This window comes from Actinomadura keratinilytica, assembly GCF_039539665.1.
GTDB lineage: Bacteria > Actinomycetota > Actinomycetes > Streptosporangiales > Streptosporangiaceae > Spirillospora > Spirillospora keratinilytica.
This window is the reverse complement of record NZ_BAABDO010000006.1, coordinates 57,672-113,210: the sequence shown is the minus strand read 5'-3', so window position 1 is coordinate 113,210 and position 55,539 is coordinate 57,672. Positions and strand designations below refer to the sequence as shown.

56 protein-coding genes (2 of these 56 running past the window's edge) are annotated in these 55,539 nt (G+C 74.1%); 21 read left to right on the top strand and 35 right to left on the bottom strand.

Translation table 11 applies throughout. From position 1 onward, the window contains the following. From ABD879_RS03865 to ABD879_RS03855, 3 genes are all read right to left on the bottom strand, one after another. On the bottom strand, positions 1-72 hold the beginning of the coding sequence (locus ABD879_RS03865) for an ABC transporter ATP-binding protein (RefSeq protein WP_345017478.1). The gene continues 1,923 nt to the left of window position 1, outside the view; 72 of the gene's 1,995 nt are visible here — the first part of the coding sequence; it begins with the start codon at positions 70-72; its stop codon lies off the left edge, out of view. Between the two features lie 201 nt (positions 73-273). Beyond that, the gene (locus ABD879_RS03860; RefSeq protein ID WP_345017476.1) at positions 274-1,077 is read right to left on the bottom strand and encodes an SAM-dependent methyltransferase; all 804 of its coding nucleotides are present in this window, start codon (positions 1,075-1,077) and stop codon (positions 274-276) included. Between the two features lie 156 nt (positions 1,078-1,233). Next, the gene (locus ABD879_RS03855; RefSeq protein ID WP_345017474.1) at positions 1,234-2,163 is read right to left on the bottom strand and encodes a LysR family transcriptional regulator; all 930 of its coding nucleotides are present in this window, start codon (positions 2,161-2,163) and stop codon (positions 1,234-1,236) included. Positions 2,164-2,247: 84 nt separating this feature from the next. Between ABD879_RS03855 and ABD879_RS03850 the strand changes: the two genes are divergently transcribed. The 7 genes from ABD879_RS03850 to ABD879_RS03820 all read left to right on the top strand — a co-directional run bounded on the left by ABD879_RS03850 (position 2,248) and on the right by ABD879_RS03820 (position 8,066). Continuing rightward, on the top strand, positions 2,248-2,832 hold the full coding sequence (locus ABD879_RS03850) for an ATP-dependent Clp protease proteolytic subunit (RefSeq protein WP_345017472.1): 585 nt from the start codon (positions 2,248-2,250) through the stop codon (positions 2,830-2,832). Between the two features lie 138 nt (positions 2,833-2,970). Then, positions 2,971-3,825 carry a class I SAM-dependent methyltransferase gene (locus tag ABD879_RS03845; protein WP_345017470.1) on the top strand — a complete coding sequence of 285 codons (855 nt, stop codon included), beginning with the start codon at positions 2,971-2,973 and terminating at the stop codon, positions 3,823-3,825. Further along, complete coding sequence (locus ABD879_RS03840) at positions 3,822-4,799, top strand: saccharopine dehydrogenase NADP-binding domain-containing protein (protein ID WP_345017468.1); 978 nt, start codon at positions 3,822-3,824, stop codon at positions 4,797-4,799. Before ABD879_RS03845 ends, ABD879_RS03840 begins: the two co-directional genes overlap by 4 nt. Continuing rightward, positions 4,799-5,473, top strand: a complete 675-nt coding sequence (locus ABD879_RS03835) for a TetR/AcrR family transcriptional regulator (protein ID WP_345017466.1) — start codon at positions 4,799-4,801, stop codon at positions 5,471-5,473. The genes ABD879_RS03840 and ABD879_RS03835 overlap by 1 nt, the downstream gene beginning before the upstream one ends. A 41-nt stretch (positions 5,474-5,514) precedes the next feature. Next, complete coding sequence (locus tag ABD879_RS03830; protein ID WP_345017464.1) at positions 5,515-5,994, top strand: MarR family winged helix-turn-helix transcriptional regulator; 480 nt, start codon at positions 5,515-5,517, stop codon at positions 5,992-5,994. 112 nt (positions 5,995-6,106) lie between these two features. Beyond that, positions 6,107-7,588 carry an MFS transporter gene (locus ABD879_RS03825; protein WP_345017462.1) on the top strand — a complete coding sequence of 494 codons (1,482 nt, stop codon included), beginning with the start codon at positions 6,107-6,109 and terminating at the stop codon, positions 7,586-7,588. 7 nt (positions 7,589-7,595) lie between these two features. After that, positions 7,596-8,066 (top strand): pyridoxamine 5'-phosphate oxidase family protein, encoded by a 471-nt coding sequence (locus tag ABD879_RS03820; RefSeq protein ID WP_345017460.1) that lies wholly within the window; start codon positions 7,596-7,598, stop codon positions 8,064-8,066. Between the two features lie 12 nt (positions 8,067-8,078). On the opposite strand, the gene ABD879_RS03815 is transcribed toward ABD879_RS03820, so the two are convergent. Further along, positions 8,079-8,987, bottom strand: a complete 909-nt coding sequence (locus ABD879_RS03815; protein WP_345017458.1) for a M56 family metallopeptidase — start codon at positions 8,985-8,987, stop codon at positions 8,079-8,081. Beyond that, positions 8,984-9,457: a BlaI/MecI/CopY family transcriptional regulator gene (locus ABD879_RS03810; RefSeq protein ID WP_345017457.1), complete on the bottom strand. Its 474-nt coding sequence runs from the start codon at positions 9,455-9,457 to the stop codon at positions 8,984-8,986. Before ABD879_RS03810 ends, ABD879_RS03815 begins: the two co-directional genes overlap by 4 nt. Positions 9,458-9,549: 92 nt before the next feature. Here ABD879_RS03810 and ABD879_RS03805 point away from each other — a divergent pair, with 92 nt between their 5' ends. Further along, positions 9,550-11,019: a cytochrome ubiquinol oxidase subunit I gene (locus tag ABD879_RS03805; protein ID WP_345017455.1), complete on the top strand. Its 1,470-nt coding sequence runs from the start codon at positions 9,550-9,552 to the stop codon at positions 11,017-11,019. Beyond that, positions 11,016-11,924, top strand: coding sequence for a cytochrome d ubiquinol oxidase subunit II (locus ABD879_RS03800; protein WP_345017453.1), 909 nt, complete (start codon positions 11,016-11,018; stop codon positions 11,922-11,924). Before ABD879_RS03805 ends, ABD879_RS03800 begins: the two co-directional genes overlap by 4 nt. A gap of 105 nt (positions 11,925-12,029) precedes the next feature. Here ABD879_RS03800 and ABD879_RS03795 read toward each other — a convergent pair whose 3' ends face one another. The 10 genes from ABD879_RS03795 to ABD879_RS32895 form a co-directional block, all read right to left on the bottom strand. Further along, a complete protein-coding gene (locus tag ABD879_RS03795) occupies positions 12,030-12,539 on the bottom strand; it encodes a flavin reductase family protein (protein ID WP_345017451.1) in 510 nt (169 codons plus the stop codon). Positions 12,540-12,602: 63 nt separating this feature from the next. Continuing rightward, entirely contained in the window at positions 12,603-13,754 is a 1,152-nt protein-coding gene (locus ABD879_RS03790) for an LLM class flavin-dependent oxidoreductase (RefSeq protein WP_345017449.1), read from the bottom strand. A 15-nt stretch (positions 13,755-13,769) separates the two neighbouring features. Continuing rightward, positions 13,770-14,984 carry an SfnB family sulfur acquisition oxidoreductase gene (locus ABD879_RS03785; protein WP_345017447.1) on the bottom strand — a complete coding sequence of 405 codons (1,215 nt, stop codon included), beginning with the start codon at positions 14,982-14,984 and terminating at the stop codon, positions 13,770-13,772. Positions 14,985-14,986: 2 nt separating this feature from the next. After that, a complete protein-coding gene (locus ABD879_RS03780) occupies positions 14,987-16,414 on the bottom strand; it encodes an LLM class flavin-dependent oxidoreductase (protein ID WP_345017445.1) in 1,428 nt (475 codons plus the stop codon). Between the two features lie 25 nt (positions 16,415-16,439). After that, a complete protein-coding gene (locus ABD879_RS03775) occupies positions 16,440-17,243 on the bottom strand; it encodes a carbohydrate ABC transporter permease (RefSeq protein WP_345017443.1) in 804 nt (267 codons plus the stop codon). Continuing rightward, positions 17,240-18,172, bottom strand: a complete 933-nt coding sequence (locus tag ABD879_RS03770) for a carbohydrate ABC transporter permease (RefSeq protein ID WP_345017441.1) — start codon at positions 18,170-18,172, stop codon at positions 17,240-17,242. Before ABD879_RS03770 ends, ABD879_RS03775 begins: the two co-directional genes overlap by 4 nt. Beyond that, positions 18,165-19,517 (bottom strand): ABC transporter substrate-binding protein, encoded by a 1,353-nt coding sequence (locus tag ABD879_RS03765; protein ID WP_345017439.1) that lies wholly within the window; start codon positions 19,515-19,517, stop codon positions 18,165-18,167. Before ABD879_RS03765 ends, ABD879_RS03770 begins: the two co-directional genes overlap by 8 nt. A gap of 42 nt (positions 19,518-19,559) precedes the next feature. Beyond that, positions 19,560-20,795, bottom strand: a complete 1,236-nt coding sequence (locus tag ABD879_RS03760; RefSeq protein WP_345017437.1) for an acyl-CoA dehydrogenase family protein — start codon at positions 20,793-20,795, stop codon at positions 19,560-19,562. A 22-nt stretch (positions 20,796-20,817) separates the two neighbouring features. After that, positions 20,818-22,026, bottom strand: coding sequence for an SfnB family sulfur acquisition oxidoreductase (locus tag ABD879_RS03755; protein ID WP_345017435.1), 1,209 nt, complete (start codon positions 22,024-22,026; stop codon positions 20,818-20,820). 171 nt (positions 22,027-22,197) lie between these two features. After that, on the bottom strand, positions 22,198-22,263 hold the full coding sequence (locus ABD879_RS32895; protein WP_352231474.1) for a putative leader peptide: 66 nt from the start codon (positions 22,261-22,263) through the stop codon (positions 22,198-22,200). 282 nt (positions 22,264-22,545) lie between these two features. Here ABD879_RS32895 and ABD879_RS03750 point away from each other — a divergent pair, with 282 nt between their 5' ends. Next, a complete protein-coding gene (locus ABD879_RS03750; protein WP_345017433.1) occupies positions 22,546-23,337 on the top strand; it encodes an SGNH/GDSL hydrolase family protein in 792 nt (263 codons plus the stop codon). A gap of 16 nt (positions 23,338-23,353) precedes the next feature. Here the strand turns inward: ABD879_RS03750 and ABD879_RS03745 are convergent, their stop codons facing one another. The 6 genes from ABD879_RS03745 to ABD879_RS03720 form a co-directional block, all read right to left on the bottom strand. Beyond that, entirely contained in the window at positions 23,354-24,193 is an 840-nt protein-coding gene (locus ABD879_RS03745; protein WP_345017431.1) for a MerR family transcriptional regulator, read from the bottom strand. 49 nt (positions 24,194-24,242) lie between these two features. Continuing rightward, positions 24,243-25,133, bottom strand: coding sequence for a DUF2268 domain-containing putative Zn-dependent protease (locus ABD879_RS03740; protein ID WP_345017429.1), 891 nt, complete (start codon positions 25,131-25,133; stop codon positions 24,243-24,245). Positions 25,134-25,202: 69 nt separating this feature from the next. Next, positions 25,203-25,562: a DUF2516 family protein gene (locus ABD879_RS03735; protein WP_345017427.1), complete on the bottom strand. Its 360-nt coding sequence runs from the start codon at positions 25,560-25,562 to the stop codon at positions 25,203-25,205. A gap of 161 nt (positions 25,563-25,723) precedes the next feature. Further along, positions 25,724-26,203 carry a hypothetical protein gene (locus ABD879_RS03730; RefSeq protein WP_345017425.1) on the bottom strand — a complete coding sequence of 160 codons (480 nt, stop codon included), beginning with the start codon at positions 26,201-26,203 and terminating at the stop codon, positions 25,724-25,726. Continuing rightward, positions 26,200-26,595 carry a helix-turn-helix domain-containing protein gene (locus ABD879_RS03725; protein ID WP_345017423.1) on the bottom strand — a complete coding sequence of 132 codons (396 nt, stop codon included), beginning with the start codon at positions 26,593-26,595 and terminating at the stop codon, positions 26,200-26,202. Before ABD879_RS03725 ends, ABD879_RS03730 begins: the two co-directional genes overlap by 4 nt. 93 nt (positions 26,596-26,688) lie before the next feature. Next, entirely contained in the window at positions 26,689-27,528 is an 840-nt protein-coding gene (locus tag ABD879_RS03720) for a neutral zinc metallopeptidase (protein ID WP_345017421.1), read from the bottom strand. 232 nt (positions 27,529-27,760) lie between these two features. Here ABD879_RS03720 and ABD879_RS03715 point away from each other — a divergent pair, with 232 nt between their 5' ends. From ABD879_RS03715 to ABD879_RS03695, 5 genes are all read left to right on the top strand, one after another. Beyond that, on the top strand, positions 27,761-29,587 hold the full coding sequence (locus ABD879_RS03715; RefSeq protein WP_345017419.1) for a DUF2207 domain-containing protein: 1,827 nt from the start codon (positions 27,761-27,763) through the stop codon (positions 29,585-29,587). 77 nt (positions 29,588-29,664) lie between these two features. Further along, entirely contained in the window at positions 29,665-29,895 is a 231-nt protein-coding gene (locus ABD879_RS03710; RefSeq protein ID WP_345017418.1) for a hypothetical protein, read from the top strand. Positions 29,896-29,999: 104 nt separating this feature from the next. Further along, the gene (locus tag ABD879_RS03705; RefSeq protein ID WP_345017416.1) at positions 30,000-30,749 is read left to right on the top strand and encodes a FadR/GntR family transcriptional regulator; all 750 of its coding nucleotides are present in this window, start codon (positions 30,000-30,002) and stop codon (positions 30,747-30,749) included. Continuing rightward, complete coding sequence (locus tag ABD879_RS03700; RefSeq protein ID WP_345017414.1) at positions 30,746-31,957, top strand: CynX/NimT family MFS transporter; 1,212 nt, start codon at positions 30,746-30,748, stop codon at positions 31,955-31,957. Before ABD879_RS03705 ends, ABD879_RS03700 begins: the two co-directional genes overlap by 4 nt. A gap of 112 nt (positions 31,958-32,069) precedes the next feature. After that, the gene (locus ABD879_RS03695) at positions 32,070-32,465 is read left to right on the top strand and encodes a hypothetical protein (RefSeq protein ID WP_345017412.1); all 396 of its coding nucleotides are present in this window, start codon (positions 32,070-32,072) and stop codon (positions 32,463-32,465) included. 12 nt (positions 32,466-32,477) lie between these two features. On the opposite strand, the gene ABD879_RS03690 is transcribed toward ABD879_RS03695, so the two are convergent. Both ABD879_RS03690 and ABD879_RS03685 read right to left on the bottom strand, forming a co-directional pair. Then, a complete protein-coding gene (locus ABD879_RS03690) occupies positions 32,478-33,461 on the bottom strand; it encodes an asparaginase (protein ID WP_345017411.1) in 984 nt (327 codons plus the stop codon). Positions 33,462-33,522: 61 nt separating this feature from the next. Next, positions 33,523-34,350, bottom strand: a complete 828-nt coding sequence (locus ABD879_RS03685) for a beta-keto acid cleavage family enzyme (protein ID WP_345017410.1) — start codon at positions 34,348-34,350, stop codon at positions 33,523-33,525. Positions 34,351-34,369: 19 nt separating this feature from the next. Between ABD879_RS03685 and dtd the strand changes: the two genes are divergently transcribed. Further along, positions 34,370-34,795 (top strand): D-aminoacyl-tRNA deacylase, encoded by a 426-nt coding sequence (dtd, locus tag ABD879_RS03680; RefSeq protein WP_345017408.1) that lies wholly within the window; start codon positions 34,370-34,372, stop codon positions 34,793-34,795. Positions 34,796-34,810: 15 nt separating this feature from the next. Here dtd and ABD879_RS03675 read toward each other — a convergent pair whose 3' ends face one another. The 4 genes from ABD879_RS03675 to ABD879_RS03660 form a co-directional block, all read right to left on the bottom strand. Continuing rightward, entirely contained in the window at positions 34,811-35,311 is a 501-nt protein-coding gene (locus tag ABD879_RS03675; RefSeq protein WP_345017407.1) for a hypothetical protein, read from the bottom strand. A gap of 67 nt (positions 35,312-35,378) precedes the next feature. Then, complete coding sequence (gene ygfZ / locus ABD879_RS03670) at positions 35,379-36,371, bottom strand: CAF17-like 4Fe-4S cluster assembly/insertion protein YgfZ (RefSeq protein ID WP_345017406.1); 993 nt, start codon at positions 36,369-36,371, stop codon at positions 35,379-35,381. A 51-nt stretch (positions 36,372-36,422) separates the two neighbouring features. Next, on the bottom strand, positions 36,423-36,836 hold the full coding sequence (locus ABD879_RS03665) for a Fur family transcriptional regulator (protein ID WP_345017404.1): 414 nt from the start codon (positions 36,834-36,836) through the stop codon (positions 36,423-36,425). Between the two features lie 427 nt (positions 36,837-37,263). Then, positions 37,264-37,764 carry a heme-binding beta-barrel domain-containing protein gene (locus ABD879_RS03660; protein ID WP_345017402.1) on the bottom strand — a complete coding sequence of 167 codons (501 nt, stop codon included), beginning with the start codon at positions 37,762-37,764 and terminating at the stop codon, positions 37,264-37,266. Positions 37,765-38,016: 252 nt separating this feature from the next. Here ABD879_RS03660 and ABD879_RS03655 point away from each other — a divergent pair, with 252 nt between their 5' ends. Beyond that, a complete protein-coding gene (locus ABD879_RS03655; protein WP_345017400.1) occupies positions 38,017-38,379 on the top strand; it encodes a DsrE family protein in 363 nt (120 codons plus the stop codon). A 121-nt stretch (positions 38,380-38,500) separates the two neighbouring features. On the opposite strand, the gene ABD879_RS03650 is transcribed toward ABD879_RS03655, so the two are convergent. Together ABD879_RS03650 and ABD879_RS03645 are read right to left on the bottom strand one after the other, a co-directional pair. Beyond that, a complete protein-coding gene (locus ABD879_RS03650; RefSeq protein WP_285496570.1) occupies positions 38,501-39,214 on the bottom strand; it encodes a type 1 glutamine amidotransferase in 714 nt (237 codons plus the stop codon). Then, entirely contained in the window at positions 39,204-40,442 is a 1,239-nt protein-coding gene (locus ABD879_RS03645) for a MurT ligase domain-containing protein (RefSeq protein ID WP_345017397.1), read from the bottom strand. Before ABD879_RS03645 ends, ABD879_RS03650 begins: the two co-directional genes overlap by 11 nt. Positions 40,443-40,790: 348 nt before the next feature. Between ABD879_RS03645 and ABD879_RS03640 the strand changes: the two genes are divergently transcribed. Next, positions 40,791-42,422 (top strand): flagellar basal body-associated FliL family protein, encoded by a 1,632-nt coding sequence (locus ABD879_RS03640; protein ID WP_345017395.1) that lies wholly within the window; start codon positions 40,791-40,793, stop codon positions 42,420-42,422. A gap of 124 nt (positions 42,423-42,546) precedes the next feature. Beyond that, positions 42,547-43,455, top strand: a complete 909-nt coding sequence (locus ABD879_RS03635) for a hypothetical protein (protein ID WP_345017393.1) — start codon at positions 42,547-42,549, stop codon at positions 43,453-43,455. A 54-nt stretch (positions 43,456-43,509) separates the two neighbouring features. On the opposite strand, the gene ABD879_RS03630 is transcribed toward ABD879_RS03635, so the two are convergent. From ABD879_RS03630 to ABD879_RS03615, 4 genes are all read right to left on the bottom strand, one after another. Then, the gene (locus ABD879_RS03630; protein ID WP_345017391.1) at positions 43,510-46,575 is read right to left on the bottom strand and encodes a helicase HerA-like domain-containing protein; all 3,066 of its coding nucleotides are present in this window, start codon (positions 46,573-46,575) and stop codon (positions 43,510-43,512) included. Between the two features lie 42 nt (positions 46,576-46,617). Then, the gene (locus tag ABD879_RS03625; protein ID WP_345017389.1) at positions 46,618-48,858 is read right to left on the bottom strand and encodes a coiled-coil domain-containing protein; all 2,241 of its coding nucleotides are present in this window, start codon (positions 48,856-48,858) and stop codon (positions 46,618-46,620) included. A gap of 281 nt (positions 48,859-49,139) precedes the next feature. Further along, positions 49,140-49,961, bottom strand: a complete 822-nt coding sequence (locus ABD879_RS03620; protein WP_345017388.1) for an SAM-dependent methyltransferase — start codon at positions 49,959-49,961, stop codon at positions 49,140-49,142. Positions 49,962-50,105: 144 nt separating this feature from the next. Continuing rightward, positions 50,106-50,864, bottom strand: a complete 759-nt coding sequence (locus tag ABD879_RS03615; RefSeq protein WP_345017386.1) for a hypothetical protein — start codon at positions 50,862-50,864, stop codon at positions 50,106-50,108. Between the two features lie 106 nt (positions 50,865-50,970). On the opposite strand from ABD879_RS03615, the gene ABD879_RS03610 reads away from it, so the two are divergent. Together ABD879_RS03610 and ABD879_RS03605 are read left to right on the top strand one after the other, a co-directional pair. Next, positions 50,971-51,837, top strand: a complete 867-nt coding sequence (locus ABD879_RS03610; protein WP_345017384.1) for a MerR family transcriptional regulator — start codon at positions 50,971-50,973, stop codon at positions 51,835-51,837. 52 nt (positions 51,838-51,889) lie between these two features. Continuing rightward, complete coding sequence (locus tag ABD879_RS03605; protein WP_345017382.1) at positions 51,890-52,507, top strand: GyrI-like domain-containing protein; 618 nt, start codon at positions 51,890-51,892, stop codon at positions 52,505-52,507. Between the two features lie 469 nt (positions 52,508-52,976). Here the strand turns inward: ABD879_RS03605 and ABD879_RS03600 are convergent, their stop codons facing one another. Next, positions 52,977-53,723 carry a DUF4253 domain-containing protein gene (locus ABD879_RS03600; protein WP_345017380.1) on the bottom strand — a complete coding sequence of 249 codons (747 nt, stop codon included), beginning with the start codon at positions 53,721-53,723 and terminating at the stop codon, positions 52,977-52,979. 59 nt (positions 53,724-53,782) lie between these two features. Beyond that, positions 53,783-55,539 carry the 3' portion of a WD40 repeat domain-containing protein gene (locus tag ABD879_RS03595; RefSeq protein ID WP_345017378.1) on the bottom strand. It continues 265 nt past the right edge of the window, so the window shows 1,757 of its 2,022 coding nt (coding positions 266-2,022); its start codon lies beyond the right edge, outside the window; the stop codon is at positions 53,783-53,785.

Below are 55,539 nucleotides of genomic sequence, written 5' to 3'. Positions count from 1 at the left end.
GGCCAGCTTCGGCCCGAAGGTCTCCAGCAGCTCCTCGGGGCGGCGCGGCCGTCTGCGCAAGCGCAGCCTCATCGGGGCGCCTCGCTCCGGAGAGCGCGCGTGATGCCCGATCCGGCAGCGTCGTCGACCATCGGCACGGCCTCCCGCGGTGAGTGATCCGGGGACCACCTTCGGTGATCGGGCGCGGCGCGGGAAGACCGCCGACCGACTGTGGTCGCCGCCCGAAGGGAACAGAATTGTTACCTTTGGTAAGCCCGGCGGTGCCGACCGTGCTCACACGCGGCGACCGACGCCTCCGTAGAGCCAGATGGCGTCCAGGTGCGGCGGCGGGTCGCCGTCCGGCCGCCACAGCGGAAGCTGCACCAGTCCGGGGTCCACCATCTCCAGGCCGTCGAAGAAGCGCTTGATCTCGGCGCCGCTGCGGGTGACGAACGGTGCGGTGGCCTTGGCGTAGAAGCGGGTGGCCTCGGCGGACCGTTCGGGGTCGAAGTCATGCGTGCCGTGGCTCAGCACCAGATGGCTTCCCGGCGCCATGACACGCTTGAAACGCTCGACGATCCCGAAAGGATCTTCGGAGTCGCGAACGAAATGCAGGATCGCCACCAGCAGAACGGCAACGGGCTGATCGAAGTCGATGACCGCACGAACGTCGGGATTCCCCAGGATCCCATCGGGATCCCGCACATCCCCCTCGACCACGACAGTGGACTTCGCATCACCATCGGCCAACAGGGCTCGGGCGTGCACGAGGACCATGGGGTCGTTGTCCACGTAGACGATCCGCGCGTCCGGCGCGACCTCGTGCGCCACCTCGCTGGTGCTGCCCTGCGTCGGCAACCCCGTGCCGATGTCCAGGAACTGCCGGATGCCGGCCTCCGCGAGGAAACGCACCGCCCGGCCGAGGAAGGCGCGGTTCTCCAACGCCATCAGCCGGGCCTCGGGCAAGACGTTCAGCACCTTTTCGGCGGCCTCGCGGTCGGCCTCGAAGTTGTCCTTGCCGCCGAGGTAGTAGTCGTACATGCGCGCCGGGTGGGGTTTGCTCGGGTCCACCCGCTGTTGCCAGTCGCGTTCGCTCACTGCCGTTCCCCTGGTCGCCCGGCCGGTGTCAGCCGGACATTCTGCACGATCATGGGAACGCGAAGGTCACGATTGGGCCGACCATTTTCGTCAATATCGGTAACAGCGCTGGTGGACGCCGGTGGATGACCTGATGCGGCCATCCGGAGAACGGGGTCAGGCGCGGTAGGCGTCCGGCATCCAGTGGGCGGGGTCGTCCGGCGGCGGCGGGGTCGGGGCGGGCAGCAGGCGCAGCATGCGGCGCAGCGCGGGGCTGGTGTTCCCGCGGTGCCATACGACCGACCAGGGGGCGAGCGGCACCGGGTCGACCAGCCGGATGCGGTGCAGGCCGAAGTCGGGCGGGATCTCGATGCCGGCCTCGCCGAGCGCCACGTCGCGCTTCTCGCGGCGCACCAGTTCGCCGTAGTGGCGGTGCCCGATCGCCGGTTCGTAGAAGCGGATCGGCACGCCGAAGCGGCGGGCCAGGCCGGTCAGGTAGCCGCGCGCCTCGCTCGCGCCGCCCGGGTCGGCCATGGCGATGCCCGGCAGGTCGGACGGGCGCATCGCGTCCCGGGACGCCAGCGGATGGTCCAGCGGGACGAAGGCGTGCATCGGCTCCAGGTGCACCAGCCGGTGCGCCAGCTCCGGCGGCAGCGGCTCGGGCAGGTCCATGGCCTGGCCGAACGCGGCGTCGATCTCGCGGGTGCGCAGGGCGGGCAGGGCCAGTGCCAGGCCCTGGCGCATGCTGGGCTGGACGTGCAGCGACGGGTCGCGTTCCAGCAGTTCGCGCAGCAGCCGCATGGGGCTGAAGCGCTCGTCGAAGACGTCGACGCGCAGCGGCTGGGCGGTCTCGCGCACCGAGGCGACGGCCGCGTCGAACGCGGCGAGCGCGTCCTTGGCCAGCGGCAGGAAGCGGCGCCCGGCCGGGGTCAGCTCGACGCGGCGGGTGGTGCGGTCGAACAGCGACGCCGACAGCGCCTCCTCCAGCCTGCGGATGCGTTTGGACAGCGCCTGCTGGGTCAGGAACAGCCGGGCGGCGGCGCGGCCGAAGTGCATCTCCTCCGCGGCGGTGACGAACGCGCGCACGAGCTGGAGATCCACGTCCACGTGTCCAGATTAACCACCGCCGGTTGTCAATCACCCGTGAAGAGTTGTTGGACCTCGGCGGCGGCGGGCGGCTTTGCTGGGGCCATGACCACGAAGGACGAGCTGCCGTCCGGCTTCGACCCGGTGTTCCAGCGGCTGCTGCGCGAGCGCGTCATCTTCCTCGGGCAGCAGGTGGACGACGCCATCGCCAACCGGATCTGCGCCGAGATGCTGCTGCTGTCGGCCGAGGACCGCGACCGCGACATCTTCCTGTACATCAACTCCCCCGGCGGCTCGATCACCGCCGGGATGGCGATCTACGACATCATGCAGTACGTGCCCAACGACGTGGCCACGGTGTCGCTGGGCTTCACCGCGTCCATGGGGCAGTTCCTGCTGTCGGCCGGGACGCCCGGCAAGCGCTACGCCCTGCCGCACGCGCGGATCCTGATGCACCAGCCGTCCGGCGGTGTCGCGGGCACCGCGTCCGACGTGCGGATCCAGGCGGAGAACATGCGCTACACCAAGCGGATCGTGCAGGAGCTGATCGCGCGGCACACCGGTCAGCCGGTCGAGCGGATCGAGGCCGACTCCGACCGCGACCGGTTCTTCACCGCCGAGGAGGCCAGGGAGTACGGCTTCGTCGACCATGTGGTGCGCACCGCTCCCCGGGTGACCGCCGCCGCCTGAGCCCGAGCACCGCACCCGAAGGCCCGCCGCGGCGGGCCTTCGTCGTTGCCCGGCATGCCCATCGCCGTTGACGGGACGCGTCCGCATGGCCCACCATGAACACATGTTCATGAACGCATGTTCATATGGAGGGCCGCGATGAGCGCCACCGCACCGAAGATCGTCAACACCCACCAGGCCGAGGCGTGGAACGGCTACGAGGGCGAGCACTGGGCCGCCCACCGCGACCGCTACGACGCGGTCAACGGCGGCTTCAACGACGCGCTGCTGGACGCGGCCGCGATCGGCGAGCGCGACCGCGTGCTGGACGTCGGCTGCGGCAACGGGCAGGTGACGCGGCTGGCGGCGCGGCGGGCCCGGCTGGGGCAGGTCACCGGCGTGGACCTGTCCCAGCCGATGCTGCGCACGGCGCGCCTGGCCGCCCTCGACGAGCAGGTCGGCAACGTGACGTTCGAGCGCGGCGACGCCCAGGTGCACCCCTTCCCCGACGGCGCGTTCGACGTGGCGATCAGCCGGTTCGGCGTGATGTTCTTCGCCGACCCGGTCGCGGCGTTCGCCAACATCCGGCGCGCGCTGCGCCCCGGGGGACGGGTGGCGTTCCTGTGCATGCAGCCGGTTCGGGGCAGCGCCCTCGGGGAGCTGTTCGCGGCCATGGCCGAGCACGTGCCGCAGTTGCGTCCCGTCGGCGCGGCCGACGCCGGGCCGACCTCGCTGGCCGACCCGGAGCGGGTGCGCGCCGTCCTGGGCGACGGCGCCGGGTTCCGCGACGTGACGTGCACGCATGTGGAGGCGGTGCAGGTCTGGGGGCGGGACGCGGCCGACGCGGCGCGGTTCCTCGGCGGCTGGGGCCCGGTGCGGCACCACCTCGGCGGGGTGGACGAGGCGACGGCGGCACGGGCGCTGGAGGCGCTGGAGGTCGCGATGCGGCGGTTCGAGGAGCCGGACGCCGTCCGGCTGCCGACGTCCGCCTGGCTGGTCACCGCGCTGCGATGACCGGACGGATCGTGCTGCTGGGCGGGTACGGGGCGGTGGGCCGCGCGGCGGCCGCCGCGCTGACCGGCCGCTGGCCGGGCGAGATCGTCGTCGCGGGACGCGATCCGGCGAAGGCGCGCTCGGTGCCCGGGACCGTGCCCCTTCGCGTCGACCTGCGGGTCGCCGCCGACATCGCCCGGGCCGTGACCGGCGCCCACGCCGTCATCATGTGCGCCGAGCAGAGCAATGCCCGGGTGGCGGGCGCCTGCCTCGACCGGGGCGTCCACTACCTGGACGTCTCCGCCTCCGCCGAACGCCTGGCGCGGATCGAGCGGCTGCGGGGGCGCCGCTCGGCGACGGCGGTGCTGAGCGTGGGGCTGGCGCCCGGCGTGACCAACCTGCTGGCCCGGCACTGCGTCGACGTCGCTCCGCCCGCCCCCCAACTGCGGATCGGCGTGCTGATAGGCGGTGGCGAGCGCCATGGGGCGGCGGCGGTCGACTGGACGCTGGACGGGCTGGGCGAGACGGGGCCCTCGTGGCGCATGCGGTTCCCCGAGCCCTTCGGCACGCGGGTCGTCCGCCGGTTCCCGTTCTCCGACCAGTACACGCTGCCCGCGACCCTGGGCGTCGAACGCGTCGCCACGGGGCTGTGCCTGGACTCACGGTCGCTGTCGGGCCTACTGGGGGCGCCGGGGGTCGCACGTCTGCTGCGCCGGCCTCGGCTGCGCCTGCTCGCGCGGGACTTGCTGGGCCGGGTGCACGTGGGGAGCGACGCGTTCGCGGTGACCGTTTCGTACGGGGCCGTCAGCGCGTCGTTCAGCGGACGACGGCAGAGCCGCGCCACCGGGCTGGTGGCCGCGCTGCTCGCCACCCGGCTGGACGCGCTGCCCCGGGGCGTCCACCACATCGAGGAGGTGGTGGAACCCGGGCCGTTCCTGGACGAGCTGGCGGCCGAGGGCTTCACGTGGCGGCCGCCCGAATACGATCAGAGGTGATGTCGCCGAGGAGAGCCGCCGCGCTGCGGGGCGGAGAGCAGAGCCTGCGCGAGCACCTGATCGCGACCGCCGAACGCCTCATCCGCGAACGCGGGACGGCCGGGCTGACCGTGCGGCTCATCGCCCGCGAGGCCGGGGTCGCCGACGGGGTGCTCTACAACCACTTCGCCGACAAGGAAGAGCTGCTGGCGTGCGCGCTGCGGGCCCGCGTGCGCGCGGTGGAGAGCGGGCTCGGCGACCTCCCCGGCGCGGGCACCGCGACGGTGGAGGAGAACCTGCGCGCCTACATCGTCTACGGCATGCGGCTGCACGCGGGCATCCTGCCCGCCTTCGCCGGGCTGGTCGGGCAGCCCGCCGTCCTGGCCCGGTTCGCCGACCCCGGCGGCGGAGGCGGCCGGCCCGGCGGGGACTGGCGCGACCGGCTGCTGGCCTACCTGCGGGACGAACGGGAACTGGGCAGGCTCGCGCCGGACGCGCGGATCGAGGCGGCGGCCAGGATGATCGTGGGCGTGTGCCACGAGGCGGTGACGTCGACGTTCGTCCACGGGTACGCCCGGCCCGCGCAGCCGCCCGGGGACGACGAGGTCGGCGACCTGGTCGCGGCCGTGCTCGACGGCATCGCCCCGGGACGCCGCCCCGGCCGGCGCCCCGGCCGGCGTCCCGACCGGCAATAGGCCATCTGACGGATTATCTGCTGACGAACTAACCTGGCGGCATGACCGTCACGCGAACGATCCCGGACCTGTCCTACCTGTTCAACCACACCAGCCATGTGCTGAAGACGCACATGACGGCCGCTCTGGACGAGATCGGGCTGACCCCGCGCATGCACTGCGTGCTCGTGCACGCCCTGGAGGAGGAGCGCACCCAGATCCAGCTCGCCGAGGTGTGCGACATGGACAAGACCACCATGGTCGTCACGCTGGACGCGCTGGAGAAGGCCGGGTACGCCGAGCGCCGCCCGTCCAGCCGCGACCGGCGCGCCCGGATCGTCTCGGTCACCGAGCGCGGCGCCGAGATCGCCGAGCGCAGCATGCGGATCGTCGACCGGGTGCACGGCGCGGTGCTGGAGGCGCTGCCGGAGGACGAGCGGGAGGTGTTCGTGCGCGCCATGGAGCGTCTGGCCGGTGGCCACCTGGCGGAGCCGGTGGACGCCTCGTGCCGCCGGCCGCGCGAGCGCACCGCCGCCATATAGGCCCGCACCGGATAGGTCCGAACAAGATAGATCACAAGAGGATCGTCTACTAAAAAACCATCTGCTACTGTCTCTCCTGTCGAGCTCGTCATGTGCTGACAGGAGATGACCCATGTCCAAGACCCCCTCCCCCGCGACCGAGGCCGCACCCCCGCGGCCCGCGGTCGGCCCGGACGAGGCGGCGGCGCCCGCGTCCCGGCGCCGCCGGTACGCGCTGGCCGTGCTGTGCGCCGCGTCGCTGATGATCATCTTGGACGGCAGCATCGTCACCGTGGCGCTGCCCGCCATCCAGGCCGACCTGGGGTTCAGCCCGTCCGGCCTGACCTGGACGGTGAACGCCTACATGATCGCGTTCGGCGGGCTGCTGCTGCTCGCCGGGCGGCTGGGCGACCTGGCGGGCCGCCGCCGGGTGCTGCTGGCCGGGCTGGGGGTGTTCACCGCGGCCTCGGTGCTGTGCGGGTCGGCCGTCACGCCTGCGATGCTGGTCGCCGCCCGGTTCGCTCAGGGCGCCGGGGGCGCGCTGGCCTCCGCGGTCTCCCTCGGGATCATCGTGACGCTGTTCACCGACCCGGGCGAGCGGGGCCGGGCCATCGGCGCGTTCGCGTTCACCGGCGCGACCGGCGCCGTGCTCGGGCAGGTGCTCGGCGGGCTGCTCACCGACGGGCTCGGCTGGAACTGGGTGTTCTTCATCAACGTGCCGATCGGCGCGGCCGCGATCATCGGGGTGGTGCGGCTGCTGCCCGACGACCCCGGGCTCGGGCTGCGGCGCGGCGCCGACGTGCTCGGCGGCGTGCTCGTCACCGCCGGGTCCATGCTGACCGTGTACACGATCGTGCAGATCGAGCGGTCCGGCTGGGCGTCGGCGCGCACCCTCGGCCTGGCCGCCGGCGCGGCGGTGCTGCTGGCCGCGTTCGTCGCCCGCCAGGCCACCGCCGCCGCTCCCCTGCTGCCGCTGCGGACGCTGCGGGTCCGCAACGTGTGGGGCGCCAACCTGGTGCAGCTGCTGACGATCGCGGCGATGTTCGGGTTCCAGATCCTCATCGCGCTGCACATGCAGCAGGTGCGCGGCTACAGCGCGACCGAGACCGGCCTGGCCATGCTGCCCGCCGCGATCATCATCGGCGGGCTGTCCCTGGGGGTGTCGGCGCGGCTGATCGGCCGGTTCGGCGAGCGGACGGTCCTGCTGGCCGGGCTCGTCCCGGTGCTGGTCGGGTACGCGGGGCTGACCCGCCTGCCGGCGGACGGCCCCTACGCCGTCCGCCTGCTGCCGGTGATGGTGCTGGTCGGCGGGTTCGGCCTGGCCCTGCCCGCGCTGACCGGCCTGGGCATGTCCGGGGCGCGCGACGACGACGCCGGGGCGGTGTCCGGCCTGTTCCACACCACCCAGCAGATCGGCGCCGCGCTCGGTGTCGCGGCCCTGTCCACGTTCGTCGCCGCCCGGGCCGATCACCTGCGCGCGGGCGGCCTGGCGGAGGCGCCGGCGCTGACCGGCGGACACCGGCTGGCGTTCACCGTCGGCACCGGGCTGCTGGTGGCCGCGATCGCGACCGCACTGCTCGTGCTGCGCCGCGTCCCCGCCGGGCAGAAGGGCTGACGCGAAAATGACCGGCGGATACTCTCCCGGCACCGGCCCCGGGCCGAAGAAGCCGACCGACGAGGAGCTGTCGCGCCTGCTCGGCGAGCACCGGTTCGGTGCGCTGGCGACCAACAAGAGCAACGGGCATCCCGCGCTGTCCACGGTGCTCTACCACTGGGATCCGCAGGAGCGCGTCCTGCGCTTCTCCACCACGGCCGACCGGCTCAAGGTGCGCCATGTGCGCAACGACCCCCGCGTGGCGCTGTACGTCACCTCGGCCGACCACATGACGTACGTGGTCGCCGAGGGCGTGGCGGAGGCGTCCCCGGTGAGCGAGCGGCCCGGCGACGGGACCGGCCGCGAGCTGCTGGCCATCTACCCGGCCGAGCTGAGCCCCGCCGATCAGGCCGTCTTCCTGGAGAACATGGTCAAGGACCGGCGGCTGGTGGTCAGGATCCGGGTGACGCGGCTGTACGGGCTGACCGTCGGCGGCTAGCCGGAGAACCGGTCAGTGCGGCAGCGCGTACAGCAGCAGCGGCACGAGCGCGAGGACCGGGACGGCGACCGTCGCGGCGACCCGGGCGGGGCGGCCCAGCGGCACCGGCTGCAGCAGCCGGTTGACCCGGGCCATCACCGGGATGTCGTCGGCGGTCGCGACGCCGAGGGCGCCGGACGGGGCGGCCGCGGGGCGGGCGGCGGCGAACCGCAGCAGCGCGGTGGCCAGCTCGCGGGGCGCGCGGTGCCGCCGGGCGCGGTCGTCGGCGGCCATCTCGATGAGCAGCTCGACCGCGTCCAGGCACCGCCCGACCAGCCCGATCTGCGGGAAGACGTGGCGCAGCGAGGCGAACGGCAGCAGCACCAGGTCGTGCCGCTCGCGGGCGTGGGCGCGTTCGTGCGCCAGCACCGCGGCCAGCTCGGCCGGGTCGAGCAGCTCCAGGGTCCCGGCGCTGACCACGACCTTGGACGAGCGCACGCCCGGCACGCAGTAGGCCGCGGCGGCGGGGTGGTCGAGCACGAGGGTGCCGGGGACGGCGGCGTCGCGGCGGGAGATCAGCTCCAGCAGCGCGCGATGGCGGCGCCGGGCCCGCACCACCCGGAACACCGCGTAGGCCAGCATCGCCAGCAGCACGGCGGCCAGGGTGACCGCCGCCAGCAGCGCGACGGCGTGCCAGGCGTCGAGGCGGGCGGCGCGGTCGGCCAGCAGCAGCGGCAGGCCGCCGATGATGCCGTGGTCGTAGGGCATGAGCGCGAAGCCCAGCAGGGCGCCGATCGTGGCGACGCCCCAGCCCAGCCCGAGGGCCTGCCAGAGGGCTATCGCGGTGCGGGGGGAACGCCACGTCCACCGGGCCCGCGACAGCAGGTGCGCCCCGCCAACGGTCCCGATGGAGATCAGTGCGAGCAGGGCGGCGCCGGTCATGCCGGTGGCTCCTTGCCGGTGGTGAGGTTCCGGTCGGACGGGTTCGCCTCAGGCGGCTCCCCCTCCCGCAGCTTAGCGCTGGTAGGGCCGGTAGACGAGCCGTTGCCGGTCAGCTCGGCGAGGGCCTGGCGGATCACGTCGGCCTCGGTCTGCGACACCGAGTGCACGAAGCGCACCAGGGCCGCGTCGCGGTCGCCGGTCTCGTTGAGGGCGCCCAGCATGAGCTCGGTGACGTACTCCTCGCGGCTGGCGACCGGGCGGTAGCGCCAGGCGCGGCCGTCCCGCTCGCGGTGCAGGAAGCCCTTCTTGGCCAGCCGGTCCAGGACCGTCATGACGGTGGTGTGCGCGAGATCCCGCTCGCTCGCCAGGGCTCTGCTGACGTCGCGGGCGGTGGCGGCCGGCAGTCCGGCGCCGTCCCGCTCCCAGAGGACCTCCATGACCGTGCGCTCAAGCTCTCCCAGACCCTTCACGACCGCCAGGGTATCCGACTGAGAGGGACGTCACCACGGCCGGTAGTACCACCCTCTGTAGTACTACGACTTGTAGTACTACAGTTTGTCCCATGAGCTCCCTCGCGCTGCTCGCGCAGAACGCGACCGGGGCGGCCACCCCGGCGGACTTCATGGCCGCGCGCCAGCAGATGGCCTTCACCCTCGGCTTCCACATCATCCTGGCCAGCATCGGGATCGGACTGCCCGCGATCACCCTGCTGGCCGAATGGCGGTCGCTGCGCACCGGCGACGCCGTCTACGCCGAGCTGGCCCGGCGCTGGATGAAGGCCGCGGGCGTGCTGTTCGCGGTCGGCGCCGTCTCCGGCACCGTGCTGTCGTTCGAGATGGGCACCCTGTGGCCGGGGTTCATGGACACCTACGGGCAGGTGTTCGGCGCCGCGTTCGCCCTGGAGGGCATCGCCTTCTTCATCGAGGCCATCTTCATGGGCGTCTACCTGTACGGCTGGGACCGGCTGTCGCCCCGGGCGCACTTCCTCACCGGAATCCCCGTGGTGATCGGCGGCCTGCTGTCGGCCTCGTTCGTGGTGACGGTGAACGCGTGGATGAACCAGCCGCGAGGGTTCCGGCTGGAGAACGGCCAGGTCACCGACGTCGACCCGCTGGCGGCCATGTTCAACCCGGCCACCCCGACGCAGGCGGTGCACCTGGTGCTGGCGTCGCTGATGGTGTGCGGGTTCATCGTCGCGTCGGTGTACGCGGTGGCGCTGCTGCGCGACGCGCGCGCGGGCCGGGTGGACCGCTACCACCGGCTCGGGTTCGCCATCCCGTTCTCCCTGGGCGCGGTGTGCGCCCCGCTGCAGGTGCTGGTCGGCGACTGGGCGGTGCGGTTCGTCGCCGACAACCAGCCGGTCAAGTTCGCCGCCATGGAGGGCGTCGAGCACACCGAGGCGGGGGTGCCGTTCCGGTTCGCCGTGCTGGAGATCCCCAACGCGCTGTCGCTGATGCTGCGGTTCGACGCGAGCGCCACCCTGCGCGGGCTGGACTCCTTCCCCGCGGACGCGCGGCCCCCCGCCGAGGTCGTCCGGACCTCCTTCGAGATCATGATCGCGATCGGGACGGCGCTGCTGGCGCTGGCCGCCTGGTGGGGCCTGGCCTGGTGGCTGCGCCGCCGGGCGGGCGGGGCGCGCGCCGACCTGCCGTGGCGGCCGTGGTTCCTGCGGCTGGCCGCCGCGTCCGGGGTCGCCGCGTCGGTCGCCATGCTCGCCGGATGGACCACCACCGAGGTGGGGCGGCAGCCGTGGATCGTGTACGGGGTGATGCGCACCGAGGAGGCGGTCAACCCCAGCCCCGGCCTGCGCTACGGCCTCTACGTCGTGCTGGCGGTGTACACCGTCCTGGCCGCCGCGACGATCAGCGTGCTGCGGCGGATGCGGCGCCGCCCCGAGCCCGCGGCGGCGGACGGGCCGCCCGCGCCTCCTGAGGCCGGCACCGGCGCGGCCAAGACCAGCGGACGGCCCGCGGACCGGGAGACGGCCGGGACGGCCGCCGCCGGCGCGGGCGGGGCGAGGAGCGCACGATGAGCTACGCGGACGTCGCGATCGGCCTGATCCTGGTGGGGCTGTCGGCCTACCTGCTGTTCGGCGGGGCGGACTTCGGCGCCGGGCTGTGGCACCTGGTGTCGCGGCGGCGCGGCGACCAGCGGGTCATCGAGCACGCCATGGGGCCGCTGTGGGAGGCCAACCACGTCTGGCTGATCTTCGTGATGGTGCTGACCTGGACGGCGTTCCCGCCGGTGTTCGCCGACGTGATGGCGACGCACTGGGTGCCGCTGTCGCTGGCGGCCCTCGGCATCGTGGCGCGCGGCAGCACGTTCGTGTTCGCCAAGGCCGTGCCGGACCAGGGCTGGTACCGGTGGATCTTCGGGGTGTCGTCGGTGCTGACGCCCTACTGCCTGGGCGCGGTGGCCGCCGCGCTCGCCGTCGGCGCGTCCGGCTGGCTCACCCCGGCCGGGCTGTACGGCGGGGTGCTCACCACCGTGCTGTGCGCGTACCTGGCGGCCGTCTACCTGATCTGGGACGCGCGGCGGCTCGGCGACCAGAGCGCCTCCCTGCGCTTCCGCGGCTTCGCGCTGATGTCCGGCGCGGCGGTCGGGCTGCTGGCGCTGCCCGGCGCCGCCGCGTTCGGGGTGCACGACCCGCTGATCCTGGCGTCGGCGGCGGCCGGGCTGGTCTCGCTGGTGCTGCTGGTGCGGCGGTCCTATCTCGCGGTGCGGGTGACCGGCGCGCTCGCCGTGGTCACCGTGCTGTGGGGCGCCGCCGCCATGGCCGACCTGGACCTGGACGCGGCCGCCGCGCACGACGCCGTGCTGAAGGTCGTGCTGTTCTCCCTCGGCGCGGGGGCGCTGATCCTCGTGCCGTCGATGGCGTGGCTGTTCGTCCTGTTCCAGCGCGGGGCCCCGCGGAGCGAGCAGCCCCGCGCCACCTGACCAGCGGCGCGCCGGACGGTCACGGTCGGCAGCCTTTCGTCCGGCGCGCCGGCTGCCCTCAAGCCCCGCGGCCGGGACGTCTCGCCCTCGGCGTCCCGGCCGCGGTCACGCCTCCTGCGGCAGGAAGCGCCCGAACCGCCCCCGGTGGTAGAGCAGCGGCCGGTCGGACCCGCGGATGTCGGTGGCCGTCACCAGGCCAACGACCAGGATGTGGTCGCCGATGTCGATCGTCGTGTACGGGACGCACAGCAGGTGGGCGCACACGTCGTCCAGCAGCGGGGTGCCGTCGCCGTGCGGGCGCCACCGGGTGGGCGGGGCGAACCGGTCGATGCCGCGCCGGGCGAACCGGGACGCCACGTCGGCCTGCCCGGCCTCCAGGATGTTCACCGCGAACCGCTCCGCGCGGCGCATCGACGGCCACGTGGTCGAGCCGCGGTCGACGTAGAACGACACCAGCGGCGGGGACAGGCTGACGGAGGAGAACGAGGTCGCGGTCAGCCCGACCGGCTCCGTGCCGCACGCGGCGGTGACCACCACCACCCCGGCCGCGTGCAGCGCCAGGGCGCGCCGGAACCGGTCCTCGTCGATCATCTGGTCGGGCAGCACTTCGGTCATCACCGAGTCCTTTCGCGGGGGCGTGAATCCCGGGGCGGTCAGCGTGGTCGCACGGGACGGGGGCTAGACGAAGGGGACGGCGGGTGCGGCCGGTTCGGGGCCGCCCGCGTGGTGCTTCCACAGGCCGCGGTCGGCCAGCAGCGGCAGGACGCCCTCGCCGAACCAGTACGCCTCCTCCAGGTGCGGGTAGCCGGACAGGACGAACTCCTCCAGGCCCAGCTCGGCGTACTCGGCGATCCGTTCGGCGACCTCGGTGTGGCTGCCGACCAGGGCCGTCCCGGCGCCGCCGCGGACCAGGCCCACGCCCGCCCACAGGTTGGGGGCGACCTCCAGCTCGCGCAGGTCGCGGCGGGCGGCGCCGCCGTGCAGTTCGAGCATGCGCCGCTGCCCCTCCGACTCGCTGCGCCGCAGGTTCGCCTGCACCTGCTCGATCGTCTCCGGGGAGATGCCGGCCAGCAGCCGCCCGGCGTGCGCCCACGCCTCCTCGGCGGTGTCGCGGGTGATGACGTGCAGCCGGATGCCGAACCGCACGCGGCGGCCCTGCTCGTCGGCCAGCCGGCGGATCCAGGCGATCTTCTCGGCGACGGCGGCGGGCGGCTCGCCCCAGGTCAGGTAGACGTCGGTGTGCCGGGCCGCCACCGGGCCCGCCTCCGGCGACGACCCGCCGAAGTACAGCGGCGGGACGGGGTGCGGCGGCTTGGCCAGCCGGGCGCCCTCGACCGTGATGTGCCGGCCCGCGAAGTCGATCTTCTCGCCCCGCCACAGGGCGCGCACGACGTGCAGGAACTCGTCGGTGCGGGCGTACCGCTCGGCCTTGTCGAGGAAGTCGCCGTAGGCGCGCTGCTCGTGGGCCTCGCCGCCGGTGACGACGTTCAGCAGCAGCCGGCCCCGCGAGTGCCGCTGGTAGGTGGCGGCCATCTGGGCGGCCAGCACCGGGCTGAGCAGGCCCGGCCGGAACGCCACGAGGAACTTCAGCGTCTCGGAGGTCTCCACGAGCATGGCCGTGCTGAGCCAGGCGTCCTCGCACCACGCGCCGGTTGGGGTCAGCGCGCCCTCGAAGCCGAGGGCTTCGGCGGCGGCCACGATCTGGCCCAGGTAGCGCAGGGTGGCCGGGCGGTCCCCGGCGGCGGCGCCGGCGTCCAGGCCGTGGCCTCCGCCGACGATGTAGCGGCTGTCGCCGTAGGTGGGCAGGAACCAGTGGAAGGTCAGCGTCACAGGGGCCCCCTCTTGTCAGAGCACGCCGTGCCGGGGCGGCGGCGTTCCGTTGAGCACGTACCGGCCGATGTGCTGGACCTTCCAGCGCACCGGGTCGTGCAGGGTGTGGGTGCGGGCGTTGCGCCAGTGCCGGTGCAGGTTCAGCCCGTCCAGGCTGGAGCGGGTGCCCGACACCTCGAACAGCGCGTTGGTGATCTCGATCGCGGCGCGGTCGGCGGCCGTCTTGGCGACGGCGACGGCGATGGACGCCTCGGCGGCGGTCTCATCGGTGAGGTCGTGCCGGGCCCTCTCCACGGCGCGTCCCGCCTCGGCCAGCAGCGCCCGCGCGGCGCGTTCGACGACGGCCAGCTCGCCGAACCTCTGGATGAGCAGCGGGTCCTCGGCGGCGGTGGCGCAGCCGCTCTCGAACCACGGGCGGGCCTTGGTCCGCACGAACTCGGCGGCCTCGCGCAGCGCACCGCCGGCGATGCCGGTGTCGATGGCCGTGTGCAGCAGCTGGGCGTAGGCGCCGTGCACCTGCGGGCCGGTGAACGTCAGGTGGTGCGGGACGACGCGTTCGGCCGGGACGCGCACGTCGTTGAGCCGCACCGTGCCGCTGGCGGTGGTGCGCTGCCCCATCCCGGACCAGTCGTCCACGATCTCCAGACCGGGGGCGTCCCTGGGCACGTAGGCGACGTGCAGCCGGTCGCCCTCGCCCGGGACCTCCAGCTGGGCGAGCACCGGCACCCAGTGGGCGAACAGCGCGCCCGTGCAGTAGAACTTCTCGCCGGTCAGGACGTAGCCGCCGGCGCGGTGCGGGCGCAGGCGGGTGCGGTAGTCCTGGACGTGCCTGGTGTGCGCCTCGGACTGGGCGTTGCCGAACCGCCTGCCCGCCAGCGCCTCGGCGAAGAAGAACTTGCGCTGCTCGGCGTCGCCCTGCTGGGCCAGCACCCGCAGGTACACCACGTGGCTCTGCGGGATCTGCGCGATGCTGGGGTCGGCCTCGGCCAGCAGCCGGTACACCTCGGCGAGCGTGTCGGCGCGCACGTCCGCGCCGCCGTGCTCGCGCGGCACGGTGATCGCCAGCAGGCCGCTGCGGGACAGCTCGTCCAGCTCGGCGTGCGGCAGGATCCGCCGGGCGTCGCGTTCGGCCGCGCCGGCGGCGAACTCGGCGGCCAGCCGCGCGGCGGTCGCCACGGCCTCCTCGTCGGACCGGATGACGTGCGCGTGCTCGTGTTCGCGGTCGGCCATGGTCATCCCACCTTTTCCGCGGGGCGGGCGGCGTCGGGTGCGGTGCCGGTGCGGCGGTGGCGGGCCCCGGGGTGGTCGTGGCGCAGGCGGACCTGGCCGGGGCCGAGCAGGTTCTCGCGCAGGGTCGCCGACTCGTAGTCGGCCGGCACCCGGCCGCGGCGCCGCAGCTCCGGGACGACCAGGTCGACGAAGTCGGCGAAGGTGCCGGGCGTGACGGCGTAGGCGAGGTTGAACCCGTCGATGCCGGTCTCGTCCACCCACGACTCCAGCTCGTCGGCCACGGTGGCCGGGGAGCCCGCCACGACCGGGCCGATCCCGCCGATGGCCAGGTAGCGGCCGATGTCGCGGGGCGTCCAGCGGTGCTCCGGGTCGATCGTGGTGAAGATCTCCAGCGCGGACTGCACGGCGTCGGTGCGCACGTATTCGAGCGGCTCGTCGGGGTCGTACTCGGACAGGTCCAGGCCGCTCCACCCGCCGTACAGCGCCATCGCGCCCTCATGGGAGGAGTAGCGCAGGTAGTCGTCGTGCTTGGCGCGGGCCTCGGCGTCGGTGGGCGCGGTGATCGCGGTGAACAGGATGAAGATCTTCAGGCTGTCGGGGTCGCGGCCGGCGCGGGCGGCGCGTTCGCGGATGTCGGCGACCCGCTTGCGCAGCCCCTCCTTGGTGACCGCGTTGATGAACACGCCCTCGGCGTGCCGGGCGGCGAACGCCCGGCCCGGCGTGGACGCGCCCGCCTGGTAGATCACGGGGGTGCGCTGCGGCGACGGCTCGCTGAGGAACACCCCGGGCACCTCGAAGTACCGGCCCTTGTGCCCGATCTCGTGCACCTTGGCGGGGTCGGTGAACACGCCCCGGCGCAGGTCCCTGACGACCGCGTCGTCCTCCCAGGACCCCTCCCACAGCTTGTAGCAGACCTCGAGGAACTCCTCGGCGACCTCGTACCGGTCGTCGTGGTCGCGCTGGCGCCGCATGCCCAGGTTGCGGGCGGCGCTGTCGAGGTAGGACGTGACGACGTTCCAGGCGATGCGGCCCTTGGTCAGGTGGTCCAGCGTGGTGAACTTGCGGGCCAGGTTGTAGGGCTGCTCGTAGGTGAGGGACACCGTCACGCCGAAGCCGAGGTGCCGGGTGGCCGCCGCCATCGCCGACACCACCAGCAGCGGGTCGTTCAGCGGGATCTGCGCGGCCTGCCGCACGGCCGGGTCGCGGGAACCGGTGTAGACGTCGTACACGCCGAGCACGTCGGCCAGGAACAGCGAGTCGAACCGCCCCCGCTCCAGCAGCCGCGCCAGGTCGATCCAGTAGTCCAGATCGGTGTACCGGTACGCCTGGTCGTCGGGATGCCGCCACAGCCCGGGGGCCTGGTGGCCGACGCAGCTCATGTCGAAGGCGTTGAGGAAGATCCGTTTCTTCCGTTCGGGGACGGGTGTCATGCGCAACTCCTTTGCTGAGAACGGGTCATTTCACGGCACCCGCGGACAGGCCCGCCACCAGGCGGCGCTGGGCCAGCAGCGCCAGCACGTACACCGGGGCCACGCCGATGACCGAGGCGACGGCCTGCTGGCCGAACTGGACGTTGCGGTCGCCCTGGAACCGCGACAGCGCGACGGGCAGCGTCTGCACCGAGGTCTCCTGGGCGAGGCTCAGCGCGAACAGCAGCTCGTTGTAGCCCAGGAAGAAGCAGATCAGCCCGGACGCGACGATCCCCGGCGCGGCCAGCGGGACGACCACGTGCCGCAGCGCGCCCCAGGCGCCCAGGCCGTCCAGCCAGGCCGCCTCCTCCACCTCGCGCGGCACGCGGCGGACGAATCCGTCCAGCAGCCACACCGCGACCGGCACGTTCGCCAGCCCGGTGACCAGCGCCAGCCCGGTGAGGGTGTTGCTGAGCCCGGCGGTGCGCAGCAGGTAGAACAGCGGCAGCACGGCCACCACCGGCGGCGCGCAGTACGAGGCCAGCACCAGCGACAGCAGCCGCTCGCCGCCGCGCCGGGCGCGGGCGGTGTAGTACGCGGCGGGCACCGCGACCGCGAGGGTGACGACGACGCCCCCGGCGGCGACGATCCACGAGTTGGCCAGGTGGCGGGGCAGGTCGATGGACTCGAAGGTGTCGGGCCAGTTCCGCCAGAACAGCGTGCTCGGCAGCAGCCCGCCGTTCAGCACGTCGTCCCGCGACCGCACCGACAGCGACACGATGTACACCAGCGGCACCGCCATCAGCGCCGCGACCAGCGCCAGCAGGCCCGTGATCCAGCGGCGGCTCACCGCTCGGCCCTCACGGCCCGCCGCCGCACGGCCGCCACCAGCGTGGCGACCGCCCCGACCACCAGCGAGAACAGCAGCGTCTCGGCGGCGGCCGTGCCGACCTTGAACGACTCCAGCGCGGTCCGCTGGATCTCGTAGGTGGAGGTGTTGGTGGCGGCGCCCGGGCCTCCGGCCGTCACCACGTACACGATGTCGAACACCTTGAACCCGCCGACGAGCCGCAGCAGCAGCACGGCCAGCAGCGCCGGACGCACGTACGGCAGCACCACCGACACCAGCAGCCGCAGCCGGTTCGCGCCGTCGAGCACCGCCGCCTCGCGCAGCTCCCCCGGCACGCCCAGCAGCGCCGCGTACACCAGCAGCGCCACGAACGGCGTCCACTGCCAGGTGTCGATCACGACCAGCGCGAGGAACGCGCCGCGCTCATCGCCCAGCGGGTTGACCGGTGCCAGTCCGGCCAGGCCGAGCGCCCCGTTGAGCGCGCCGCCCACCGGGGCCAGCAGCAGCTTCCAGGCGACCCCGACCATGACGGGCGGGGTGACCAGCGGCAGCAGCAGGAACCCGCCGAGCAGGCCGAGCCGGCGGCCGCGCGCGTGCAGCGCCAGCGCCAGCGCGGTCCCGGCCACCAGCTGCACGGACGCCGCCAGCACCGCGAACACCGCCGACCGCCACAGCGACCCGGTGAACACGTCGTTCTCCAGCGCGGCGCGGAAGTTGTCGGCGCCGACCCACTCGCGCAGCGGCTGCGCCAGCGTCGACTCGGTGAGCGCCAGGGCCACCAGGTAGACCAGCGGGTAGGCGGTGAACACCAGCAGGGCGAGGGTGACCGGCGCGGCCTGCCAGGGGGAGACGCCCGACCAGCGGCGGGCGCGGCGCCTTCGCAGCGCGCCCCACCGCACGGCCGGGCGGCCGATCGCGCTGTCAGCCAAGCCGCTTCTCCCAGGCGCTCTGCACCTTCTCCAGGGTCTGCCGCGCCTGCTGCTTGCCCTGCAGGGCCAGCGCCAGCTCGTCGACCAGCGTCTGCAGCAGCTCGGGCGCCTCGGGGCCGTTCGGCCAGACCAGCGGCCTGCCCGACAGCCCCTCGGCGACGACGTCGGCGGCCCGGCCGAACGACTTGCGGAAGACCTCGGACTTCAGGGTGCTGGTGCGGATGGGGTCCGAGCCGCTGGTCGAGACGGCGATCTGCGCCTCGTTCTGCTTGCGGCTCGCGGCGAACTTCACGAACGCGGCGGCGGCCTCCTTCTTCTTCGACAGCTTCGACACGCCGAGCGCGAAGCCGGCGTCCAGCGAGGTGTTGTGCGCGGTGTTGGAGCCGCCGACGGGCAGCGTCACCACGTCCCACTTGTCGACGACCTTGGACTGCTTGGGGTCCTGCGCCTTGACCGAGTGGTCGGTCCAGAACTCCAGCTGGGCGGCCCGCCCGGCCAGGAACGCCGGCAGCGCCTGGTCGAAGCCGGTCTGCAGCGGGGTCGGCAGCGCGTGCGGGGCGACGTCCAGCAGCGACTGCAGCGCCGCGACCGCCTCCTCGGAGGCCAGGGCGGGTTTGCCGGTGTCGTCCAGGAAGCGGCCGCCGAAGCCGACGAGCCGGTTGGCGAACGTGCAGCCGAGGATGATCGGCACCTGCTGGCCTTCGACGATCACGCCGTAGTGCTCGCCGCGCCCGTCCTTGGTGATCTTCTCGGCGGCGGCGTTGGAGTCCTCCCAGGTCTTCGGGGCGTCCAGCCTGTACTTCTCGAACAGCTCGGTGTTGTAGAAGAGGATGTGGGTGTCGCCGTCGAACGGCAGGCCCCACCGCCGCCCGTTGTACAGGGTGTACGGGTCGTAGATCGACGGCAGCAGGTCGCCGGTGTCGATGTCGGGGTTGGCCTTGATGTAGTCGGTCAGGTCCTCCAGGACGCCGCCCTCGGCCAGGCTGCCCAGCCCGACGTACCAGTACATGATCACGTCGTACTGCCCCGCGCCGGACTGCGCGTCCAGCATCGCCGTGGCCAGCAGCTTGTCGTACGGCACCGGGGTGACCTGGATGTCGGCGCCGGTCTCGGCCTGGAAACTGCGGCGCAGCACCTCGAACGCCCCGGCGTTGGGCTGGTTGACCAGCACCTTGAGCGTCTGGCCGGAGAGTTCGGGCTTGGCGGCCGGGTCCAGTGCGTCGCCGCCGCCGTCGCCGCCGCAGGCGCCCAGCAGCGGACCGGCGGCGGCCAGCGCGCCGGCGCCGAGGGCGCCGCGCAGCACGGCGCGCCGGGACAGGTGGGGGGACAGGTGGGCTCGGGACATCGTGCGTCCGTTCTGCGGGGTCGGTTCGGTCGGGGGCGTTGGTCAGGTGTAGAGCGAGAACTCGGGGAACCGGCCGGTCAAGAAGTGCGCGCCGACCTCGCGCTTCTTGTAGGAGACGGGGTCGTGCAGGGTGTGCGTGCGGGCGTTGCGCCAGAACCGGTCCAGGGCCAGCGCCGCCCGGGTCGAGCGGGCGCCCGTCACCTCGAAGATGCGCGACGAGACGTTCAGCGACACCTCGGTGGCGGCGACCTTGGCGGCGGCGATCAGCACGGCCAGCTCGCCGCGCCGCCGCTCGGTCAGCGCCTCCCGGTCGGGGGCGTGCAGCACCTGCTCGATCTCCTCGACCGCCTGGTCGGCCAGCGCGCGGGCCGCCTTCACCCGGGCCAGCAGGTCGCCGTAGAGGGCCAGCACGTAGGGGTCGTCCACGGCCCGGTCCACGCCGCTGAACAGCCACGGCCGGGTGGTGGTGCGGGTGTAGTCGCGGGCGGCCGCCAGCGCGCCCTCGGCGATGCCGATGTAGAACTGCACGAACACCAGCTGGATCGCGGGCGTCACCAGCGTCGTCCAGGGGGACGGGTCGGCCAGCGACCCGATGACGTCCTCCTCCGGCACCGGGACGGCGGAGAACGACACGCTTCCGCTGGCCGACAGCCGCTGCCCGATGTTGTCCCAGTCGTCCGGCCGGTGCACGCCCTCGTGCCGGGGATCGACGATCACCACGAGCGGCTCGCCGGTGTGCGCGTGCACGGCGCCGACGGCGAGGCGGTCGCCCACCCGCGCGCCGGTGGCGAACGTCTTGGTGCCGTTCAGCTCGAACCCGCCGTCCTTCGGTGTCAGCGTCAGGTCGGGGTCGCGGGGGTTGAACGCGCCGCCCCACAGCCACCGCTCCTCGGCGGCCTGGGGCTCGACGCGCTCGCGCAGCTTCTCCTCGCCGAAGAAGTGCAGGTTCCACGACAGCAGGTAGTGGTAGCCGAGCAGCTGCCCGATGCCGCCGTCGGCCGCGGCGATCTCCCTGGTCACCTGGTAGGCGGTGCGCCAGGTCCGGCCCGCGCCGCCGCGCTCGGCGGGGATCAGCAGGGTCAGCAGCCCGGCCCGGCGCAGCACCTCCACCTCGGCGAACGGCGGGCGGCCCGCCCGGTCGCGCTCGGCCGCGTCCGCGGCCAGCTCGGCGGCGGCCGCGCGGGCCCGCGCGAGCCACCCCTCGTGGTCGCGCGGTGTCGTCTCGGTCTCGGGTGTGGTCTCGGTCTCGGGTGTGGTCTCGGTCTCGTTGGTCGTCACGTCGGCTCTCCCGGAACGAAAATCAGACGATGCCGTTGGCGGGCGGGACGGTGCCGTTGAGGGCGTGGTCGCCGAGGTGCTGCAGCTTCCAGCGGCGCGGGTCGTGCAGGGTGTGGGTGCGGGCGTTCCGCCAGTGCCGGTCGAGGTTGTACCGTTCCAGCGACGCGCGGGCACCGACCACGCCCAGCACCTCGCTGGCCACGGTCAGCGCGGCGATGTCGGCCTGCGCCCGCGCCGCCGCGACGGCCAGCGACGCCTCGGCCACCGGGTCGGTGTCCGTCAGGCTCCCCGTGTCGAGGGCGGGGGTGCCCGCCAGCACCGCGTCCAGGGCCTGCCCGGCGCGCACCAGCAGCGCCTCGGCCGCGCGGACCAGCAGCGCCAGCTCGCCGAACTTCTGGATCACCAGCGGCTCCGCGGCCAGCCGGTCCACCTTCGCCTCCGGCCACGGCCGGGCCGACTCGCGGACGAAGGCCGCCCCCTCCGCCAGCGCTCCCCCGGCGATGCCGACGTCGATCGCGGCGTGCATGTACTGCCCGTAGGCGCCGAACACCTCGGGCCGCTCGAACGTGCGGTAGTGCGGCACCACCCGGTCGGCGGGGACCCGCACGTCGCGCAGGTGGACGGTGCCGCTGCCGGTGCCGCGCTGCCCGAACCCCGACCAGTCGTCCACCACTTCCAGCCCGGGCGCGCCCGCAGGGACGAACACCGCGTGCACGCGGTTCTGATCGTCGGTCGCGTACACCGGAATCCAGTCCGCGAACGGGGACCCGGTGGCATAGGACTTGGTGCCGCTGACGGTGTAGCCGCCGTCCGGCAGCGGTGTCAGCCGCGTCCGGAACTCGAACGCGTCGCGTGCACCGGCCTCGGCCAGCGCGTTGCCGAACAGCCGGCCCTTGAGCAGTTCGGCGTAGAAGAACTCGCGCTGCTCCTTCGTGCCGTTCTCGGCCAGCACCCGGACGAAGAAGAAGTGGTTCTGCGGGATCTGCCCGACGCTGGGGTCGGCCGCCGCCAGCAGCCGGAACACCTCCCCCAGCGTCACCGCGCCCACTCCGGCGCCGCCGTGCTCGCGCGGCACCGTGATGCCCAGCAGACCCGACTCGGCCAGCTCGGCGATCTCGGTCACCGGCGGCGTCCGCTCGGCGTCGCGGCGCGCCGCGCCGACCGCCAGCCGCGCCGCCAGCCGCCGGGCGGCCTCGACCGCCTCGGCGTCATCACGGATCAGATAGGCCATGACCGGCCCGACCTCCAGGGAACAATGCGCGCAGGCCGCGAGGGCATGCGCGTACCTCGACAGAAAAGGTGATCACCACACGGCGGACCCCGGCGTCGTCGCCCGGGCGGTCCGCGGCTCGCGACGTCGGTCAGAACGTCAGAGCGAGTCGGCACGCACAGCGAACAGAACTCACAGCGAACAGAGGGCGCTGGCCACGCGGCACAGATCCACGTGCCCACGACTGGTCAAGCACATCGTCACCGACACACCATGAGACTAAACGGACATCCGAACTAAGTCAATCAAACATGTAGGAATTATCGGCTTACCTCCGCGTGGCCCTCGCCACGGCGACGCGCGGTGGTCCATCGAACAAGCCCGCCGCCCGGATAGGATGCCGACCGGTCGGGCGCCGCCCGCACCCCGCGCCCGCCGCCACCGGCCCGAACGACGCTCCCGCCGTTCCGGCGGACAGCACCGCCGCGCCACTCCGCCACCGCCGACTCCGCCACCGCACGAGGAAGGGCCTTCCAGCCGTTGTCCCGACGTGTCCGTTCGGCACTGGTCGTGCTGCTGGCGCTCGGACTGGCCGGCGCGGCCGCGGTCTACCTGCGATCCGACTCGACGTCCGCCCGCAACACCGCCCCGCGCCCCCGGCCGCCGGTGGTGTACGTGCTGGGCGACAGCTTCACCACCGGCATCCGCGGGCTCACCAAGGAGCAGGCGTACGCGGGGCAGGCGGCGCGGATGCTGGGCTGGCAGGCGGTGATCGGCGGACGGGTCGGCTCCGGGTTCGCCGAGCCCGGCCCGGCGAAGCAGCGCTTCGACACCCTGTTCACCAGGCAGTTCGCCTGGCGGCCGGCCCCCGACATGATGCTGGTCTCCGGCGGGCACAACGACGTGCTCACCCCGATGGGGCAGGTCCGCCGCCGCACCGTGGCGCTGATCCGCCGGATCAGGGCGCACTGGCCCGGCACCCATCTGGTGATCATGGGGCCGACGTGGGGGCGGGACGTGGGCGCCAAGGCGATCCGCGTGCGCAACACCATCCGCGCCGCCGCGGTGTCCGAACGCGTGCCGTTCATCGACCCGATCGGCCAGCGCTGGTTCACCGGCAACCGCAGGAAGGGCACCGGCAACGCGGTGCACTACATCCGGGCCGACAACATCCACCCCAACCCGGCCGGCAACCGGCACATGGCCGCGTGCCTCGTCGCCAACCTGCGGACGCTCGGCCTGGCCCGCCCCGTCCGCGGCCGCCCCGCCACCCCGTCGCCGGCCGCCACCCCGCCACCGGTCACCGCCCCGACCGCCGCGGCCACGCCCTGAGCCGCGCCGCGGGCGGTCACTCCCAGGCCGCGGTCTGCGGGTCGACGCCGTGCGCCGCGGCGTTCGCGAAGATCACATCGCGCAGCCAGACGGTCAGGCCGGGGGCGAACGCGTCGTAGTAGTCGGCGAATCCGGGTTCGCGGACGTAGCCGCGCGCGATGCACGCGTGCATCGCGTGCGTGCAGTCGAAGTACCTGGACATCAGCGCGCGGTGCCGCTCGGCGAGGGCGTTCGCCGCGGCCGAGCCGGGCGCGACGCCGGCGCGGCAGGCGGCGGCGAGGTCGGCGTGCAGGGCGTCGGTCTCGGCCTTGACGTCCCGCCAGTCCTGCGGCGACATCGCGGCGGCCCGCTCGGCGTACTGCGCCCACTGCGCGCTGTCGCCCCAGCGCTCCTCGGCCTCCTCGACCCAGGCGGGCCGCCAGTCGGCGCCGAAGATCTCCACCTGCTCCTCGGGGGTCAGCCGCATCCCGCGGCCGGACGCCTCCAGCATGCGGTCGACCGCGTCGAGCATCTTCCGCAGGCGGTCGATGCGCTCGACGAGCTGCGCCCGCTGCCGGCGCAGGTGGTCGCGCTCGTCGGCGTCCGGGTCGTCGAGGATGCGGCCGATCTCGGCGAGCGGGAACCCCAGCTCCCGGTAGACCAGGACCCGGTGCATCCGGGCGACGTCGTCGCCCGAGTACACCCGGTGCCCCGCCCAGGTGCGTCCGCTCGGGCGCACCAGGCCGATCGCGTCCCAGTGGTGCAGCGTCTTCACGCTGACCCCGACCAGCGCGGCCGCCCGGCCGACGGTCAGCCCGTCGGCGGACGGGGGCGCCTCTTCCCGCGGGCGGGCGTCTCGGTGGGCGGCACTCGTCACCAGCACAGTGTCGCCCACCTCGCCCGGGTGCGCGGACCCCGCCGGGGTCTCAGGCGGTGGTCGGGACGCCCGCGTTCACCAGCACGTCGCGCGCGGGCAGCGCGACGCTCTGCGCGGCGGTCAGGCCGGAGGCCGCGATGTGGGCGTCGGCGATCCGCAGGCCGGCCGCGTACCCGGCGAAGTCCGGCAGGCCGACGGGCTGCTGCCCCATGCGCTGCGCGGTGGCGTCGCCGTGCACGTACGCGGTGAGGTTCTGCATCCCGGCCACGTCGATCCCCGCCGTGACCTTCTCGTAGACCTCGTCCAGTTCGGCGCCGGCCAGCCGGGTCGCCCACGGCCCCAGGGCCTGCTCGCCCCCCAGTTCCCGCACGAACGCCTCGGCCAGCCCCTCGGCCACGACCTGCTCGCCGACCGTGACCTCCGCGGGGTTCCAGGTGATGTTGGCGTAGCGCACGTTGTGGTGGAGTTCGTGCGCGGCGGCGTAGCCGATCTTCGCCAGGCTGGTCTCGGTGGGCCACATCGTCAGGTGGATCGCGCCCGGGAAGCCGCCCACGCCGAAGTAGCCGGCGCTGCGGACCGTCAGGTGGTCGTCGTCGGGGTTGCCGAGCACCAGGACGACATGCAGGGTGTCGGCGTGGTCGGCCTCGGGGGCGGCGTCGCTGAGCCGCTTCCACGCGGCGGCGAGGCTTTCCTCGACGCGGGGCCACACGTCCGCGTCCTGCATCTCGCGCAGGGCGGCCAGGTAGCGCGGGTCGTCGCGGTCGACCCGGAAGCCGCTGCCCATCTGCTGGTGCATCGTGACCATGTCCATGCCGGGCGGCATGGGCATCACGCCCTCCAGCGGGCGGTAGATCTCGCGCAGGGCGTCGGGCCGCTCGTCCACCGGGAGCCGCAGCAGGTCGGCCATGGCGGACGCGGTGTCGTGAACTACGATCTCCATGCCCCGGGACCGTAGGACCTCCTGTTACAGGAGGGGCAAGCGCGCGCGGCCACGGCCCGGGACGCGGGGTCACCAGGGGCCGTAGGGGCCCATGTTGGTGCGGCCGCCACCGCCGCGCTTCTTGTAGGGCTGGACGGCGGGCCGCACGTCGGCCAGGTAGACGGCGGCGGCGATGAAGGCAGCCACCGGCAGGATGCCGATGAGCAGCATGATCGGGTTGGCGCCCTGGAGGGGCAGCACGGCGTGGGCCAGGCCCAGGACGGCGGCGACGCCGAGGATGATCGTCCACAGCTTCTTGCTCTGCTTGCCGGCCGCCACATAAGCGTCCTTGGGGACGGTCAGGGAGTCGACCAGCGCCCACGCCTCCATGGCGAACGCGATGACCAGGAGAGCCCAGAAGAACAGTTGCAGTATTCCGAAAGCTTGCACCGGTCAGCGCTCCTGCCTGTCTCGGCCGCGAGGTCCTCGGGTCCCACCTTAGGGGCAACCTGCGCGTCACATAAAGGACGACGGGGCCCGGCCGGGTTGTTCCCGGCCGGGCCCCGCGGGCCGGTGGTGCGGGCCTGGGGCGCGCCCAGGCGGCCGCACGCTCAGGCGCCGCCCTTCCGGCTGCTGGCCGCGGCGGCGCGGGACTGCGTGGTGCGCCGCTGGGTGCCGCGGGCCCGGGTGGCGGGCTTGGCGTCGGCCTCGGTGATCTCGGCGACGGCGGCGGCCTCCCGGTGCATGACGCGCTTGCCCCGCTCGGCGAGCTCGTCGATGAACTCCACGGCGCGGCCGGCGCCGTGCGTCACGTACGCGACGGCGGCGTTGGGCAGGTCCTTGACCTCGATGCGCTCCTGCATGCGGCCGACGTTGTCGCGGACCTCGCCGCGGTAGCGCTCCATCGCCTCGCGGATCTGGCCGCGGTAGCGCTCCATGAGCTCGCGCAGGTCGTCCTGGTACTTGACGGCGGTCTCGCGGGCCTTGACGACCTGCTCGGGCATCTCGCGGATCTTCTCGACCGCCAGGTCGCCCGCACCCGCGATGGTGTAGACGGCCCTGTTGTCGCGGAGGGTGGTAGCCAATGTCATTCCACCTCGTCCTTCCCTGTGTCCCGGTGACGCTCGGATGTGGCGGCGGCAGCCTCGTTCTCCCTGCGGAACGACTCGTAGACGTCCAGCAGCACCTGCTTCTGCCGTTCGGTGAGCAGGAGGTCGGCCCGGATCGCGGTCTGCACGTCGGTGTCGGCGGTGCGGTCCTCCAGGATGCCCGCCTGCACGTACAGGGCCTCGGCCGAGATCCGCAGCCCCTTGGCGATCTGCTGGAGGATCTCGGCGCTGGGCTTGCGCAACCCGCGTTCGATCTGGCTCAGGTACGGGTTGGAGATGCCCGACACATCGGCGAGCTGGCGCAGCGAGATCTTCGCTCGGGTGCGCTGCTCGCGGATGTACTCGCCGATCGAGCCGACCTTCGGACTTGCCATGGTTCCACCCTGCGTCAAGGTGCTTGCAATTGCAAGCACGATAGCTAGCACTGATCCGTGAGAACCCTCACAGCGGGTTCGAGCGGAAAGGGGTCACTCGACCGCGCCGGCCGGCGCGGTCCAGGTGTTGCAGACGGCCAGGCCGTCGCCGCGGAAGCCGATCGCGACCCAGCCCGCGTAGTTGCGGGACGAGCCGTGGTCGCGCTGGTCGGGGGGCAGCCGCTCGTCGCCCCGGCCCCGCACGTCCTCCATCATCGCCAGGTACTGGCGGCGCGTGAGGCCCATCGCGCGGCGCTCGGCGCCGAGGAACGCGCCCGCCAGGCACTGCGCCTGCAGCTCGATGCGGCGGCTGGTCTCCATGCGGGCGGCGGCGGTGGACGCGGTCTCCATCTGCTGGTGGCCGTACCGCAGGATCCCGGCGCGTTCCTGGACGTGGTGCCCGTACTCGTGCGCGACCACCCGGGCGAACACGGCGAAGTTCGACAGCGGCTCGCTGCCGGAGGTCTCCACGATGTGCCGCAGCCCCACGTACATCGTGTTGTTGGCGGGGCAGTAGAACGCCGAGGCGCCGGGGTTGGGGTACGTGCCGCACGGGCTGCGGCCGGACGTCTCCCAGAACACCCGCTTGGGCGGGCTGAAGGCCATGCGGGCCTTGCCGAACTGGTTCCGCCAGGACGCGTCGAGGCAGTCGCTGAGCGCGTTCATGAAGCGGCGCATCGACTCGGGGGCCTGCTGGATGACCGGGAGGCGGCAGGCGACGGGGGTGAGCGCGCCGGTGGCGTACAGGCGGTTGTCGGTGGCGTCGGCGCGGGAGGCGGCGGGCTGCCGGCCCAGGCCGGAGCCGATCGTGCCGCCGTCGCCGTCCCAGAACAGCCAGAACCCCACGACGGCCAGCACCACGAACGAGGCCAGCACGCCGACGAGCCCGGCCACGGTGCCCCCGGTGGTGCGGCGCGGCCCGCGCCGGGGCGGGGTGTAGCGGTACTCCCCGGGTCGCCGGGCGGGCGGGCGAGGCGGTGCCGGCGCCGGTGCCGGCGGGGGGTACTGGCCTGGCATAGCCAGAAATCATCCCACACAGCCGAAATCCCACGCGCAGGTCGCGGATGCCGACGGGCCGGGCGTACCTCCGTGGCAGGCGGGCGCCGGGCGGCTACGATTTGCGCCCATGTCGGGTTGTTCGCGGCCAGTGGTCGCCTCCCTCGCTCTCGCCACGCTCGTCGCCCTGCTCGTCCCGGGGCGCCCCGCCCAAGCGGCGGCCGCACCGTCCGCCCAGACCGGCACCGCCCAGACCGGCACCGCCCGGACCGGCACGGCCCGGACCGCCGCGGCGGCAGCGGAGACGGTGGTGCGGGACCAGGTGGCGCTGCGGGTCGGCGAAGGCGGGACGCTGCACGCCCGCGAGACGATCGTCTACGAGTTCGCCGGGCAGCGCGGGTTCACCCGTTCGTTCGTGACCCGCGAGCACGAGAGCGTCACCCGCGACCGGGTGTACCGGCTGGAGAACGTGCGGGCGTCCAGCCCCGACGGCGGGCCCACCCAGGTGTCGCTGTCCACGTCCGACACGCGCACCGACGTGCGGGTGAGCGGCCCGGGGGCGCTGACCGGGCGGCGCACCGTGGTCCTCGAGTACGACGTACGCGGTGCCGTCGCCCCGATGGGCGACACCGAGGAGCTGCGCTGGCCCGCGGCGGGCGGCTGGCGGGTGCCGGTGGCCGAGTCGCGCGCCACCGTCGACGGCGGCGCGATGATCCGCAACATCAACTGCTTCGCCGGGCCGCCCGGCACCGCGATCGGCTGCACGCAGTTCTACACCAACCACACGCACACCCAGGGCGTGTTCAGCCAGCAGGAGATGCTGGCGGGCGAGTACCTGACCGTCGTGGTCGGGTACCCGCCGGGCGCCACCGGAGGCAAGGCGATCCACGAGCGGCGGCACACCGTGGCGACCGCCTTCTCGATCAACGCGGTGACCGCGTCGGCGCTGCTGGGGCTGCTGGTGCTGCTGCTCGGCGGCATCGTCCTGCTGTACCTGCTGCGCGGGCGGGACGCGCGGGTGGTGGGCCGCCGGGCCGCCGAGGGCGACCACGCACCGGTGGCGGGCGCCCGCTTCGAGCCGCCGGACGGGGTGCGCCCCGGCCAGATCGGCACGCTGATCGACGAGCAGGCCGACGTGATCGACGTGACCGCGACGATCGTCGACCTGGCGGTGCGCGGCCATCTGCTGATCGAGGAGCAGGACCGGGAGGCCACCGGCCGCCTGGACTGGACGCTGCGCCGCCTGCCCGCCCCGGCCGACGACCTGCTGCGCTACGAGCGCATCCTGCTGGAGGCCCTGTTCACCGGCGCCGACGGCGCCCCGCGCGACGGCGTCCGGCTGTCGGAGCTGGACGGCACGTTCGCCGACGCGCTGGCCCGGGTGCGCAGCGCGATGTACGACGACGTGGTGGAGCAGGGCTGGTTCGCGCGCCGCCCCGACGCGGTGCGCTCGCGCTGGACGATCGCGGGCATGGTGCTCACCGTGCTCGGCATCGCGGGCACCGTGGCGCTGGCGCTGTTCACCGACATGGCGCTGGCCGGGCTCGCGGTGATCATCGCGGGGGCGGCGCTGGCGTACGGCGGCCAGTACATGCCCGCCAAGACCGCGCGCGGCTCGACGGTGCTGGCGCACACCATCGGGTTCCGGGCCTTCCTGGAGCGCGGGGAGCTGCCGGCGGAGGCCGGGGCCGAGCTCGACTCGCGGGAGCGCATCGCGCTGTTCTCCCGGTTCCTGCCGTACGCGGTGGTGTTCGGCGTGGTCGGCCCGTGGGCCAAAACGGTCGAGGACGCGGGCGAGCGCGCGGAGGGCGCCGACAACCTCGCCTGGTACGAGGGCCCCGCCGAGTGGGACCTGTCCCGGTTCGCCGAGTCGATGCGGGTGTTCACGCTGACGACGTCGGGGGCGATCTCGCAGTCGCGGGGCCTGCGCGGGGTGCTCGCCAATCCGGAGGGCTGACCCGCCGGAGAGGGGGCGGACGCCGCGGTTGGATTCCTCCCGCCGGGTAGGGGCCCGGGCGAGGAGGTGTGACGGTCGTGGCCGCGACTTTTCCCCTCGGCGACAACTACTGGCAGATCCTGGGCCCGATCGTGATCGCGCTGGCGCTCGTCGCCTGGTTGCTGCTGCTGTGGTACGGGCAGCACAAGCGGGTGCGCATCGAGCGCATGCACGGCCGGTCCGCGCACCGCGGCGCCGTGACGGGCGGCATCATCGAGGGCAGCCCGGCGCAGCGGACGCGCCGCGACGAGGCCGAACGCAAGAGCTGACCCCGGCGCAGGGCGGGCGGCGGCCGGATCGCCGGTAGGAGCCGGACGGGGCAACGAAAAACGCTGCTCGTAAGATGTCAGACATCTTACGAGAGGAGCGTTTCGTGACCCTGAGTCCCGTCCCGCGCGGATCCACCGTGGAGGCCGTGCTCGACCAGCTGCAGGCCGAGGTCAGCGGCGGCGCCTGGCGGGTGGGCGAGCGCATCCCCGGCGAGATGGACCTGGCGGCCCGGCTGGGCGTCAGCCGCCCGGCGGTGCGCGAGGCCATCCGGGCGCTCGCGCACGTCGGCGTGCTGGAGGTGCGGCGCGGCGACGGCACGTACGTGCGCAGCTCCGCCGACCCGCGGCCGCTGCTGCGCCGCGTCCAGGGGGCGACGCTGCGCGACGTGTTCGAGGTGCAGCTCGCCCACGACGTGCAGGCGGCCCGGCTGGCCGCGCGCCGCCGCACGCCCGCCGACCTGGCCCGGCTGGAGGAGCTGCTGGCGGCCCGGGACGCGGCCGAGGACGCCGACGAGTTCGGCGCCGCCGACTCCCGCTTCCACCTGGGCGTCGCCGAGGCCTCCGGCAACCCGGTGCTGGTCGAGGCGTGCCGGTACTTCCTCGGGCGGCTGCACGAGTCGCTGAGCGCGGTCCGCCTGGACCACCGCATCCCCGAGGCCGGCCCCGAGCGGCACCGCGCCGTCCTGGACGCCATCGCCGCGGGCGACGCCGACGCCGCCGCGCGGGCCGCCGCCGAGGTGATCGAACCGACCCTGGCCGCGGTGTCCGCCCTGCTGGAGTCCGAATCCCGGGAGCGGCCCGGGGGCCGTCCGGAGGGGGCGGGCGCCGCGGACGGCGGGGAGGCCCGGGCGTGAGCGAACGGCGCGGCGCACTCGTCCTGCGCATCCTGCTGATCGTCCTGGTGGCGGTGAACCTGCGGCCCGCCCTCGCCTCGGTCGGGCCGCTGCTCACCGACATCCGCACCGACCTCGGCCTGTCCGGCACCGGGGCGGGCGCGGTCACCACGCTGCCGCTGGCGTTCTTCGGCGCCTACGGGCTGCTGGCGGCGTTCCTGCGGCGCGCCCCGCGCGGCGAGACGCTGCTGGTGACGGCCATGGGGCTGCTGGTGGCCGGGCTGCTGCTGCGGCTGGCGCCGAGCACCGCGGCGCTGTTCGCCGGGTCGCTGGTCGCCGGGATCGCGATCAGCATCGGCAACGTCGCGATCCCCGCGATCATCAAGCGCGACCATCCGGGGTCGATCACCACGGTCACCGCGATCTACACCGTGGCGGTCACCACCGGGGCGGCGGTGTCGTCGGGCACCGCGGTGCCCGTGCGGCAGGCGCTGGACGGGTCGTGGCGGCTGCCGCTGGGCCTGCTGGCGATCCCGGCGGCGCTGGCGGGGCTGGCCTGGCTGCCGCGGCTGCGCCGTCCCGCACCGGGCGCGCCGGTCGCCGCGGGCGCCTCGCGCCGGGTGGCGGCGCGGGTGTGGCGGTCCGGGCTGGCCTGGCAGATCACGGTGTTCATGGGCGTGCAGTCGCTGCTGAACTACGTGGTGCTCGGCTGGCTGCCGACGATCTGCCAGGACCGCGGCATGGCCGAGACGTCCGCCGGATACGTGCTGGCGCTGTCGGCGCTGGCCCAGGCGGTCGGGTCGCTGTCGATGCCCGCGATCGCCCGCCGCGCCCGCGACCAGCGGCCGGTCGTCGCGCTGGCGACCGCGCTGTGCCTGGCCGGGTTCGCCGGGATCGCCTGGGCGCCGATCGGGTCGGTGTGGGTGTGGACGGTCGTGCTCGGCTTCGCGCAGGGCGCGCTGTTCGCCACCGCGCTGGCGCTGCTCGGCCTGCGGGCGCACGACGCACAGGTGGCCGCGCAGCTGTCGGGCATGGCGCAGGGCGTCGGATACGTGATCGCGGCGCTGGGCCCGCTGCTGGTCGGCGCGCTGCACGACGTCACCGACGGCTGGACGGTCCCGATGGCCGTGGTGCTGGCGATCACCGCCGGTCTGGCGGTGCCCGGACTGGCCGCGGCCCGCAACCGCACCGTGGGCGTTCCCGCCCCGGCCGAGCCCGCGCGGGTATGACTTCCGCGGAAACGCGCTGACCAGCGCGAATGCGGGTACATAGGAGGTGAGTAGCCGCGGTGCACATGGGTATCCGCCCGTTTCGAAGCATTCCGCTCGGGAGGTGGGAGACGTGGTGGTACTGCCCGGAGCCGTCCACATCGGCCCGGAGATCGCGCTGTGGATCGGCCCGCCGATCCTGGTGATCGGCATTCTCGTGTGGATGACGATGACGATCCTCGCCTCGTCGAAGAGGATCCACCCGGATCGCCGGTGCGACCAGTCCCCGCACTGGGGGCCGGTCGAGGGCGGCGCCTATCACTATTGGCCGGGGATGTACTCGCACAGTACGCCGAACATGCAGTTCCCCAAGGACCTGTATCCGGCGCCGGAGCGGCCGAACCGGCAGCCCACGCCGGTGACCATCGAGGGGGAGGCGCCGAAGGCCGAGAAGCCCGCGGCCGGCGTGCCCAAGGCCGGGGAGGCCAAGACTCCCGCCCGGCACGGCCCCGGGGCGCCGCCCGCCTGAGCGGGCGCCGGGTCAGCGCGCCGCCGTGAACAGGCCGGCGGCGGGCCGGATCGTGCCCACGACCCGCTCGCCGCCGGTCAGCGGCGCGGCCTCCAGCTCGTCCAGGGCGGCGGCGTCCACGCCCGCCGACGCGTCGACGCCGAGCGCCCGCAGCAGCGCGACCGTGACGGGCGTGCGGGCCCGCGTCGCCCCGTCGTCGATCTTGACGGCGCCAGCGCGTCCGTCCGCGGCGGCGAACGCGTCCACGCCCTCGGCGCCGCACTTGACCAGCAGCCCCGGCACCGCGTCCATGAGGCGGCGCTCGTCGCGGCGCGTGCCCGACGTCCACCGCGGGTGCGCCCGCATCGCGTCGGCGACGCGGCGTTCGGCGGTGCCCGGCGCGGCCAGCACCAGCGCGCGGAACGCCCGCGCCACCCCGGTCGCGGACACCGCGAACAGCGGGGCGCCGCATCCGTCGACACCGACCGCGGCGACCCGCTCGCCCGCCAGCTCCTCGACCGTGGCGCGCACGAGCTTCTGCAGCGGGTGGTCGGGGTCCAGGTAGGACGCGGTGGGCCAGCCCGCCGCCGCGCACGCCGCCAGCATGGCCGCGTGCTTGCCCGAGCAGTTCATCCGCAGCCGCGACCGGTCGCCGCCGGACCGCGCCATCGCCGCGACGAGCTGCTGCTCCATCGGCCAGGCGGGCGGGCAGCGCAGCGCGCCCTCGTCCAGCCCGGCCGCGGCGAGGATGGCGCGGGCGCCTTCGACGTGGAAGTCCTCGCCCGAGTGGCTGCCCGCGGCCAGCGCCAGCAGCTCGCCGTCCAGGTCCAGTCCGGCGCGCAGCATGGCCACCGCCTGCATGGGCTTGTTCGCCGACCGGGGGAAGATCGGCGCGTCGGGGTCGCCGGCGCACACCGCGACCGAACCGTCGGCGGCCAGCCCCACCGCGGACCCGCGATGCCGCGACTCCACGAAACCGGAACGTTCCACCTCGACCAGCACCGGATGGGCGTCCACCACGCTCCCAACGCCGCGACCTGCGGTTGACCCCCCACAGGATAGGGACTGAGGGCGCTGGTCAGCGCGGTTCGACACCCAGGAAGGCGCGCGCCTCGGCGGCGGACATGGCGGGCCGCTGCGCCAGGTCGGCGAGGGTGGCCGCGCGCTCCACGAGCTGGACGTTGGACGCCACCGGCCGCCCCTTGGCGAAGGTGAGCGTGTCCTCCATGCCGACGCGCAGGTGACCGCCCGCCGACAGCGCCGCGTACATGACGGGGAGCGTGGTGCGGCCCACGCCGGTGGCCGACCAGGTCGCCCCCTCCGGCAGCGCCTCCACCGCCGCGACCAGCGTCCGCGCGTCGCCGGGCATGCCGCCCGGCACGCCCATCACCAGATCGCAGTGGACCCGGCCGCCGTAAGGCGCGCCGTGCTTGTCGAGCAGCCGGTGCAGCGCGGCGATGTGCCCGAGGTCGAACAGCTCGAACTCGGGGACGATCCGCAGCTCCTGGGTGCGCCGGTACAGCTCGGTCATGAACGGCCACGGGTTCATGAACACCTCGTCGCCGAAGTTGACCGTGCCGCAGGTCAGCGAGCACCCGTCCGGCCCGGCCTCCAGGACGCGCAGCCGGTCCTCGTAAGGGTCGGTGACCGCGCCGCCCGTGGACAGCTGGACGACCAGGTCCGTGGCCTCGCGCAGCGCCTGCACCGTGTCGCGCAGCCGGGGCAGGTCGAGGGTGGGCCGGGCGTCGTCGTCCCGGATGTGCACGTGGATCACCGCCGCGCCCGCGGCCTGGCACTCCTTGGCCGTCTGGACCAGCTCGTCCAGGGTGACCGGCAGCGCCGGGACGTCCGCCTTGGCCGACTCGGCCCCGGTGGGCGCCACCGTGATGAGCGTCTTTGCTCCCATGCAGGCAGAATGCATGCCCATGAGGGCTGTAGTCCAGAGGGTGAGCCGCGCCTCGGTGACCGTTGACGACCGCGTGGTGGGCGCGATCGACGGGCCGGGGCTGCTGGCGCTGGTGGGGGTGACGCACGACGACACGCCGGAGCGGGCCCGCAAGCTGGCCGCCAAGCTGTGGGGGCTGCGCGTCCTGCCCGAGGAGAGGTCGTGCTCGGACCTGGGCGCCCCGCTGCTGGTGATCAGCCAGTTCACGCTCTACGGGGACACCCGCAAGGGGCGGCGCCCCAGCTGGATCGCCGCCGCGCCCGGCCCGGTCGCCGAGCCGCTGGTGGACGAGGTCGTGACCGAGCTGCGCGCGCTGGGCGCCAAGGTCGAGACGGGCGTGTTCGGCGCCGACATGAAGGTGTCCCTGGTCAACGACGGCCCGGTCACCCTGATCGTCGAGACCTGACCCGCGCCCGGGGGCTCACAGGTCGAAGCCGTAGACCACCCCGGCGATCGTGACGAGGGTGCCCAGGGCGGCCAGCAGGATCAGGGTGCGGTCGGCCTGGGCGAGCCGGCCGCGCACCGCGGGCGAGACCACCAGCGTGCCGGTCGCGCGGTTCGGGTCGGCCTCGGGCCGGCGGCGCAGCGGGTTGCGCAGCCCCACCAGGCGCCACAGCGCGTCCGTCTTGACCTGCTGGTGGCCGGGCGAGCAGGCGAACAGGCGGCCGCGCGCGGGCTCGCGGCAGGTGTAGCCGCGGCGCGTGGCGACCCGGCAGATCGTGGGCACGAGCACCAGCTCGTACAGGCACCACAGCAGCAGGGTCAGCAGCGCCAGCCGCCAGGACCGCCACCAGCCCGCGGCCGCCAGGAGGACGGCGAACGCGCCCCACCAGACCAGGGCCGACTCGCGGCGCCGCCGACGGCGCCGTCCGGTCGCGCCCTTGCGGACGAGCGGCGGCCCCTGCTTCCCCTGCGCGACCATCGGACCGGACTCACCCCCTGACGGTTCTCCGTCTACGACAGACGAGTCTGCCCGGATGGTAGGAACTTTACGCCCGGCGAGCGGCTTGTCGGGGGAAATTAATCTTGGCGTTGGCGCCGGTGTCCGGCGACACGATGACCTCCTGGGCGGCGGCCACGCCCCCGGCGAGCAGCTCGGCGTCCACCGGGACGTTCCGCTTGACCAGCGCCAGCGCGATCGGCCCCAGCTCGTGGTGCCGCGCCGCCGACCCCACGAACCCCACCGTCCGGCCGCCCGGCACCTCCACCGGGTCGCCGTGGGCGGGCAGCCGGTCGACGCTGCCGTCCAGGTGCAGGAAGACGAGGCGGCGCGGCGGGCGGCCCAGGTTGTGGACGCGGGCCACGGTCTCCTGGCCCCGGTAGCAGCCCTTGGACAGGTGGACGGCGGACTCGATCAGGCCCATCTCGTGCGGGATGGCGCGGTGGTCGGTGTCCAGGCCCGGGCGCGGGCGGTGCGCGGCGATCCGCAGCGCCTCGTACGCCCAGATGCCGGCGGGCCGCGCGGTCTCGGGCAGCCCGGACAGCTCCTCCCGCTTGATGATCTGCGCGGTGCCGACCACGTCGGGCAGGGCCAGGACGCCCGGTTCGGGGTCCCGCCCGGTGGTCACCACCGCGTACGCGTCGCTGACGTCGGCCACCTCGACGCGCAGCATGAACCGCATCCTGTCGAGGAACTCCACCAGCGCCCCGGCGGTGCCCGGCTCGACGTGCATCCAGACCGCCTCGCCGTCGTCCACCAGGTGCATGTGGTGCTCGATGTGGCCGTGCGGGCTCAGCAGCAGCGCCTCGGTCGGCTCGTACGGCTTGAGGTTCTGCAGGTGCTGGCTGGTCAGGCTGTGCAGCCAGCTCAGCCGGTCCGGCCCGGAGACGCGCACGACCCCGCGGTTGCCGCGGTCGACGAACGCCTTGCCCGCCTCCAGCGCGCGTTGCTCCTGCGCCGGTTCACCGTAGTGGGCGGCGATCTCCTGGTCGGGCGCGTCCGCGGCGACGGCCCCCGGCAGCTTCAACAGCGGGCTCTCCATGCGTCCCAGACTATTTCCCGCCGCCCGCTCCCATGAGCCCCGCCGGGGACGCTATCGGCGGCAGGAGCCGCAGCGCCCGTAGACGGTGAGGTGGTGGACGTCGGTCTGGAACCCGAACTGCTTCTCCAGCAGCTCCGCCAGCCCGGCGGCGGCCTCGGGGTCGACGTCGTTGACGGTGCCGCAGTCGCGGCAGACCAGGTGGATGTGATCGGCCTCGGCCGCCAGGTGGTAGTTGGGCGGGCCGTGCCCCAGGTGGGCGTGCTTGACCAGCCCGAGCTCCTCCAGCAGTTCCAGCGTCCGGTACACGGTGGAGATGTTGACGCCGCGGGCGGTGCGCTGGACCTCGGCGCAGATCTGCTCCGGGGTCCCGTGCTCCAGGTTCGTCACCGCCTCCAGAACCAGCTGGCGCTGGGGAGTGACCCGGTAGCCCTTCGCCCGCAGCTCCTCCTGCCACGTGTCCGCCATGTGCGAATTCTATGTTGTGCCGGATGTCACCGTGAGGGCCTTTCGGCCCTGTGCAGCGGGCCTTCCGGGTGGCATTGCGCAGGGCCGGATGTCGGGGGGTGTCCGCCCACCGGAAAAATGTCTTGCCCCCCGCGTCGGCCTCGCATAGCCTGCGTCTCACGCAGGAAAGGAGGTGGTCCTAGGCATGAGTGACTGTAGGACTTGCGAGGTGGCTGTCCACTAGGTCGCCGTCACGCCTTGGCACTACCGATTCCGCGGACGAGCTAGCCGTCCCCAGGGAGACGTAGGCCGGTCGCGGCGTCGACCGGTGAATACCAGGCAGACACCGGGCCCCCGGACCGATGGGTAAGTCCTCCCATCACCCGCGTCAGGCGGAAGGTCCGGGGGCCTTCTCATGCGCACGGCGCCCCGCACGCGCCCGGTGCCGTCAGCCGACCTTCTTGAGCTGGGCCGACAGATGGGCCTGCAGGGGCTGCCCCATGGCCGCCATCTCGTACACCCAGCCGAGGTCGCGCTTGCCGTCCTTCTCCGGCATCAGCCCGTACAGCCGCCGCCCGGCGGTGACCTCCTTGGCCGACCTGGTCCGCGCCACCACGTCGGTCTGCATCTCCACCCGGTTGAAGGCCACGGTCCCGACGTAGATCTCGACGATGCCGGTGGGATGGGCCAGGGTCACCTCGACCTGGTTGTCGGGCTGCGGCCGCCAGTACCCGGTCTCGGTGCCGAGCGGCCGGCCGAGGGAGCCGTCCTCCTCGATCAGCCAGCTGCGGCTGGTGTAGATCAGGAACGGCTTCCCGTTGTGGGTGAACGAGACCTCCTGCCCGAAGTTGAACGCCTCGATCGTGGGATAGTCGCCGACTCCGGCGCCCTCCCACGTGCCCAGCAGGAACTCCAGCGGCTTGAGGTCGGGGTGCAGCTCAGGCTCCATGGCCACCGAGCGTAGCGGCGCGCCGGAGGGCTCGGGACATCGCCGATCCCGCCGCCCCCGCCGTCGGCCGCCGCCGGTGTCAGCGCAGCCGCGACAGCCGCACCACCACCAGCATCGCGGCCACCGCCACCAGGCCGAGCACCACGACCAGGACCACCGTGTTCACCATGCCGCCCACGGCACCGAACCCTACGCCGCGGCGGGGCCCGACCGCGCCCCGACGCGCGTCCTGGCCCCGGCTAGGCTGCGGGCATGGCGAGATCTCTTGTGATCAAGGCCACGGCGGGCGCCGACGCGCCCGAACGCTGCAACCAGGCGTTCAACGTCGCGGCGGCCGCGGTGGTCAGCGGCGTGCCGGTGTCGCTGTGGCTGACCGGCGAGTCCTCCTGGTTCGCGCTGCCCGGCCGCGCCAAGGAGTTCCGCCTGCCGCACGCGACCCCGCTGGAGGACCTGCTGGACGCGGTGCTGGCGGGCGGCCGGGTGACGTTGTGCACGCAGTGCGCGGCGCGCCGCGACATCGGCCCCGACGACGTGATCCCCGGGGTGCGCATCGCGGGCGCCCCCACGTTCGTGGAGGAGATCACCGCGGAGGGCGTGCAGGCGCTCGTCTACTGACCGCCACCGACCGCCGGGGACGGGCCGCCGGCAGGCGGGGCCGACCGCGCCGCGGGCGACCCGGCGGCCGCGGTGGCGGCGGGCCCGCCCGGCGGCCGGGCCGCCCGCGGCGGCGGGACGGTCAGGACGACAGGACGGCGTTCAGGCGCTCCTCGCGCAGGCGGCCGGCCCAGGAGTCGTCGATGGGCGGCAGGTCCCGGCCGATCGCCCAGCGCAGCAGCAGGTCGGCCAGGCCGGGGTTGCGGACCAGCGCCGGGCCGTGCATGTAGGTGCCGATGATGCGCCCGGCGTAGGCGCCCTCGTACCCGTCGCCGTTGCCCACGCCGTGCACGACGCGCGCCAGCGGCCGGGCGTTCGGGCCCAGCCGGGTGACGCCCTGGTGGTTCTCGAACCCGGTGATGCGCGGCACGTTCAGCTCGGGCGCGACATCGCCGACGATCTCGCCGACGGCGCGCTGCTCGCCGCGTCCGCTGCTGATGTCCAGCAGGCCGAGCCCCTGGACGGGCTGCCCCTCCTCGCCGCCGAACTGGGTGCCGAGCAGCTGGTAGCCGGCGCACACGGCGAAGATCACGGCGCCGCGCTCGGCCGCCCGGTACAGGCCGCCGTCGTTGCGCAGCCGCTGCGCGGCCAGGATCTGCGGCCGGTCCTCGCCGCCGCCGAGCAGGTAGATGTGGCCGTCGACGGGCACCGGCTCGTCCGAGCGCACCTGCACGGTCTCGTAGGGGATGCCGCGCAGCGCGGTGCGGCGCTCCAGGATGATGGTGTTGCCCTGGTCGCCGTAGGTGCTCAGCAGGTCGGGATAGATCCAGACGATCTTCAGGCGGTCAGACGACACGGCCGTACCTCGCTCGGATGTTCTGGAAGGCGGTGTAGTTGGCGATCACGTCCAGGTGCCCGGGCGGCACCGCCATGACCGCCTGCTCGATGTCGTCCACCACGGTGAACGTCACGTCGGCGGCCTCCAGGCGGACGGCCAGGTCGATGCGGCGCTCGCCGGTCACCCACACGGGGCGGCCGCGCAGGATGCGGTAGTCGACGTCCCACAGCCAGGAGGTGTCGCGGCCGTCCGGCCCCTGCGCGTTGATGGACAGCGCGACCGGGCCGGGCGCGGGCTGCAGCACGTCGAACGCCTCCAGCCAGCCCGCCGGGTTCTTCGACAGCAGCAGCCGGATCTGCCGGCCCTGGTGCTCGACCGTGGTGTAGCGGCCGGCGACCGACTTGACCTGCGCCAGCAGCGGCAGCGCCTGCTCGGGCGGGACGCCGAACTGGGCGACGACGGCCAGCGCGATCGCGGCGTTGGACCGGTTGGCGCGGCCGGGCAGCGACAGCCCGGTCAGGGAGAAGGCGCGGCCGTCCGGGGCGGTCACCACGTCGCCCTGCAGCACCCAGTCGGGGCGCGGGCGGGCGAAGGAGCACTGGCGGCAGCGCCAGTCCTGGCCCTCGCGGTCCAGCGGGCCGCCGCACTCGGGGCAGCACCAGGAGTCCTCGAGCCAGTGCTGCCCGGCGGCCACCCACGTGACGCTCTTGGCGGTGGACGCGCCCCAGGTCACCAGGGGGTCGTCGCAGTTGGCGACGACGTGGCTCTGCGGCGAGCCCTCCAGGGCCCGGCGCCACTTGCCCGCCAGCAGCCAGATCTCGGCGGCGCGGTCCATCTGGTCGCGGCTCAGGTTCATCAGCGCGACGACGTTGGCGCCGGTCTCCTTGAGCACCATCGGCACGTACTTCTCGTCGCACTCCAGCACGCCGTAACGGGCATCCGGAGCGGAGGCCAGCGCGGACACGTGCCCGGTCGGCATGTTGGCGCCGAAGGCGTTGGTGGCGACCTCCCCCAGCGGGGTCATCGCCGAGGTGATCAGCCGGGTGGTCGTGGTCTTGCCGTTGGTGGCGCTGACGAGGACGAGCTTGCGGTCCCGGGCGAGCCTGGTGAGCAGCTCGGGGTCGAGGGCCAGTCCGACCCGTCCCCCGATCACCGATCCGTCACCCCGGCCCGCCAGCCGGGACATCCTCGCGGCCGTACGACCGAGCGCGACGGCCAGCTGCGAACGCAGCGGTAGATCGCTCATGGGCTCCGTCTTCTCTGGTTGTGCATCCGGGCGCCTGGAAACCGCTCCGAGCCTAGCCGCACGTGCGGGTGTCCCGTCGCCGGACCGGACGATCAAGGTCGGGCGCGTCACCGCGGCGGCCGGTCCGGGTCGCCTTCCGCAGTGCGACGAGTGTCACACGGAAGCGGGCGAACCAGGCCCGTCCATCTTGACTCTCACCGCATGTCGTGGTTCGGTGCGAGCCCCGGCGACGGCGCGGCGGAACCGGCCGTCCTTGCCATCCGGGCGCAGCAGAGCGCCCTCACCTAGTAATTTGTCCGGGGCCCTACTGTTTCGCGGGGAAAGCGGCAACAAGGCGAGGTCTGAGCCATGCAGTGTCCGACGTGCGGTACGAACACGCCCGGCACGCCGGGCACGTGTCCGAACTGCCACGCGCCACTGGGCGCCCCGGCGAACGGGCCGCTGGGCGCTCCCGTGGTCGGCGGGCCCGCCGCCACCGGGGAGACGGCCGTCATCCCGGCGCCGTCCGCCGCACCGGCCGCCCCGTCGGCTGCTTCGTCCGACGGCCCGCCGGTGTCCCCGTCGGCTTCGACGGGGCCGTCCGCGCCCGTCGGCGCGGACCCGGAGACGACATCGGCGTGGGCGTTCGACGCCGCCGACGTGGCGGAGGCCGCGCCGCCGCCGAAGACTCCCGCCGGGGGCGCGCCCACCGTCGTCGTGCCCGCCGTCGCCCCTGCCGACGCGCACACTCCGTCGAACGGCTTCACTCCGCCCGCGCCGCCTGCGCCCGCGCCCGCACCGGCCGAGCCCGCGTCCGCACCCGCGCCCGCCGAGGCCGCGTCGATCGAGTCCGCCCCTTCGGCGCCCGCGCCTTCCGCTGCCGACGCTCCGGCCGCGCCTCCTTCGGCGCCCGCGGCGCCCAAGGAGGGCGGCGACGCGCAGGACGCGGCGGGCCCGCACGACCCGACGGCCCCCGAGCCGATCATCCCGGAGTCGTGGTTCGCCCAGCCCAAGGCTCCGAAGGAGAAGCCGGACGAGCAGGGGCAGGCCGCCCAGGCGCAGCCGGCGCAGCAGCCGCCCCCGGCCTGGGGCATGGCCGCCGCGCCCCCGGCCGACAACGCGCCGCACGGGGCGACCGCCGTCCTCGACGTCAACGCCCCGCAGCCGCCGGCGCCGCCCACCCTCATGGACCAGGGCATGTACGCGAACCAGGCGCCGGGGATCCCCCCGGGCGCCGCGGTCGGCGGCCCGAACTACGGCGGGCCCTTCCACAACCCGGCCGCCGGGCAGTTCACCCACCCCATCCAGGGGGCCGACACCGCTCCCCCGGGCTTTCCGCCCTACCCGGCGGACCCGAACGCCAAGGCCAAGAAGGGGGTGAGCAAGCCGCTGCTCATCACCGTCTCCGGGCTCGTCGTGGCGGCGCTGGTGTCGGTGAGTCTGGTCATGTTCAGCAAGGACGACACCAAGTCGCAGCAGCCCGTGGCCAACTCGGCCTCGCCGTCCCCCGCCAAGACGGCGGCGCAGCAGCCGACGACGCCGGCCGCGGCCACGATGCAGAGCCAGGCCAGGGAAGTGAACGCCATCCTGCTGGCCAGCCGCGACACCCACAACCAGCTCAAGCGCGCGGTCGGCGCCGCGGGCTCCTGCAAGACCCTGCCCCAGGCCATGGCCGGGTTCCAGACCGTCAAGACCCGGCGGACGAACCAGCTGCGCCGCACGCAGGCCCTGAAGCTCGACAAGGTGCCCAACGGCGAACGCCTGCGCGCCAGCATGCGGCAGGCGTTCCAGGCGTCGCTGGAGGCCGACCAGGCGCTCATCACGTGGGGGCAGCGCGCGCAGCGCAACTGCCGCGGCAAGCCCCGTCCGGCGGTGAACCGCGCGTCGGGGCGCATGGCCGCCGAACGCAAGGCGATCATCGCCAAGCGCAGGCTCGTCGCGATCTGGAACCCGATCGCCCGGCAGGCCGGTCTGCCGCACCGGATCGCCGCCAATCTGTGACCGCCCGATCGCGGGATGAATTGCGGCCCACCCGGCATTGCCGCACTATGTTGGGACGGGTCTTCCAACACGGCGAAGGACTGTGATGCGCTGTCCGGCATGCGGTAGCGACACCACGCCTGCGTTGCCACGTTGCACACGCTGCGACGCTCCGCTCGGCGGTGACGAACCCACCCTGGTCGGCGACGGCCCGCGGCCCCGGGACGACGACTCGACCGCCACCCGCGTGTTCGGCGACGACAGCGCCACGCGAGTCTTCGGCGACGACGTCACCGTCCCCGATTCGCACGTGCGGGACCCGTACGCGCCGCCGCCCGTCCCTCCGCAGGACCCTCCGCCGTGGACGGCGCCGCCGTCCTCACCGGGGGAGACGGCCATCTCGTTGTCGCCGGAGCCGTGGGACGAGCCGCAGGTCTGGCAGCCGCCCCCGCCCCGCAAGCGCCGCCGTGCGACGCCGTACCTGCTGTTCCTGGCGGGCTGGGTGGTGCTGGTCGCGGTGGCGGTCGCCATCGTCCTGTGGCCGCGCGGCGGCAGCGGAGGCACCGCCGCCCCCTCGACGAGCACCGTCATCAGCCCGCAGCGGAACGGGTCGGCCGCCGCGCAGGACCCCTCGCCCGAGGAGTCGCCGTCGGGGAACGGCGACGCCGCCCGGGAGGCCACCGAGATCGACGGGCTGCTGTCGGAGATGGCGACCACCCGGTCCGAGCTGGGCAGCGTCATCGCCGACGGCTGCCGCCCGGCGGCGCTGGACCGCATCCGCCGACAGCGGCAGGAGCAGCTGAGCAGGGCCCGCGCGCTGGACGTCGACGACCTCGACCGGGGCGCGGAGATGAAGGACGCGCTCGTCCGGGCGCTCCAGGCGTCGGTGGAGTCCAACCAGCGCTACCTGGACGCGGCGCCCGGCTGCCCGTCCGACAGCGCGGTCGCCGACGTCAACGGGCGGGCCAGCGCGGCCAAGGCCGAGTTCATGCGCTACTGGCAGCCGATCGCCGAGCAGCAGGGCCTGTCGCCGCGCTCGGCCGACACGATCTGACCCGCGCCCTGCCCCGCACAGCGGACCCGCGCCCCGCCCCTGGCCGGGCGCCGGTCAGGCGTCCGGGAACGGCGGGCCCGGCGGGTTCTTGTCGAACGCGTCGATGAACCGGTCCGGCCAGGTCAGCACCGACTCCAGCCACGAGGCGACGCGCATCGTCTCGGCGACCAGGTCGAGCTGCTCCTCCTCGGGCACGCCGATCGCCACGGCGGCCAGGTCGCGGCCGAACGCCTCGTGGTCGTCCTCGCCGCCCAGCGCGGTGAGCGCGATGGGGCGGTTGCGTTCCAGCTCCATCGACAGCGGGTGGCGGCGCAGCGCCCGCAGCCGGTGGCCGAGCTTGGGCTCGGGCGGCTGCTTCAACCCGGGGAGCTGGTAGTCCAAGGGCGGGGCGGGCGCGTGCTTGTCGGGGGCGACGGCGCCGTAGGGGAACAGCTTGTCCATCTCGTGCAGCCACCGCACCTGGGGGATCACCCACGCGGGCCCCGGCACCGTGCCGGCGAGCTCGTGCGCGCCGTCCAGCAGCCGCTGCGCGACCTCGGCGGCCTTGGCGGTCAGCTCGGCGGGCGGGTAGGCGGTGCGCAGCGCCCAGGCGCGGCGCGTCACCGCGCGTTCCACGACGGTCGCCAGCGCGCACTCGCGCAACCGCGGCGCCAGCCGCGACCAGGTGCGGGACAGGTCCGGCGGGACGGCCGGCAGCGGCCGGTTGACCACGTGCGCGAGCACCAGCACGTCCGCCCACAGCCGCAGCCACGCCCCGTCCGGGCCGGCGGCCAGCAGGTCGGCCTCGCGCAGCTCGATCAGCGTGCAGGCGCGGCCCAGCCGGCATTCGCAGCCGCAGGCGGCCGAGCGGCGCCCGTCGATCGGGGGCGGCGGTCCGGGCAGCACCTCCTCGCGGCCCTCGCCCAGCGGCACCCGCACCCGCAGCGGCCGGTCCATGCCGTCGGCGAACACCGCCGCCACGCCGGGCCGCAGCGACACCACCTCGCGGGACTGGTCGTCGTCCAGGTTCATCGCCGCGCCCACCTGGTGCCGGTCGTCGAACGCCGGAAGCCGGTGCACGACCTTCAGCGCGGTGTTCTTGATGACGTCCGGCACCAGCTTGGTGGGGATCTGCTCGGCGACGATGATGCCCTCGCCGTACGCGCGGATCTCCGCCAGCATCCCGGCGAACAGCTCCACGGCGTGCGAGCTGGTGCGTTCGGGGCCGCGGTTGCGCAGCAGCCGGTGCGCCTCCTCGATCACGATGACGTGCCGCAGCCCCGGCGCGGTGCCGCCGGCGCGGGCCCGCATCCGCAGGTGCTCCACGATGCGGATGATCAGCGTGCCCATGAGGAACGCCTTGTCCTCGTCGTTGGCGACGTCCTCGATGGCCAGCACGATGTTCTCGCGCAGCATGCCGCCGACGTCGGCGGGGTGCCCGCCCTCGAAGAACCGCCCGGCCGACCCGATGCGCAGGCTGCGCAGCCGCACGTCCACGAACCCCTGCACGTCGGCCATCAGCTCCCGCCCGTAGCCGACCTCGCCGATGACCTGCAGCGCGGCGTTCTGCAGCTGCTCCAGCGTGGGGACGGCGGGTTCGATGAGCGAGCCGGGCACGCCGCCGCCGGTCACCACGTCCCAGCCGTTGGCCTCGTACACCCGCTGCAGCGCCTGCGCCATGATCTGCGGGAACGGCTCCTCGGCGTCGAAGGCGGCCTGGAACAGCGCGCGCACCATGTCGATGTGGGCCTGCACCGGGTAGCCGGGCTCGGGCGCCAGCGGGTTGACCGACAGCGGCACCGCCCCCGGGTCGGACGGGTTCACCACCGTGACGCCGCCGCCGAGGTCGCGGATGCGCCCCGCCATCGCCGCGTACTCGGACTTGGCCGGTTCGATCGCCAGCCACGGGATGCCCGCGCGGGTGAGCTGCTCCAGCAGGTGCCGGACGGTCTGCGACTTGCCCGCCCCGGTGGCGCCGGTGACGAACACGTGCCGGTTGATCGTGGAGCGGGGCACGGTGAACCGGCCGACCTGCCGGTCCTGCCCGTCCAGGATCGCGCCGAGCTCGATGCGCGGTTCGTGCGCGGCGGTGGACGGCGGCTCGTCGGTCTCGGAGGTGACGTCGAAGTAGCCGGCGTCCAGCACCCGCAGGCCGGGCACCTCGCGGCGCGGCAGCCCGGCGAGCGCGGCCAGCGCCCCGGCCGTGGCGACGAACGGGAACCGCTGCTCGCCGTCCACGAGCCCGGCGTCGGGGCGGCGGGCCTGCCCCCGGTACGCGGCGGCCTCCGCGCGGTAGCGGGCCGGTTCGGCGGCCCGGTAGCCGTCGGCCCGGTACGCGTCGGCGCCCCGGTAGGGGCCGGCGTCCAGCATCTCGCCGAACGAGCCGGTGACCTGCCCCGACCGCAGCCGGTACGGGTGGTGCCCGAGCTCCATCGACCCGACCAGCACGGGCGCGATCTGGCCCAGCTCGGCGGGGTTGGCCGCGCCCGCCAGCACGCGCACCCGCCACAGCCCGGCCTCGCGGAACGCGTCCAGCTCGGCCAGCCGCTGGTCGGCGCGGGCGACGGCGAGCCGGGCCTGCTCGTCCTCGCCGCGCCGCAGCATGCGCAGTTCGTGGTGCAGCTCGCGCATCTCGACGTCGACCTGCCGTTCGTCGCACGGGTCGGCGACCACGAACCAGCCGAACGGCCGCTCCATGAGGGTGACCAGCGTCGACTCGAACAGCCCGAACCCCTCGTCCGGGCGGGCCGCCTGCGGGGCCAGCCGCCCGGGGCAGCGGGTCCAGGTCATCCGCTCGGCCTGGCGCAGCCACCCGTCCCCGATCGCCACGCCGCGCGCGCCGCTGGGGAACAGCAGCCCGCGGGTCTCGCCGTCCCGCGCGGGCGGCCCGCCGACCGGCCCGGCGTTGGTGATCAGCTGCAGCGGCGCGCCGCCGCCGGGCGACAGCCAACCCACCACGAACGGGCGGCGCCGCCGCGCCGCCGACAGCGCGGCGGGCAGCACGCTGACGAAGTCCCATTCGGCGGAGGCGGTGCGCCGCGGCGCCGGAATCGCCTGGATCCGGTACCACGGCCCCGCCAGTACGGATCCGCCCTCCTGGAGTTCGGCACCTGGGGACTGCGCATCCGGGGCTGACGTCACCCCAGCATCCTTACCGGCCCCCGGCCGCTCGCGCCAGAGCTCCTAGTGTCCGGCCGGAGGGTCGGCGGCGTGCCTGCCGCTGGACCGCAGCGACGGGACGATCCGCGTCCCCCGGCGGGCGCCGCCGTGCCTGCCGCGCCGCGCCGTGCCGTTCACGTCGCCGTTCATGCCGCTGCTCGCGCTGCGGCTCGCACTGCGGTTCGGGCCGCTGTTCGGGCCGCTGTTCGGGCTGCGGTTCGCGGCGCCGTTGCCGGTCGCCGCGTCGTGAGGGGCCGGCTGCGGTGCGGCGGGCGACCTGCGGTGCGAGCCGTTGGACGATGCGGAGGCACGCGTGCCGGACGGGCCGTCCGGCGGCGGGGCGTCATCGCTGTCGCGTTCCAGCTCGGCCTTGCCGTCCTGCTTCTCCTGTTCGCGCAGATACTCCTCGAATTGCATCGAGTGCGTGGTGGGCAGGGTGATGATGCCCGGGTTGGCGTCCACCAGCAGGATGCGGCGGCCGCTGCCGCCCGCGTGGGTGAAGACCATCGCGGTGGGCGGGAGCTCCTGCAGCTGGTGCGGTTCGACGAGCAGTTCGCGGGAGCGCTGCTTGCCCGCGCCGCCCGCGCCGACGGTGCGGCCCCAGGTGGTGGCCGAGCCGATGACCCGGGCGAGCGCCGCGTCGTCGGCCGGGCCGGGCAGCGGCGACCACACCGGGTCGGTCAGCCCGTCGCCGCGGACGCGGGCGTAGGCGACCGTGCTGGCGTAGCCCTCGGCGGCGACGTCGTCCGGCAGCGCCTCGCCCGCGGTGTCGGTCATCTCGGCGACGAGCAGCCGCTGCCCCGCGCCGATGTGGTCGGCGGCGACGCGGGCGTCCTCGGGGTTGCCCACGCGCATGAACCCGACGGCGGCGTGCCCGCGGCGGCCGAGCCGGTCGCGCACGTGCGGCGGGATCGACCGGTACATCAGCACCAGCCCGGTGCCGGCGGCCTCGCAGGCGTCGATCAGCCGGTCGAGCACGTCGCCGCGCAGCTTCTCGGCCCCGCACAGGAACAGGGTGTGGTCCCAGCGCCCGCCGGGCGGCGACTGCCGGATGCGGTGGGTGAGCGCGGTGGTGACGTACGTGCCGAGGATCCGGTTGGTGAGCACCCCGGCGCGGCGGTCCATGGACAGCACGTGCAGGCGCGACGGCGGCAGCCGCACCGGCTCGGCGGCCAGCTTCTCCAGCTTGCGCAGCTGCGCCTCCAGCGCCCAGGCGCGGCGCACCACGATCCGGTCGGTGGCGTCCCGGCCGAACATCGTGGCCAGGCGTTCCAGCTGGTCGTCGGTGAGCAGGCCGCGGCGCAGGTCGTCGCGCGGGTCGCCGACCTGGGCCAGCACCCGCAGCGCGGCGGTGATCTGCGGGATGGTGGGCTCGGCGGTGCTCCTGGGGTCGGCGGGCCGCAGCACGTCGATGACGCGCTCCAGGATGGAGTTGTCGAACGACAGGTCGCGGGTGCCGCCGTGCTCGTCGCCGGCGCCGACCACCAGCGACAGCACGTCGGCGAGCGCCTCGCGGCCGAGCCCGCGGGTGGCGTCGAGCCGGGGCAGGTCGCCCGGCAGCACCCACACCAGCGGGTCGTCGCCGCGGTCGGCGGCCAGTCGCAGCAGGTCGTGGGCGACCGCGCCCTCGGACAGGTCGATGACGGTGACGCGGGCGCCGACCGCCAGCCGGGACGCGCCCATCGTGGTGACGGCGGCGGACCAGCCCGCCAGCGTGCCGCCGACGATGTCGACGCGGTCGACGCCGGGCGGGACGGCCACCGGGTACCACTCGCGCTGGCTGTCGTAGGCGCGGCGGCGCCGCTCCCAGTCGCGGTAGGCGGCCTCGTGCTCCCGGGCGGCGGCCTCCTCGCGGCGGCGGCGTTCGGCGCGCAGGCGTTCCAGCCGGTCGCGTTCGGCGGCCAGGCGGGCCCGGATGGCCCGCTCCTCCCGCCACAGCGCGGACCCGGTGATGCCGAGGATGATCGCGCAGGCCAGCAGCGCCACACCGGCGAACGCCCAGGGCAGCACCCCGGCCAGCCCGCAGCCGACGAAGAGCGCGACGCCGACGCCGGTGGCGCCCGCGGCCATGCGCAGCGGACGCCCGGCCATGTGCTCGACGGGCCGCGGCACCGGAACGGCGGGCGGCGGTTCGGGCCGCGCGGGCTCGGGCGGCTCCGGCGGCGGCCCGGGGTCCGGGTGGACCTGCGCGTAGCGCCAGCCGACGTAGACGCGGTCGGCCTGGATCAGCCGTGTCGTCGCGGGCCCGCGGGCGCTGTCGGTCACGTCGTGAGACCCCTGGGAGTTGCGGGATGCCTGAGGACATGGCGTCCTCTTCCGCCCAGATTAAAGACGTTCGCCGGGTCCCGCGCCACGTTCCCCTGAAGAACGCCTGATGAGCGGTATTCACGGCGAATTCGGTCAGCAGGTTCACCTGCGGTAAACATCGGGCGCCCCGGCGCCACCCTGCTGGCCGGATCCGGCCACAAAAATTTCGCCGTCAACCCCGCACGGGCTCGGCCGAGCCGGTACGGGCGCCGCCCGCAGCACCCGCCGCGCCGCGGGGGCTACGGCTTGCGGGCGATGCCGCCGTACATGAGGCGCTGGCCGACCGACAGCTCGTCCTCGGGCGGCACCGGGCCGTCCGGGCGCCACAGCGGCAGGGGCACCACGCCGGGCTCCAGCAGCTCGTGCCCGTCGAAGTAGGCGGTGATCTCCTCGGGGGTGCGGAACCGGCCGGTGCCCAGCAGCGCCAGGTACTGCTTCTCCGCGTCGCGCGCGGCCTGGCTGGAGGCGCAGAAGTGGGTGATGAACAGGTAGCTGCCGGACGGCACCGCGTCCATGTACGCCTCGACGATGCCCTGCGGGTCCTCGTCGTCGTGCAGGTGGTGCAGGATGCCCACCAGCATGATCGCCGTGGGCTTGCCGAGGTCGATGAGCCGGGCGACCTCCGGGTCGCCCAGCACGGCGGCCGGGTCGCGCAGGTCGGCGGTGACGACGGTGGTGCGGTCGTTCTCGGCCAGCAGCGCGCGGCCGTGGGCCAGCACGATGGGGTCGTTGTCGACGTACACGACGTTGGCGTCGGCGGCCACGCGCTGGGCGACCTGGTGGGTGTTCTCCACGGTGGGCAGGCCGGAGCCCAGGTCGAGGAACTGCCGGACGCCCTGTTCGGCGAGGAACCGCACGCCGCGCCCGAGGATCTCGCGGTTGTACCGTGCGACGTCGTAGATCTCCGGGACGACCTTGGTGATCTCGGCGACGAACGCGCGGTCGGCCTCGAAATTGTCCTTGCCGTGGAGGACGACGTCGTACGCCCGCGCGATACTCGGCTTGGTGATGTCGATGCCCTTGGAGGCCCACTCGTCCGCCTGCTCGGACACGTCCGCCATCGCGTCGCCCTCTCTCCCGCGAATGCCCCTCCGCCGACTTGTGATCTTAGGTGCGGACGGACCGGAACGTCCGGAGATTAAGCTTCTTTTCAGCTTCGGATCGGTCGCCGGGAATACGCAGGTTGTCGGGCCCCGGGTGGACGGTTACGAAACGGGCGCCGCGGCGTCGGGTTCGGCGTCGGCTCGGCCGGTCCGCTTCCGTAGGACGTAGCCGCGGGCCACGGCGGTCATGACGGCGGCGATGGGGAGCCAGACGGCCGCCACCGGCCAGAAGCTCTCCTTGCCGCTGCCCGCGGTCAGGACCGGGGCGACGAGCCCGGCGAAGATCAGCGCGATGGACAGGCCCAGGGCGGCGACCATGCCCGGCGTCGGGGCGGAGGCGCGGCGGGCCAGCCGCCACACGCACGCGGCCGCCATGAGCAGACCGCCGGGGACGGTGATCAGCCCGAGCACGAGGGACCGGGCGCGCAGGTCGGCCGGGGCGTCGAAGGTCCGCTGGGACTCGCCGTCGGCCGCGATCTCGGTCAGCCGGCCGCGCCAGACGGTGCCGGTGACGTGGTCGCCCTCGTCCAGGCCGTCCACGACGGGCCCTCGGGTGGGGTAGCGCGTCGCCCATTTCTCGCCGTCCGCGCCGGTCAGCACCACGCGGTTGGAGTCGCCCCTCTTGTAGGTCAGGTGGACGCCGGACACGGTGAACTCCTCCGTCCAGCGGCATTCGGCGGGCCCGGACGGGGCGGCCGGGCAGCGCGGCGCGGCCTGGTAGGCGCGCAGGTCGCGGACGCCGCCGGGGAAATTGGCCGCGACGAAGGCGATGCCGGTGGCCGCGATGGCGACGCCGGCCAGGAGGGTGACGACGGTTCCGACGACGCCGCGCAGAACGCCGGAGACAGAGACCTGGGACACGTCCGCATTGTCCCATCCAATACGGATCGGTGCGTTCTGCGGCATCCCGCGCACGCCCTTTTTGCGATCTTGACTCTCCCGCAGTGGGAGCGTCCATGCTGGTGATGTGACAGAGGGACTCCTGCCGATCGGGCGGTTCGCCCGGCTGTGCCGGCTCAGCGTCAAGCAGCTGCGGCACTACGACGACCTGGGCCTGCTGGTTCCGGCCCGGGTCGATCCGGACACCGGCTACCGCTACTACCGGCCCGGGCAGGCCCGCGACGCGCTCGTCATCGGCCTGCTGCGCTCCCTCGACGTGCCGCTTGCGGCGATCGGGCAGGTGCTGGCGGGGGCGACCGGCGTGCTGGGCGACGTCCGCGACCGGATGGAGGCCGACCTGGCGCGCCGCCGCCGCAACCTCGCCGCGCTGGAGCGCATCCTGGCCGCGGGCCTGCCCGCGCCGGAGGTGCGGCTCGTGCGCGAACCGGCCCGGCGGGTGGCGCTCGTCCGCGACGTCGCCCCGGAGGACCGGATCGGGGAGGTCACGTCGGCGTGCGTGGCCCGGCTGATCGGCGCGGTCCTCGGCGGGGACGCGGCGCCGCGCCCCCGCCCGCCGGACCACGGCGGCGACGACTCGGCGGACCACGGCGACGGCGGCCCGGCGGGCCCGGACGGCGGGCCGCTGGGAACCCTGATCGGCCTGTTCCCTCTCGACCTCGCCCAGGAGATCCCCATCGCCGTCGGGGTGGAGACGTCCGCGGACGTGCCGGGCACAATTCCCGACGTCCTGCCCGGCGGGCTGTTCGCGGCGACGACGCACGTCGGGCCGTACGAGCAGATCGGGCTCACCGCGTACGCGCTGCTGGCCTGGGTGGGCGACCGCGGGCACCTGCCCACCGGGCCGCTCCGGGAGGTCTACATCTCCGACCCCGCGCGCACGCCGCCGGACCGGCTGGAGACCCGGCTGATGATCCGGCTGGACGACGCGGGCTGACCGCGCGACCGGGCGACCGGTTCGCGCATCCGACCCCGAAGGGACCTGAATGATGGCGTCCTACGACGTCAAACGAGAACGCAGGGCGCTGTACGCGCCGAAGAACACCGATTGGGCGCTGGTCGAGGTGCCCGAGCAGCGGTTCATCGCGATCGACGGCCAGGGCGACCCCAACACCTCGCCCGTCTACGCGGCCGCCGTCGAGGCCCTCTACAGCGTGGCCTACACGCTCAAGTTCGCCGCCAAGCGCGACGGCCGCGATTTCGTCGTGGCGCCTCTGGAAGGCCTGTGGTGGGCGGACGACTACGAGGTGTTCACCGCCCGGGCGAAGGCGTCCTGGAAGTGGACGATGCTGATCAGCCAGCCCGAGTGGATCACCAGGGCGGCGGTCGAGGAGGCCCGCGAGATCGCGGCGGCCAAGAAGAAGCGCCCCGCCATCGCCGAGGTCCGGTACCACACGCTGCACGAGGGCCTGTGCGCGCAGGTCCTGCACATCGGCTCCTACGACGACGAGACGCCCCTGCTGGCCCGGCTGCACAACGAGTACATCGAGGCCAACGGCCTGCGCCTGCACGGCCTGCACCACGAGATCTACCTCAGCGACCCGCGCCGGACCCGGCCGGAGAAGCTCAAGACGGTCCTGCGCCAGCCCGTCCGCCGGACCGGGTGACATCGCGCTCCGGCGGGAGCCCGCGGCCCCCATGGGATCGAGGGCTCCCGCCGGAGGCGCGCCACGACGGAAGAAGGCCCGCCGCCTGGGTCCCAAAGCAGGTCTCAGGACCTTGCGGCGCGCCCGCCCCAGGCGCGATGATCTTGGTTTGTGCAACGTTCCGACAGCGGCGCCGGTGCCCTGGAGTACATCGCCGTCGCCCTGCTGATCACCGGGATCGCCGTCGCCGTGTCGGTGTCCGGTGCGGGCGCCACGTGGCGGAGGCGTGCACCGGCGCGGTCTGCCGGATCCTCGGCGACTCCTGCCCGCTGGAACGTTCCGGCCGCGACGGCGCGTCGCCCCGCACCCTCGCCGCCCGCCAGACCGCCGCTGCGACCAAGCCGCCGCTGCCCAAGCCGACCTGCCAGCCGGATCCGGACGCGCCCTGGGTGGACCGGCGGCCCGGCCGCGGGCGGACGCCGTGCGCCCGTCAGTCCCACCAGAACCACCAGGTGTCGGCGCCGACCAGGAACTCCGCGTACTGCTCGAAGTCGCCGACGCCCTGCCAGATGTTGTCGGGGCACAGCGCGTGGTGCTCGACGGCGACCCGGCGGGCGTGCTCGATCGTCGCCGGCGGCGCGGCCACCGAGAGGCGGAGGGTGTCGAAGCCGACCGACGTCACGCGGGCCCCGAACCGGTCCTCCCAGGTGCGGACGACGGCCGAGACATCGTCGGTGCCGGCGTGGTTGCAGGGCCCGTCCCAGCCCACCGCGGTCAGCGCGTCCGCGCCGCGCTCGGCGGGAACGAGGCCGAGCAGGGCGGAGCCGCTTCTTGCGGCCTGGCGCCGCGCCACGGCGTCGGCGTCCTCGTCCGCCTCGCCGGGAGGGGCCAGGCCGGGCCACGGGCCGGACAGCGGACCGTGCTCCGCCCCCTGGGTCACCGAATGCCACGCCTTCGCCAGGACGTCCTCGGCCTCCAGTGCGTCGATGGCGGCGACGGAGCCCGGCCACAGCTCGCCGTCATGCCAGGGACGGGCGAGGTCGCTGGCCAGCCCTTCCAGCAGCAAGGGGTAGAGGCCGGTCTCATGACGGAGGTCGTAGAGCCGCAGCCAGTGCCGGCCCGCGTCGGGGACCGGCTCGTCCGACACCCACAGGGCCGGACGGTCGCCCTCCTCGGGCATGATCAGCCTGCCCGCTGGAAGGCCGTCCGGCAGTTCGTCCAGTGATCCTCGCGACATGCGCGCAAACTAACCGGCCCCACCGACAATGCGCGGACGCCCGGCCGCCGGCCCCGTGCTCAGGTGGCGCTCGGGTCCGGCCGGGCGGTGTCCAGGCCCGCGGCCGCGGCGAGGTCCGCGGCGGCGGCGCGCACCGCCGGATCCGGGTCGTCCAGCAGGCCGAGCACGGTCTGCCGCCGGGACGCGAGCGCCGCGCGGGCCAGCGCCGCACCGCGATCGGCGGCCGGGGCGCCGGCGATCCGGGCGAGGAGGTCCAGCAGCCCGGCGCGGGCCTTGCAGCCGGGGTGGGCGGCCGCGTCCAGCAGCGGGGGCGCCGCGATCCCGGCGGCCGGGCAGGTCGCGCCGTCCTCCAGGAACCGCGCCGCCAGGGCCTCCACCGTGCGCTCGGCCTCGTAGGCGTCCACCGTGGCCGCGCGCCGGATCAGGTCGGGGATGTCGGAGGCGTCGCGGTCGCGGAAGGTCCTGAGCGGCTCCCAATCGACCTTGTCCAGCCGCGCCGCCAGTGCGCGCGTCGGCCACAGCCGTTCGGGGCGCAGCCGCAGCACGACCGTCCCGTGGCCGCCGCCGACGACCAGCGTCGCGTCGGGCCGCAGGAGGAGATGGTCGATGCCGCTGCCGAGTTCGAGGTCCGCGCTGAGCTCGGTGAACATGTCGTGGATGCGGACCAGTCCGTCCGACCAGGCGATGGCGACGGCCACGCCCGTGGGCAGCATCTCCGCGTGCAGGGCGGTGACCCGGTTCCGCCTTCTGATGTCGTACGGCGCCTCCAGCGGGTCCAGGTCCGAACCCCACATGCGGACGACGCCCTTGTCGTCGCCGCTCCACATCACCGAGCCCCCGCTCCGCGCCCTGACGCTGGTCACCGCCGTCACCGCGCCGTTGTGCAGGGCGTGCTGGAGGGTGCGCGGCGGGTCGGCGTCCAGGATCCGGGCGTGCACTCCGCCGTCGCGGTCCCCGGCGACCAGGGTGACGGCCTCCGCGTCGAGGGCCGCCGCGGTCAGGCCGGGCGGCTCGGCCTCGCCGGTCAGGGCGCCGAAGGAGATCTCGGCGCGGTCCGGCCGCTCGGGGCTCGCCTGGAGCACCGTCCACCGGCCGCCGTCGTCGGCGTCGCCCGCCGCCAGCGCGACGGGCCCGAGGTCCAGCTTGGCGTCCTCGGGGCCGGGTTCGCCGATCCACTCCTCCCGCACGTCGATGCCGAGCGCCTCCGCGACGTCGTACAGGGCGGCGCGGGTCCGCCCGTGGATGTGCAGGGGGCCGCCGTCGTAGTCCTCGGCGTTGAACCGGATGATCGCATCGGGGGCGCCGTAGGTGTAGGCCTCGGCGCCCAGCTCCCGCCACGGCAGCAGGCCCAGCTCCGGGAACCGCTCCCTGATGCGCCGGGCCATCTCCGCCTCGCTCGTGCCGAACTGCTCCTCCCCCAGCCACAGCGTCCACCCGAGCTGGTCGGGCAGCCGCTCCACCGCGAGCTGGAGGAAGAACTCCGACACCGAACGGCTCTGCAGGACCCAGCCGTCCTCGACGCTCACGAACACCCGCGGATCGGCCAGCCCGGCCTCCGCGGCCAGGTAGCCCCACTCGTTGCAGTACTGGTTCTCCGCCATGAACACGCACAGCCGCAGGTCGCCGCCGGGGGCGACGTACGGATTGTCCTCCGGCAGCCCGTCGCTGGTGCCGTACCCGGTCGGGTCGGGGCGGATCGTCGGCGGCCACACCGGGTTCGTCCAGTACAGGCGGGGGCGGTAGGAGAAGGAGTTGAACGGCAGGTCCCACCATTCGTCCAGCGCCTTGGGGATGGGAAGCGACAGGTCGACGTCGG

Excerpts from the sequence above, each read along its gene's own strand:
- ABD879_RS03685 (WP_345017410.1), bottom strand. The coding sequence starts at position 34,350 with ATGGGAGCAAAGACGCTCATCACGGTGGCGCCCACCGGGGCCGAGTCG.
- ABD879_RS03715 (WP_345017419.1), top strand. The coding sequence starts at position 27,761 with ATGTCGGGTTGTTCGCGGCCAGTGGTCGCCTCCCTCGCTCTCGCCACG.
- dtd (WP_345017408.1), top strand. The coding sequence starts at position 34,370 with ATGAGGGCTGTAGTCCAGAGGGTGAGCCGCGCCTCGGTGACCGTTGAC.
- ABD879_RS03845 (WP_345017470.1), top strand. The coding sequence starts at position 2,971 with ATGAGCGCCACCGCACCGAAGATCGTCAACACCCACCAGGCCGAGGCG.
- ABD879_RS03730 (WP_345017425.1), bottom strand. The coding sequence starts at position 26,203 with ATGACATTGGCTACCACCCTCCGCGACAACAGGGCCGTCTACACCATC.
- ABD879_RS03755 (WP_345017435.1), bottom strand. The coding sequence starts at position 22,026 with ATGGCCTATCTGATCCGTGATGACGCCGAGGCGGTCGAGGCCGCCCGG.
- ABD879_RS03640 (WP_345017395.1), top strand. The coding sequence starts at position 40,791 with ATGCAGTGTCCGACGTGCGGTACGAACACGCCCGGCACGCCGGGCACG.
- ABD879_RS03665 (WP_345017404.1), bottom strand. The coding sequence starts at position 36,836 with ATGGCGGACACGTGGCAGGAGGAGCTGCGGGCGAAGGGCTACCGGGTC.
- ABD879_RS03820 (WP_345017460.1), top strand. The coding sequence starts at position 7,596 with ATGACCGGCGGATACTCTCCCGGCACCGGCCCCGGGCCGAAGAAGCCG.
- ABD879_RS03825 (WP_345017462.1), top strand. The coding sequence starts at position 6,107 with ATGTCCAAGACCCCCTCCCCCGCGACCGAGGCCGCACCCCCGCGGCCC.
- ABD879_RS03780 (WP_345017445.1), bottom strand. The coding sequence starts at position 16,414 with ATGACACCCGTCCCCGAACGGAAGAAACGGATCTTCCTCAACGCCTTC.
- ABD879_RS03800 (WP_345017453.1), top strand. The coding sequence starts at position 11,016 with ATGAGCTACGCGGACGTCGCGATCGGCCTGATCCTGGTGGGGCTGTCG.
- ABD879_RS03805 (WP_345017455.1), top strand. The coding sequence starts at position 9,550 with ATGAGCTCCCTCGCGCTGCTCGCGCAGAACGCGACCGGGGCGGCCACC.
- ABD879_RS03795 (WP_345017451.1), bottom strand. The coding sequence starts at position 12,539 with ATGACCGAAGTGCTGCCCGACCAGATGATCGACGAGGACCGGTTCCGG.
- ABD879_RS03605 (WP_345017382.1), top strand. The coding sequence starts at position 51,890 with ATGGCGTCCTACGACGTCAAACGAGAACGCAGGGCGCTGTACGCGCCG.
- ABD879_RS03725 (WP_345017423.1), bottom strand. The coding sequence starts at position 26,595 with ATGGCAAGTCCGAAGGTCGGCTCGATCGGCGAGTACATCCGCGAGCAG.
- ABD879_RS03815 (WP_345017458.1), bottom strand. The coding sequence starts at position 8,987 with ATGACCGGCGCCGCCCTGCTCGCACTGATCTCCATCGGGACCGTTGGC.
- ABD879_RS03655 (WP_345017400.1), top strand. The coding sequence starts at position 38,017 with ATGGCGAGATCTCTTGTGATCAAGGCCACGGCGGGCGCCGACGCGCCC.
- ABD879_RS03600 (WP_345017380.1), bottom strand. The coding sequence starts at position 53,723 with ATGTCGCGAGGATCACTGGACGAACTGCCGGACGGCCTTCCAGCGGGC.
- ABD879_RS03830 (WP_345017464.1), top strand. The coding sequence starts at position 5,515 with ATGACCGTCACGCGAACGATCCCGGACCTGTCCTACCTGTTCAACCAC.
- ABD879_RS03840 (WP_345017468.1), top strand. The coding sequence starts at position 3,822 with ATGACCGGACGGATCGTGCTGCTGGGCGGGTACGGGGCGGTGGGCCGC.
- ygfZ (WP_345017406.1), bottom strand. The coding sequence starts at position 36,371 with ATGGAGAGCCCGCTGTTGAAGCTGCCGGGGGCCGTCGCCGCGGACGCG.
- ABD879_RS03765 (WP_345017439.1), bottom strand. The coding sequence starts at position 19,517 with ATGTCCCGAGCCCACCTGTCCCCCCACCTGTCCCGGCGCGCCGTGCTG.
- ABD879_RS03675 (WP_345017407.1), bottom strand. The coding sequence starts at position 35,311 with ATGGTCGCGCAGGGGAAGCAGGGGCCGCCGCTCGTCCGCAAGGGCGCG.
- ABD879_RS03620 (WP_345017388.1), bottom strand. The coding sequence starts at position 49,961 with ATGGCGGACGTGTCCGAGCAGGCGGACGAGTGGGCCTCCAAGGGCATC.
- ABD879_RS03645 (WP_345017397.1), bottom strand. The coding sequence starts at position 40,442 with ATGAGCGATCTACCGCTGCGTTCGCAGCTGGCCGTCGCGCTCGGTCGT.
- ABD879_RS03835 (WP_345017466.1), top strand. The coding sequence starts at position 4,799 with ATGTCGCCGAGGAGAGCCGCCGCGCTGCGGGGCGGAGAGCAGAGCCTG.
- ABD879_RS03660 (WP_345017402.1), bottom strand. The coding sequence starts at position 37,764 with ATGGAGCCTGAGCTGCACCCCGACCTCAAGCCGCTGGAGTTCCTGCTG.
- ABD879_RS03740 (WP_345017429.1), bottom strand. The coding sequence starts at position 25,133 with ATGGAGATCGTAGTTCACGACACCGCGTCCGCCATGGCCGACCTGCTG.
- ABD879_RS03785 (WP_345017447.1), bottom strand. The coding sequence starts at position 14,984 with ATGGCCGACCGCGAACACGAGCACGCGCACGTCATCCGGTCCGACGAG.
- ABD879_RS03850 (WP_345017472.1), top strand. The coding sequence starts at position 2,248 with ATGACCACGAAGGACGAGCTGCCGTCCGGCTTCGACCCGGTGTTCCAG.